Raw genomic sequence first — 57,158 nt, 5'->3', positions numbered from 1 at the left:
CATGTTTCTGGTGACGCAGGCCAGCGCCTCGTCCGGTGCCGAGGGCCGGGGCCTGACCATTGCGGGCAACCGGATCATCGGGGTCTACCGCAACGATTATGCGGTGCGCATGCTCGAAGCCTCCGTGGCCGCGGGCATCGAGGCGCCGATCCGCTTCTATGTCACGGAGACCGGCGACGGCACGGCGACCCTGTCCTGGAAAACGCCGAGTTTCGTGTTCGCGCCCTATATGGACGAGGGCGGCGCAGCGCTGGCGGAACTCGCCGCCGAGCTCGACGCCGTCTTTCAGACGATCGCCGGGCAGGCTGTGGCATCCAGGTAACAAAGGCGCGACGTGCGCAAGTGTTGGGCAGGCAGGTCCTGTTTTTAGGCTTGTGAAATCGGTCCGGCGCCCCCACACTCTGTGTGTCGTTAACAACTGAAAGGAGGTGTGCCCATGTCTAATGAGTATCTGAACGTGGCCCGTGTGTCTGGGTGGAATGGTTCGGTTCTGGAGCAGCCTCCGGTCTTGAACGGTTTCGCCGGGATCTGATCCGGACCTCGTGTCACGTTGATCTCATGGGAGGGCCGCATCGCGGCCCTCTTTTGATTCCGGGGGTTTCCCGAAGATCAGGACAAGCCTCAGACGAGCCCGACCGACTTGCGCACATCCTCGTCGCGCAGCGAGCAGTCCGTGCCGCGATAGGCATCGCCCGCATCCGTGCACAGCCAAGCGATCGCCTCGCCGACCCATTCTGCGGGAATATGGACGGACGGATCCAGCTGGCTGACCGGGTTGATGCCCGAGGCCTTGATATCGACCTGCATCCGGGTCGCGACCGTGCCCGGGCTGAGGCCGACCACGCGCAGGCCGTGATCGCCAAATTCCTTGTCGGCGCAGCGTGTCAGTGCCAGGGCCGCGGCCTTGGAGGCGCAATAGTGGCTCCATCCTTCAAGCGCACCGGACGCGGCGCCCGAACTGATATTGACGATGGTGCCGGTGCCCTTGCCCAGCATGTGGGGCGCGGCGGCGCGAATGCCGTGATAGACACCCTTGACGTTGATGTCGATGGCCTGGCCCCAGGTGTCCGGATCGCTGTCCTCGATGCGCGCGATCGGCTCGATCACGCCGGCATTGTTGACCAGGATATCCATGCCGCCGAACAGATCCACGCAGGAGCGGACCGCTGCGTCCACGTCCGTGAAACTGGCCACGTCGCAGGTTACCGCGGCCGCCTTGCCGCCACCGTCCCTGATCTCGGCGGCAGTCCGCTCGATGTCGCCGCCGGAGCGGGCGGCCAGAACAACGCTGGCGCCGTATTTCGCAAGGCTGCGTGCGGCGGCCTCGCCGATGCCGCGGCTGGCACCGGTGACCAGGGCGACTTGTCCCGACAGATCAAACATGGAACGTCCTCTTCTTCTGTGCGTTTGCGACAAACGGATGATATGTCCTGAAAGTGCTTTAATGCGACTGCGCTAGGGAATAAACCGCCTTGTTCGCCGGAGTGTGCTGCGCGATCCCCATGAATGGGGCTATTGTCTGCAAAATGCCGCAGCCGATTGACTTCCGCATCCGCCTCGCGTGGTCTGGGCGCAGATACATTGAACGCGAACAAGGGGGCGGACCTGATGGCCGCGGAAAAGCCGGCGCTTCAGATCATGTTGCGCCAGATATATTTCGGTCACGGCACCAGGGCCCGGATCTTCCGCTATGCCCTGCTGGCGTTCGATCTGATCACCATCGCCTATTTCATCATTTCCTCGATTCTCGACCCGGCGCGGCATCACCACGTGCTGGACTACGCCATCGCCGGGGTGCTGGTCCTGGACTATTTCGCCCGGCTGATCGCCTCGGTGCGGCCGGTCCGCTATGTGTTCAGCTTCACCTCGGTGGCCGACATCGTGGTCATCGCCTCGCTGATCGCGCCGGCCTTCCTGGAGAACTTCGCTTTCCTGCGCGTCGTGCGCATGCTGCGGCTGATGCGCTCCTATCACCTGCTGAAGGAACTGAGGGACGCGTCCAGATGGTTCCGGGCCAACGAGGAAATCCTGCAGTCCACGGTCAATCTCGCCGTGTTCATCTTCGTGGTCACGGCCATCGTGTTCGTGGTCGAGGACGACCGCAACCCGAACATCAACACCTATCTCGACGCGCTTTATTTCACGGTGACGACCCTGACCACGACCGGGTTCGGCGACATCACCATGACCGACAGCATCGGCCGGCTGATGACCGTGCTCATCATGATTTTCGGCGTCGCCCTGTTCCTGAGACTGGTGCAGACCATCTTCCGCCCGACCAAGGTGAGTTATCCCTGCCCCGATTGCGGTCTGAACCGGCATGATCCGGACGCGGTCCATTGCAAACATTGCGGCCGCACGCTGAACATCTCCACCGAGGGTGTCTGGGACTAACCACCGGAGCGCCCTGTGAGGACACTGTCTCGCCGAAAAGTGAAGGCATCACGCTGGACAATGGTCCGCCATGACCCATTCTTGGCGTCAGACACCGTGCCATTCTCCCGCGACCGATGGAGCCTTCATGTCTCGACCGACCAGGCGTTTTACTCTGCCCGGCTTTTGCCTGCTTGCCTGCGCCGCGATGCTGGCTGCGCCGGCCATCGCCGAATCCGATCCCGGCTGCGGCGGCGAGACGGCCTGCAGCCTGAAGACCGGCGACTATTACATTCACCTGCCGCAAGCCGCGAAGGCGGACGACGCCCCGCTCGGCGCCATCCTTTATCTTCACGGTCATCGCGGCAAGGCGGTCAACGCGATCCGCAACAAGAGCTTTCAGCAGATGGCCGACGACCTCGGCGTGGCCTTCGTGGCCGTGCAGGGCGTCAACGGCACCTGGTCCTTTCCGACCGCGCCGCGCAACCTGCGCGACGAAGCGGCGTTTTTCGACGACGTGCTTAAGGACCTGTCCGCCCGCTTCGGCGTCGACCGCGACCGCACCCTGCTGTCGGGCTTTTCCTCCGGCGGCTTCATGACCTGGTATCTGGCCTGCGCGGATTCCGGCCGTTTCGGCGGATATGCCCCGATTGCCGGCGCGTTCTGGGAGCCGCTGCCGCGCGATTGTCCGACAGAGCCGCCCTATCTGTTTCACGTCCACGGCACCGCCGACACGGTGGTGCCGCTGGAAGGCCGCTGGCTGGGCGGCGGCAAGTGGAAACAGGGCGACGTCTTTCAGAGCTTCGATGTCTGGCGCCGCCAGAGCGGCCTCGCCGCCACGGCGCCGAAGACCGAGGCCGACGGCAAGCTGTCATGCGAACGCTGGCAGCCCGTTACCGGCGTCCTGGAACTCTGCCTGCACGACGGCGGCCACAGCATCCAGGCAAGCTGGATCCGGCGGGCCTGGACGAAACTTTCCGAAATGAAGGGCTGGGCGACCAAAAGCTGAGACCGCTCGGCATCCGCCGGTGCCGGGCCAGGGCCGACTGTCCGTCCGGATCGGGACACCTGCTAGCCCGGACGCGACCCCTTGCGCCCCTCTCCCCCCTTGAGGGGGAGATGTCTCCGTCAGGAGACAGAGGGGGGTATCGACCTCTCGAAACCGTTCGGCCGTTCCGAATTGGTGGCACCGTTTCCCCCCCCTCTGTCCGTTTCACGGACATCTCCCCCGCAAGAGGGGAGAGGGGAGCAAGGAGAGAGCCGATCCACCTTTCCTGAGACGACCGCCGTGGGGAGGGCGGTATGCGGGAGGCAGGCCCAAACGCAACAACGTCGACTGCGTAACCGTACCCGCTACCCGATCAGGCCCGCTGCTCCGCCCCTGCGGAGGCAGGGACCCAGTAATCCATAACGCCCACGACACAGAGACGTCCATGACACGAATCGGAGCCGGGGGGTACCGGATCCCGGATCTTCGCTGCGCTGCGTCCGGGACAGCCGATAGCAAGGGCTTCGATCATGTGCAAAGCCCCCTGGACGCACAGCCACCGCCTGCGCCACTTCGCGGGATCGTCCCCGGGTGGTACTGTTCCGCCAGCCCGCTGCGCCGCCCCGGCCTTGAGCCGGGGCCCTCTTCGGACGAGACGCGCGAAGGTTTCGGCTCAGGACAGGAGCGGCGCGGGTGCTGTGTGGGAGTTCGCGTCTTTGCTGACACGAATGTGAGCCGGTGTGTTCGGGGCCGCCACCCCGCGCAGTTGACGCCGGATGCCCCTTGTGGCCAGTTCCCGGAAACATCGCTTTCACGACCCCCAGGGTGACCCTTGTCCCAGTCTTCCCCCGCCTCACAGTCTTCTCCCGCGCCCGGCGCGCTTTCCGGCCTTGTTGTCCTGGACCTGTCGCGCATTCTCGCCGGTCCGACTTGCACCCAGATCCTCGGCGATCTCGGCGCCGAGGTGATCAAGATCGAGCGGCCCGGACGCGGCGACGACACCCGCGGCTGGGGGCCGCCGTTCCTGAAGGACGCTCAGGGCAACGAGACCTCCGAAAGCGCCTATTACCTGTCCTCGAACCGCAACAAGGCTTCCGTTGCCATCGATCTCGCCAGCGCCGACGGACAGAAGCTGATCGCCGATCTCGCCGAAAAGGCCGATATCCTGGTCGAGAACTTCAAGGTCGGTGACCTGAAGCGCCGCGGGCTGGACTACGATACGCTCAAAGGCCGCAACCCGAAGCTGATCTATTGCTCGATCTCCGGCTTCGGCCAGACCGGGCCTTACGCGCAACGGGCCGGCTATGATTTCCTGATCCAGGGCATGGGCGGCATCATGTCCCTGACCGGTTTCGCCGACGAGGACGGTGGCACGGAAACCAAATGCGGCACCGGCATCGCCGATGTCATGTGCGGCATGTATGCGGCGGTCTCCATTCTGGCGGCGCTCAATCACCGCAATGCCACCGGGGAAGGCCAGCAGATCGACATCTCGCTGCTGGATGCCCAGGTGTCCTGGCTAATCAACCAGGGAGTCGGCTATCTGGTCTCCGGCGAGGTGCCGGGCCGGCGCGGCAACGCGCATCCGACCATCGTGCCCTACGAGACCTTTCCGGGTTCGGACACATCGTTCATCCTGGCCGTCGGCAACGATACCCAGTTCGAGAAGTTCTGCGCGGTGGCCGAGGCGCCGGAGCTGGCCGGTGATCCGCTTTATGCGAAAAACGCCGACCGGGTGCGTAACCGCGCGCAGCTGATCCCGATCCTGCGCCGCCTCACCATCGAGAAGACGGCCGCCGAATGGATCGCCGCGCTGGAGGCTGCCGGCGTGCCCTGCGGACCGGTCAACGATCTGGCGCAGGTGTTCGCCGATCCGCAGGTTCTGGAGCGCAACATGCGCATCACTCTGCCCCATCCCTCGAGCGGCGCGGTCGATCTCATCGGCTCGCCGATCAACCTGGAAAAGACCCCGGTTGCCTATCACAACGCGCCGCCGCTTCTGGGTGCGGACACCGCCTGCGTGCTGACCCGGCATCTGGGTCTCACCACTGAAACACTTGCCGAATTCGCGGCAAACGGCATTCTGGGCCTCGGCCCTCAGAAACGGGAAACCTCATGACCACCGGCGCGGATATCATTGCAGGCAAATTGCACGCGGCAGGCTGCCGCCATGCCTTCGGCATTCCCGGCGGCGAGGTGCTGGCGCTGATGCAGTCCCTCGACCAGGCCGGGCTGAACTTCGTGCTTGTGAAACACGAGAACGCCGGCGGCTTCATGGCCGAAGGCGGCTGGCACGCGGACGGCGCGCCCGGCGTGTTGCTGGCAACTCTCGGACCGGGTGCCGCCAACGCGGTCAATGTGGTCGCCAATGCCTGGCAGGACCGGGTGCCGCTGATCTTCCTGACCGGCTGCGTCGACCAGGGCGAGGCGGAAAGCTACACCCACCAGGTTTTCGACCACCAGCAACTGCTGCGCCCCATCGTCAAGGCCAGCTTTTCCGCCCGCCTGGGCGCGCTCGACGTGATGATGGAAAAGGCGCTGGCGATTGCCCTCGACGGACAGCCGGGCCCGGTCCATATCGACGTGCCCATCAAGGTCGCCGAAAGCGAAACGGCGGAAGTCTGGAGCAATGCCTTCCGGTGCGCCCCGGTGGCCACGGCGCCGGCCGCGGGCGCCGATCTGGACACGGCCCTGAAGTTGTTTGCAAGAGCCGAACGGCCGATCGCGCTTGCCGGTGTCGATGCCGTCAACGAGGGGGCTTCTGCCGCGATCACGGAATTCTGCCGGAAATTCAACGTCCCGCTGGTGACCAGCTACAAGGGCAAGGGCCTGCTGGACGAAAATCACCCTCTGGCGCTGGGCGGCGCCGGCCTGTCGCCGAAAGCCGACAACCACCTGCTGCCGCTGATCAACAGGAGCGACTGCATCCTGCTGCTCGGTTACGACCCGATCGAGATGCGCATCAACTGGCGCGATCCGTGGGTTCAGGATGCGCCCGTGATCGACGTAACCCCGGTGCTCAGGACCCACGGCATGCACGCCGTGAGCGCGACCCTGAGGAGTGCCGTCAAACCGGTTCTGGAACGGCTGTGCGAGGTGCGCGATCCGCAAAAACCGTCCTGGGCCTCGGGCGAGCCAGGCAGCACCCGCGCCGATCTCGACGCCGCCTTCGCGCCCGAACCTTCCGGCTGGGGCCCGGGCACCGTCTTCCACACCCTGCGCGAAACCCTGCCCGCCGACACGGTGGCCACCGCCGACAGCGGCGCCCACCGCATCCTCGTCAGCCAGATCTGGCGCTGCCCCATGCCGCGCGGCATGCTGCAATCCTCGGCGCTCTGCACCATGGGCTGCGCCGTGCCGCTGGCCATGGGCCACCGGCTGGTGGAAGGCCGGTCCCCGGTCATCGCCTTCGTCGGCGACGCGGGCCTGGAAATGTGCCTCGGCGAACTTTCCACCCTGCGCGACCTGAAGATCCCGGTGATCATCTGCGTCCTCGTTGACACCAGCCTGTCGCTGATCGAACTCAAACAGCGTTCCAGCCAGCGCCCCAACGTCGGCGTCGATTTCGGCGAGACGGATTTTCCGGCGGTGGCCCAGGCCTATGGCGGGCACGGCGTGTGGGTCGAGGATACGGCAACGCTGCGGGCCGAGACGCAAGCGGCGCTGGCGCGGGACGGCTTCACGCTGCTCGCCTGCCGGATTGAACGGCGCGCGTATGATGGGGCGTTTTGAGGGGACGTAATTGAAGCGGACCATCACCGAAGACGATTCAGATTGCTGGGTTCCGGGTCGGCGTGCAGCGTCGCTGCACTTGCCCGGAATGACCGCCGATGGGATCGTCAAAAACCGGGGCGGGCCGAAGGGGACTATCCCCGTCTGCAAGTGCTTGCAAATCACGCCTCGGGCGAGCGATCCGGCGAAAACCCGACGCGTCCGACCATCGGAAGCTTCAGTGAAAAATCATTCAGGTCGATGCCGTAAGTAAGGCCCAGGAGGTTGACCTCAAGTCCCTCTTCCCAGGCGACCAGGATGCCCAGGAGGCCTCGAACAGAGAGTTGGTATCCGGTGCCGCTCGGAGCCTTTGCCCAGAGCCCCGTCTGAAGAAAATCCTTGCCCACAGCGGTCGGGGGCAGATCCAGCCTGAGTTCGGGCGCGACCCGGCCGAGATGGGCGATGAACGTATTCGAGTTGGGTCCCGGCCAGACTGTATATTCGTCGTCGTGGTGGTACTGGTCGATGGCGTTCAGCAGTCTCGGTATAGCGGCAGCGGCCTCCCGGCCTCGAAACTCGGTAATCAGTCGCGGCTCCGCACCGAACCAGCGGCTGTCCGGAGCGCGGCGGGAGGCGGAGACGGCTCTCCCGCCCCGGCGCACCCGCCACCCGGTGACCTCGTAAGTGGTGAAGTGCTCTGCCTCCGGCGGCTTGATCGATATCCAGCTGTGCACCCCGAAATACCCCCGCCAGCTGAAGGCCCGGGCGGCATAGACCTGGATGATGGCCTGCCGTTCCGTGCGCGGATCGGGTGCGATCCCGAGCGGCGCCCTGCTGGCAGTGCTCCAATGCGCGGCTGTCGACTGCACGCCCGAGAGATACGCGGCGAGGCCGAGACCAAGATTGAGAAGCACGAATCCCGTAACCAAGATCAAGAACCGACGCATTGAGTGTCCCGTATTCCGTTTCCTGGTGTTGCGGCCCTGAGCCCGTTTCAACGCCTCGCTGATGGCGTCATCTTTCCAACCGGATGTCTCCAAAGCCAATCACATTCCTGCGACAGGGCTTGGCCGGTGGGGTGGTCGGCAACAGTGTGTCACTGATCGAACTGATACAGCGCTCCAGCCAGCGGCCCAACACCGGCGTCGATTCCGGCGAAACGGATTTTCCGGCGGTGGCAAGGGCTCACCGGTCTGCAGCGTAGGCTGCAGGGCCAGAGCCGGAAGCCAGCGGCGCCGTGGGTTGGATCCCCGCGCGGAGGCGGGGAAGGCTGCCTTGGTCGTGGCGAGGCTGTCGCTGGACTACCGAGTTGATGGTGGGCTGCGGGTTGTTCAGCGGTCGGGATCTCTTTCCTTAGGAGAGAGACTTCTGAGAACGCGGCCAGTGATTTCGGCCGGACGCGATCATCCCGCCTATCCAAGCCCACGGCAGAGCCCCCTAGACCTGCCCCGTCCCCCCCATTATGTTGCACCTGCGAAAAGAACGGCCGGGCGGGAAACCGGCCGCGGGAGGATATCAATGAAGATCTGCCGGACCAGGGCGGAGATGCGTGGCGTCGTGCGCGACTGGAAATGCGGCCCGGACAGAGGTGGCGAGACGGTCTGCCTCGTTCCGACGATGGGCTTTCTTCACGAGGGCCATCTGAGCCTCGTGCGCCTGGCGCGCGAAAAGGCCGACCGCACCGTCGTCTCGATCTTCGTCAATCCGACCCAGTTCGGACCGAACGAGGACCTCGGCACCTACCCGCGCGATCAGGTGCGCGATCTGGCGCTTCTGGACGGCGAGGGCGTCGATGCGGTCTTCATTCCCGATGTGGAGGAAATGTACGGCAGCGGCGGCGACACTCATGTCGAGGTGCCGGGCCTGTCCGCGATCCTGCAGGGTGCCCTGCGGCCGGGACATTTTCGCGGTGTTGCGACCGTGGTCACCAAGCTGTTCAACATCGTCACGCCGGATTTTGCCGTCTTCGGCGAAAAGGACTACCAGCAGCTCACCCTGATCCGGCAGATGGTCCGCGACCTCGACATGCCGCTGGACATTCTCGGCCATCCGACCGTGCGCGAAGCCGACGGGCTGGCGATGTCGTCCCGCAATGTCCGTCTGAGCAGCTATCACCGCGGCCAGGCCGCCATCCTGGGCAAGGCGCTGGCGGCGGCGGAGGAGCTGGCGGGGGCCGGACCGGATATCGCCGACCTGGACCGGGCCGTGCGCGCGACGCTTGCCACCGCGCCGGCGGCCGATGTGCAAAGCGTCGACATCCGGGACGCGGACACGCTGGCGGAAGTCTGCGGCCCGCTGGACCGTCCGGCGGTCGTGCTGCTGGCCGTTCGCTTCGGCACCGTCCTGCTGATCGATCAGCGTGTCGTCGCCCCGGCGCCCTGACCTCTCATTTTCTGTTTTTTCGAAAGGATGCCCCATGAGCACCCAGAAACCCGTCCGCCGCATCACGGCGCCCCAGATCACCCGGAAAAAGGGCGGCGAACCGATCGTGTCGCTGACCTCCTATCACGCCCACACGGCGGCCATTGTCGACAGATACGCCGATTTCATTCTGGTCGGTGACAGCCTGGGCATGGTCATGCACGGCATGGAATCGACCGTCGGCGTATCGCTGGACCTGATGATCATGCACGGCACGGCGGTGGTGCGCGGCACGCAGCGTGCGCTGGTGGTCGTCGACATGCCCTTCGGAACGTATGAGGAAAGCCCGTCCGAGGCTTTCAGGAATGCGGCCAGGGTGATGAAGGAAACCCAGTGCGGCGCGGTCAAGCTGGAAGGTGGTGCGCGCATGGCCGAGACCATCCGCTTTTTGACAGAGCGCGGCATTCCGGTGATGGCCCATATCGGCCTGACCCCGCAGTCGGTGAATGTCATGGGTGGCTTCCGCACCCAAGGCCGCGACGCGGACACCTGGGCGCAACATGAAGAAGACGCCCGCGCCGTGACTGAAGCGGGCGCCTTCGCGCTGGTGCTGGAAGGCATGGTTGAACCGCTGGCCGCCAGGATCACGAAACAGATCGCAATCCCCACCATCGGCATCGGCGCCTCGGCAGACTGCGACGGCCAGATCCTGGTGCTCGAAGACATGCTCGGCCTCAACCCGGCACCGCCGAAATTCGTCAAGGTCTACGGCGACCTCGGCGGCCGCATCGAGGCGGCGGTCAAGGACTATGCCGACGAGGTCAAGGCGCGCAGTTTCCCGGGCGAGGACCAGGTGTACCGGTAGGCTGGCAAGAGAACTCTCGCGTCCGTTATCCCGGATCGGAGTGCAGTGAATGCTGTACTCCGATCCGGAACCTAGTGTGTCTGGATGAGCGGAACGAGCACATTAATCTGTCGCCCTGATGCCTGACGAAGGCGACACCTTCCGATGTAGCCTAGTAGCCGAATTGCGTCGTTGAAGTGACGGTGATCTTGCCTTTCCCGGCAACGGCCGGCGACGCCAGAGCAAGACTCGCAAGTGCGGCCTGGAAAGTTGTCAGTTTCGTCCCAAAAACGTTTTATAATGCCATTCGGTATCATAAAACGGGATGCCTTACGGTATCTTGCCGAACCAAGATTCAGGGCGTGAGTGGGGGATGGAGTGACCGTCATCATCGGATCAAAGATCTTGCTGGTGGCTGGACCGGTTTCAAGAAGCTCCGATGCTTGTATCGGGTCTGTTCCGGACTCTGCGACGCGATCGCACAGAGCCCTTGGCGGAGTATCCAATCCGGTCTAATATGTTAATTCATCGGAAAATAAATTTGAGATATGATAAATAAATTTCTTTTCGGATCTTTAGTTATACTATTTTTGGTGGTGTCAGTATTTTGTCTAAAGCTTTTAATGGCTAATTTAGATTATGCCGTTGAGAATATGTATTTAAGATATGACAAGAAGTTGGATGATGAGCTTCTAGCCAACGAATGCCTCAAGGCGGATGCCTTCCGGAAAGCCATGGACCGGTTGGGTTGGAAATATGAATTCAAAGATCGAAATGAAACTTTTTCTTTTCCCTTGACATTCGATCCGGAAGAGGTGTCGCAAGTTATTGTTTATAAATACCCTTCTGATGATAAATACTCTGAAATAACTGTTCTTTTTGGCAGGGATGGCTGTCAAATTTTGGAGTGAATCCATGTCGGACGACACAAAGGATTATGCAATTCCACTCGTATGGCCACGCCAGCGTATCGCTGTGCCGCAAGACTACAGGATATCCGAGCTGATACCATCGCATTTGGACACCCTTGGTCATGCCGGAATCGTGATAGCGAAAGGTGCTTCAGGATATACGAGATATTTTGAGTACGGACGCTTTGATCTGAGTAACGGTAAGATAAAATCGCGAAAAGTTCCGAACCTTATTATTGAAAAGCAGAAGATACAAAAAAAGACTCTTGAAAAATTACTGATGAGTTTTCCACCGGACCGGGGAATTATCATGGGTTCTGTTTTTAGTGCGTCTCTTGGTTCATTCAAAGATGCCATAAGCTTCATTGAGAATGACGACAACGGCTTTAAGCAGAACTACAAATTGGTCAGCCAGAATTGTTACCATTTCACGCAAGCGGTCTCGAACGCGATGGGCACGACACAGGATTTTTGGGACGGTTTGGTATCTGTAATACCTGCAACCGAAATAGCAGAACTGCAAGCCAGAGTAGGAGGATTTAGGTTCAGCCACAGTGCAGGATTGCAAGAATTCGACTCACTCATAGAATAGAGGTTTTCTTGATTTCATAGCAAAAGTGTTGATTTTGGTTCATCAAACCGCGTTTGGAGGTCCTTCAGCCAAGCGCGTGTCGCAGAGCGATGCGGTGTATCGGACAAGACGTGCGGCTGCGCCCGAACATCTTTCGTCTGGGCATTTGCAGCCAACAGGTACAAACGCCAGATCCCCCGTACGTGCGGTCCCGGCTGTAGCGAGGCGCAAGGCCGGGATGCGGTTGCCATTGTTGGCTATAACCGGAGCCCGAAGTAACCGGGCTCTTGCCTGCGCAGGAGCGGAGCGAACGCCCTATTTGCCATCAGGTTGACAAGCTGCGATTGGAAATTCCCGGACAACAAAATATTAACGCCCGATTTTCGGCTGCGCGCGACGCGCGCCTCCCCTAGTCTCCGGCCATGCTGATGATCCGACCTTCCTTCGACACGCTTTATGAAGCGCTGCTGGCGCGCGATGCGTCCTATGACGGGCGCATGTTCGTCTGCGTTGCCTCCACCGGCATCTTCTGCCGGCTGACCTGTCCGGCGCGCAAGCCGAAGCCGGAAAACTGCACGTTTCACGAAACGGTCGCCGAATGCATCGACGGCGGCTTCCGGCCCTGCAAGCGCTGCCGGCCGACAACACCGGAGGCCAGCGCCGATCCGGTCGTGAGGCCCCTGATCGAGGCGCTGGAAAAGCGCCCCGGCTACCGCTGGGGCGAGCCGGATCTCATCCGCATGGGGCTGGATCCGTCCACCGTGCGCCGGGCGTTCAAACGCCATTTCGGCATGACCTTCCTGGAAATGGCCCGCCAGCGCCGCCTGCAGGAAGGCTTCTCGACGCTGGCCGGCGGCGGCAAGGTCATCGAGGCGCAGATCACGGCGGGGTTTTCTTCACCGAGCGCCTTCCGCGAGGCCTTCGCCGGATTGCTGGGGCAGGCGCCGGGCACGTTTTCAAGGGATCCGCTGTTGCACGCCGACTGGGTGGCCTCGCCGCTCGGCCCGCTGGTCGCCGTCACCGACAGCAGTCAGTTGCATCTTCTGGAGTTTCTCGACCGCAAGGCGCTGCCGGGCGAATTCAGAAAGCTGCAGGCCCATGCCGGCGGGCGGGTCGGCTTCGGCCGCACCGAGGTGTGCGACCAGATCCAGGAGGAGCTGGACCGGTTCTTCGCCGGAAGCAGCGGCACCTTCGCGACCCGGCTGGCGCTCCACGGCAGCGCCTTCACCCGCGATGTCTGGCGCGAACTCCTGAAAATTCCCGCCGGCGAGACCCGCAGCTATTCCGAACTGGCCGGGACCCTCGGCCGCCCGGAAGCGGTCCGCGCCGTCGCCCGCGCCAACGGCGCCAACCAGCTTGCGGTGGTCGTGCCGTGCCACCGGGTGGTCGGCGCCGACGGTTCGCTCACCGGCTACGGCGGCGGCCTGTGGCGCAAGCAGCGGCTGATCGAGCTGGAGCAGGGCTACCGCGCCAGGGCCACCGGGTGAGGCCGCGCTCAGGCGCCGGTTTCCCGCAGCCGCCCGAGATGTTCGTCCCAGCCTTTGTCGAGCGCGCTGATCAGGTGCATTGCGTGTTCGCCTGCGGCTTCCGGAATGCCTTCATGGGTCAGGTAGATCATCGTCCCTCCGGCCACCTCCTCCAGGACCCATGTGACAACGGTTGACCGGTCACCGAACGGGCCGATGCAGAACGTCGTCTTCAGCTTCTGTCCGGCCACGAGTTCGAGAACGTCTCCCCAGACCTGTTTCTCCGATTGCCCGTTGCCGTCCTTTCCAAGCAGGACATAGCTTTGACCGGCGGCAAGATCCGCCTCCGCCGGATGGTACCATTCGCCCAGCTTGGTCTTGTCGACAAGATACGGCCAGACCTTGTCCCTGGCGGCCTTTATGAAAACGGATTTCCTGAGAGTTGTGTCAGTCATTGCTGGTGTTTCCTTACGGTTTGGCTGGTTCTGCTGAAGTGTCGTCTTCGGTTTCGTTCTGCTCGACACGCGTTTTCAATGCCTGCAGACGTCCATCCCAGAACCGGCTGAAGTGATCGAACCAGTCATTGGCCTGGGCGAGCGCGGCGGGCTCGAGCCGGTTGACGCGCTCCCGGCCCGACGGGTGCACCGAGATCAGCTTGCCGGTTTCGAGAATGTCGAGGTGTTTCTTGACGGCGGCCCGGGTGATCGGAAACCGGTCCGACACCTCCTGGATCGTCATGTCGCGGTCCCGCAGCAGCAACAGGATGCTCCTGCGGGTGGGATCGCCCAAGGCGCGGAACGCGCCTTGCAGCCTGCCCGTCCCGGCATCCGGCCCGATCATGGCGTGACCGGCAGGAAGTCGAACCTGCCGTCCTGATAGAGAAACGTCACGCAGGCAACGTCCGAAACACAGCGGCTGACATGCGCCAGCCCCTTGGGAATCTCGTAGAACGCGCCCGTTTCCAGCCGCACCCCGCCCGAGGGGTCGGCGCCGGCCGGCAGATGGGTCATCGCGCTTGACACGACGATTCCGTACATGTTGGCGGACTTGACATGGGGCGGACTGACGAGCCCGGCGGGAAGCCGGACCATCGCCATATACGCGCCCTCGAACCTGTCACCGCGCAGCCGCGCGAAGGCGACCCCTTCCGGCGTGACCTGATAGTCAAGCTGCGTGGCTGGAATGACGGTGATCTCACTGTCCCCGGCAACCGCCGGCGACACAAGAACAAGACCCGTTATGGCGGCCAGGAAAGCCGTTGGTTTCATGCCGGATACTCCTTTATAATACCATTTGGTGTCATATTAATGCGATACCATTTGGTATCATGTCAAGCTGAAAATTTAGGACAGGATCACGGAATTCTACGGTTCGCCAAAATGGTGGAGAGTGGAAAGGGGATGGCGGAGGAGCGAGGACAAAGTCCGAACCCGGAGCCACGCGCTCAATCAGCCGAAGGCGGTGGCGCGACAAAAAGAATGGCGGAGAGAGAGGGATTCGAACCCTCGGAACGCTTGCGCGCTCAACGGTTTTCGAGACCGCCCCGTTCGACCACTCCGGCACCTCTCCGCGGTACTTTTGACTAAACGGGTCTCAAGTGGCGCGGAACATAGACATGAAGCGCGCACGCCGCAAGACCGGATTTCGGTGTTTTTCACCGAATGTGCAATCGGCCGGCAAGGCCGGGTTTGAACCTGTCCGGTTTTGCGGAAGCACGCGTCACTCCCAGGCGTCACCCCGGCCCGTCACCCCGGCCCGTCGTCTGGCCCGTCATCTGGCCCGCCGCCTGGCCCGCAACCTGACCCGTCTCCCGGAGCCCAGCCCGGACAAGCGCTGCCGGCGTCCGGCGAAGGTCTCGGCCCCGGGCGGCCGGAAAGGGGCTGGCCGGGGCGTTTTCTCAGCCTCTTCCTCGGGCCTTGTCCTGCGCTCGGTCGGGGCGTGTCAATGCGGCCGCCGGGCTGCCGTGATGCAGCGCCCGGCGTGAGCGCTTGTCGCCGCTCCGGGCCGCCTCGGGCCGCTCCTGGGCGGGCCGGCCAGGCGCGGAAGCCGGCAAACAGCGCTTTTCCGGCGGCGCGGCGCGGATTTCCGTTTGACATCGGGGGATGGCTGACTATATTGCGCGGGCTCGAAAAGGTTCGCTTTTTCGGGCGTTGATTGTCGACCCAGGCCAGCCGGGCTTTCCACGCTTCACGCGCATCCCGACACCAGAAGACCTGTCAACCGGTTCAGACCGGAGGGACAGGCGCCTCGCGTTCGACCCGGAAACAGCCGTCTGACGGGCTTTTAAAGCACGCGGCCGGTGTGTCAAAAACGAAAAGAAGGACGTGCGAGACATGTTCGCAGTGATCAAGACAGGCGGCAAGCAGTACACCGTCGCCGCAGACGACCTCCTGAAGGTCGAAAAACTCGATGCCGAAGCCGGCAGCAGCGTCACCTTCGAGGACGTGCTCATGGTTGGCGACGGCACCGACACCACCGTTGGGGCGCCGCTCGTCGAAGGCGCCACCGTTGTTGCGGAAGTGGTCGAACAGGGCCGTGACCGCAAGATCATCATCTTCAAGAAGCGCCGGCGTCAGAATTCCCGCCGCCGCAACGGCCACCGTCAGTCCTTCACCCTCCTCAAGGTGACCGACATCCTGACCGGTGGTGCCAAGCCGGCCAAGAAGGCAGCGCCGAAGAAGGCCGCGCCGAAAGCCGACGACGCACCGAAGGACGATGCGCCGAAAGCCGAAAAAGCCAAGGCTGCGGATGCCAAGGCCGATGCGAAAGGCGAAGACGCAGCTGTCGAGCCGCTCTTCACCGCTCCGGACGGCAAGGACGATCTGAAGAAGATCTCCGGTGTCGGCCCGGTTCTCGAGAAGAAGCTGAACGCTCTGGGCATCACCACCTACGAGCAGATCATCGGCTTCTCCGCGGAAGACATCGCCCGTGTTGATGACGTTCCTGAATTTCAAGGGCCGCATCGAGCGCGACAACTGGGTTGAACAGGCCAAGGAACTGGCCGGCAAATAAGCCGCCGTTTCATTGCGACTGTTGAAAAGAATTCGAAGAACGAGGAGTTCTAAAGATGGCACATAAAAAGGCAGGCGGTTCATCCCGCAACGGCCGCGACTCAGCCGGCCGCCGTCTCGGCATCAAGAAATATGGCGGGGAAGCTGTGATTCCCGGCAACATCATCGCACGTCAGCGGGGCACTCAGTGGCACCCGGGCAATGGCGTTGGCATGGGCAAGGACCATACCATTTTCGCGACCGTGGAAGGCAAGGTGGAGTTCCAGGCCAAGGCCAACAAGCGAACCTACATCAATGTGCTCCCGGTAGCGGAAGCAGCGGAGTAAAGCCGACGTGAAGTTTCGAAACGCCGGCGTCCCACTTGACCCCGGCATTTCGAGATGAGGCCAGCAACCGGCCAGTCAGAGATCCAGGGGAGAGATGGGGCGCCATCTCTCCCTTGATTTGTTTTGGCTGGAGGAAAAGATGGTTGTTGAAAGTGATGGACGTTTAGACGAGAGCTGTCGTGTCGCGGCCCCGTTGCCGCAGGAAGCGGTCCGTGTACGGCTGGACAAGCCGCGCCCGGATGATCTGGCCGATCTGGTGTATCTGGCCGACAACAAGACTGTGGCGGCCAATCTCGCCACCATGCCGTATCCCTTCACCAAGGACGACGGCCGGGCCCTGCTTGCCAGGGCCGATCTGAACAGACCCGAGTCCGCGACATTCGCGATCCGCCTGAAGACCACCGGGCGGCTGATCGGCGTTGCGCGCTACGCCAATGTGGATGCGGACGGGCCCGTTCATGTCGGCTACTGGCTGGGCGAACCTTTCTGGGGTCAGGGCCTGGCGACCGAAGCGGTGCATGTTCTGGTCGATCATGCCTTTACCCACAACGGCATCCGGGAACTGCAGGGCTCCTGCCGGGTGACCAATCCGGCGTCCCGCCGGGTGCTGGTCAAGTCCGGGTTCCAGTATCGGGACCAGGCCATGATCCGCTCGCTGGGAGCGGGCGGCTCCGTGCCGATCGAGCGCTATACACTGGAACGGGGCATCTGGAAGTCGTTGAAAGGATGGGGGCAGGGACGATGAGCATGTTGCCGGAACTGAAAACCCGCCGCCTCATCCTCAGGCCGGTTGCCTTGAGCGATGCCGAGGCCATGGCCACCCTCGCGGGCCGGGAGTTCGAGGTCGCCAGATGGTTGACCTCCTTCACCTGGCCTTATGAGGACGGGGCGGCGGAAGCGTTCCTGAAATCGGTCGTCGGCACGGATCCGTTCCAGACCGAGGCCCTGTTCGCGATCACGCTCGGGGGCGTCTTCATCGGTGTCGTGGCAGTCGAACCGCCGGGCGATCTGGACGAGCTGCCGGGTCTGCCGACGCTCGGCTACTGGCTCGGCCGCGCCTTCCAGGGCCATGGCTACGCCGGTGAGGCGGTCGAGGCGGCGCTCTCCTGGGCCTTCGAGGTCTTCAAGGCCGATGCGATTGCGGCACGGGCCTTCGAGGAGAACTTCCGGTCCCGCGGTCTGCTGCGCAAGATGGGTTTCAAGCCCTATTGCATGACCGAACGCTTCTCCAGGGCGCTCGACCGGCGGGTGTCCAACGTCGTCGTGCGGCTGGAACACGCCGATTTCGAAGCCAGGAGGAAAGCGGCATGAGCCTTCCAGTGATCAGGACCGACCGCCTTGAAGTGCGCCCGGTCACTCCGGAGGATTTGCCGGCGATCAGCGCGCAGATCGGAGAATTCGACGTTGCGAAGATGCTCGCGGTGGTTCCGCATCCCTATACGCTTGAGGATGCGCAGGGCTGGTTCGAGCAGAGCTGGGTCCGGCAGGCGGATGGCGCAAGGAACTTTGCCATCGACAATGGCACCGGGTTGATCGGCGTTGTCTCGCTTGGCCGGCCGTCGGAGACACCGAATCTCGGCTACTGGCTCGGCAAGGCCCACTGGGGCCGTGGCTACATGAGCGAGGCCGGGCGCGCCGCGTTGGGCTGGCTGTTTGCGACGACAGAAACGCAGACGGTCGTGAGCGGTGCGCTCGACGAGAACACCGCTTCGCTGAACGTTCTGTCGAAACTGGGTTTCGAGACCGCCGGGCCGTACACGCTCGCCATCAGGTCGCGTGGCCAGGACCTGCCGGGAACACGCATGAAACTGACCCGGACAGCCTTTCTGTCGTCTGCAGGAGACGCACCATGAACAGGGAACTTGTCAGGACGGAGCGTCTTTGCCTCACTCGGCCGCGCGTGGACGATCTTGACCGCTACGCCGAACTTCTGGGCGACTATGAGGTTTGCAAGATGCTGTCCCGCGTGCCCTACCCCTATGACAGGGACCAGGGGCGGGCGAGCCTTTTGCGAGCACAGGACAGTTGGCGCGCCTTCGAAAAGGCGGAGGATCTGACCTTTCAGATCGAGCACCAGGGCGAAGTGATCGGCTGTTTTGCTTTCAAGAAGTTGCAGGAGACCCCGGAGATCGGCTATTGGCTGGGGCGCGCCTATTGGGGCAAGGGGTTCATGAGCGAGGCGGCCATGGCAGCGATGGTCTGGCTGTTCGAGAATACGGACCACACGCGCGTTGCCTGCGAAGCCATGATCGATAATCCGGCCTCCATCAGGCTGGCGGAGAAAATCGGGTTTCGGAAGGTTGCCGAGGTGGGATGCGCCAGCGTGTCGCGTGGCGGCACGGTGCCCGCGGTCCGGGCGGAAATAACGCGGGAAGAATTCTTGAACGGCCTTTGACGTGAACCAGGGCCTTACAACAGGACAACAAGAGAAGAACAATGAAATTCCTCGATCAGGCCAAGGTCTATGTGCGTGCCGGCAATGGCGGGGCCGGTGCCGTCTCGTTCCGGCGAGAGAAATACATCGAATACGGCGGTCCGGACGGCGGTGACGGCGGCAAGGGCGGTGACGTCATCATCGAGTGCGTCGACGGGCTCAACACCCTGATCGACTACCGCTACAAGCAGCATTTCAAGGCGGGCACCGGCATTCACGGCATGGGCCGCAACCGAACCGGTGCCCACGGCGATGATGTCGTCCTGAACGTGCCGGTGGGCACGCAGGTCTTCGAGGAAGACAACGACACGTTGATCGCGGATCTGACCGAGCTGGGCCAGAAGGTGAAGCTCTTGAAGGGCGGCAATGGCGGCTTCGGCAACGCCCATTTCAAGTCGTCGGTCAATCAGGCGCCGCGCCGGGCCAATCCGGGCCTCGAGGGCGAGGAAAAGTGGATCTGGCTGCGGCTGAAACTGATCGCCGATGCCGGGCTTGTCGGACTTCCCAATGCCGGGAAATCGACCTTTCTGGCCACGGTGACCGCCGCCAAGCCGAAGATCGCCGACTATCCTTTCACGACGCTGCATCCCAATCTCGGCATTGTCCAGATCGACAGCAACAGCTTTGCGATGGCCGATATTCCCGGCCTGATCGAGGGCGCCCATGAAGGCACCGGCCTCGGCGACCGCTTTCTTGGCCACGTCGAGCGCACGCGGGTGCTGCTGCATCTGGTCGACGGCTCGGTCGAGGACGATCCGGGCGAGGCCTACAGGGTTGTGCGCGGCGAGCTGGAAGCCTATGGAGCCGGTCTGATCGACAAGCCGGAAATCGTGGCCCTTTCCAAATGCGACGCGCTCACCGAGGAGATGATCGCGGAAAAATCCGCCAGCCTCGAGGCCGCCTGTGGCCAGAAACCCCTGATCCTGTCATCGGCCAGCGGCCTCAATGTCGACCGGGCGCTGCGGATGATCGTGCGGGCCATCGACAGGGACAAGCAAGACGCGGCCAATCAGGTGCCTGCGCCCGAGCAGGAGGGCTGGCACCCCTGATGAGCGTGAACGCCGCCCTGTCCGCCCCCCGCACTCTCAAGGCCTACAGCCGCATCGTCGTCAAGATCGGCTCTGCCCTGCTGGTGGAACGGGGCGAATTGAAACGTGCCTGGATGGACGCCCTGGTATCCGATCTGGCGGCTCTTGCGGACGCCGGAGCGGAAGTGCTGATCGTGTCTTCGGGCTCGATCGCGCTCGGCCGCGGCATTCTCGGCCTGCCGAAAGGACCGTTGAAACTGGAGGAAAGCCAGGCGGCGGCCGCCGCCGGACAGATCGCCCTGGCGCAGGCCTACGCCGATGCGCTCGGTGCCCATGGCCGCAAGGCGGGCCAGATCTTGCTGACACTCGGAGACACGGAAGAGCGGCGGCGCTATCTCAACGCCCGCGCCACCATCGGCACATTGCTGAAATTGGGCGCGGTGCCGATCATCAACGAGAACGACAGCGTCGCCACCTCGGAAATCCGCTACGGCGACAATGACCGGCTTGCGGCCCGGGTCGCCACCATGGCAAGCGCCGACTGCCTGGTGCTTCTGTCCGACATCGACGGGCTTTACACCGCGCCGCCCCAGGACAATCCGGATGCGGTGTTCCTGCCGGAAGTTCCGCAGATCACGCCGGAAATCGAGGCGATGGCCGGCAGCGCCGGATCCGAGCTGTCGCGCGGCGGCATGAAGACCAAGATCGATGCCGGCAAGATCGCGACCGCCGCCGGAACGTCGATGGTGATCACCTCCGGCAAGCTGCTCAATCCCTTGCAGCGCCTGAGCGACGGCGCGCGCGGCACCTGGTTTCCCGCTCTTGCCACGCCCGCGAGCGCGCGCAAGGCCTGGATCGGCGGCCATCTGGAACCGCGCGGCGAGATCCGGCTGGATGCGGGCGCCGTCAGGGCGATGCGATCGGGCAAGAGCCTGCTGCCGGCCGGTGTGGCCGCCGTCACCGGGAGTTTCTCGAGAGGCGACGCCGTCGTCCTGGCCGATCCGGACGGGCGCACGATCGGCCGCGGCCTGATCGCCTATGATGCGGACGAGGCAAGGCTGATCGCCGGCCGCAACAGCCGGGAGATCGAGGCCATTGTCGGCTATCCGGGCAGGGCGGAAATGATCCACCGGGACGACCTGGTGCTTGAGTTGCCCGCGTTCGATTGACGGCGCATCCATCAGAAGGATGCCTTTTGGACCGGAACGCGTTAAAACGCTCCAGAAGGTGACCGATCCGAAAGTGTTGGAGCCTCCCGTGCGCTTTCAGGCGCGGGATGCCCCGAGCGGCCCGGCAGGGACGCAATCAAGGAGTTGAGAAAAATGCTGGACGTCGTCGAGGCGAAGACCACCGCGGAACTGATGACGGAAATCGGGCAACGGGCCCGTGCCGCCGGGCGGATCCTTGCAACGGCGCCGGCGGAGCAGAAGAACCTGGCTCTGCGTGAAATGGCGGCCGCCGTCCGCGCTGCCACGCCGGACATCCTGGCCGGCAACCAGGTCGATGTCGCCGCAATGACCGCCAACGGTCAGGCCGCTTCGTTCCTGGACCGGGGGACGCTCAACGCGGAGCGGATCGAGGCGATTGCGCAGGCGCTTGAGGCAATCGTCGCGCTCGACGATCCGGTTGGCAGCGTGATGGCGTCCTGGGAGCGTCCCAATGGCCTGAAGATCGAACGCGTGCGCACACCGCTCGGCGTGATCGGGGTCATCTACGAAAGCCGGCCCAATGTAACGGCCGATGCCGGGGCCCTGTGCCTGAAGGCCGGCAACGCGGTGGTGCTGCGCGGCGGCTCGGACACGATCCGGTCCAACCGGGCGATCCACGCGGCACTCCAGAAGGGCCTCGAGACTGCCGGCCTGCCTGAAGATGCCATCCAGATCGTGCCGGTCACCGACAGGGCGGCCGTTGGCGAAATGCTGCGCGGGCTCGACGGCAATCTCGACGTGATCGTTCCCCGGGGCGGACGCAGCCTGGTGGAGCGGGTGCAGAGCGAAGCGAGGGTGCCGGTATTCGCCCATCTGGAAGGCCTGGTGCATATTTTCGTCGACAAGGCGGCCGATCTGGAAAAATCCGTTGAGATCGTGGTCAATTCCAAACTGCGGCGGACCGGCATTTGCGGCGCGCTGGAAACGCTGCTGGTGCATGAGGCCGTTGCCCACAGCCATCTGCCGGTGATCGTCAGGGCCTTGCAGGACAAGGGCTGCGAGATCCGCGGCGGCGCACGTGTGCGCGATATCTGCGAGAACATCGTGCCCGCCAGCGAGGACGACTGGTCGACGGAATATCTCGACAAGATCCTGTCGGTGAAGGTGGTGCCGGATCTGGATGCGGCGATGGACCATATCGCCCGCTACGGCTCCAGCCACACCGATTGCATCCTGACCGAGGACCAGGCGGCGGCCGACCGGTTCCAGTCGGAAGTGGATTCGGCGATCGTCCTGCACAACGCGTCCACCCAGTTTGCCGACGGCGGTGAATTCGGCATGGGGGCGGAAATAGGCATCGCCACCGGCCGCATGCATGCGCGCGGACCGGTGGGGGTCGAGCAGCTCACCAGCTTCAAGTACAAGGTTCACGGTACGGGGCAGACGCGTCCATGAACCCATTGAGTCCTGGACCGGGTCTCGACCGCGACTGGCTGAAGTTGCCCCATGCGGAGGCCGGCAACCGGATCGGCATCTTCGGCGGCTCGTTCAACCCGCCGCATTCGGGCCATCGGCTGGTGGCCGCGACCGTGCTCAAGCGGCTCGGTCTCGATCAGGTGTGGTGGCTGGTTACGCCCGGCAATCCGCTGAAGAGCCATTCCGACCTGGCGCCTCTGGAAATGCGCATGCATCTGACCAGCGCCATGGCCGACCATCCGCGCATGAAGGTGACGGCTTTCGAGACGGTTCTGGGCACGCCCTACACGGCGAGAACGCTGATGGCCTTGCGCGCCATGCGTCCCGCCGTGCGATTCGTCTGGGTCATGGGCGCCGACAACCTGGCAGGTTTCCAGCGATGGCAGGATTGGCGCGCCATTGTCGGGTCGGTGCCGGTCGCGATCGTCGACCGCCCGGGGGCATCGCTTTCCGTCCTCTCGTCACACATGACGAAAGCCTTTGAAAAATATAGACTTCCCGAAGAAGACGCAGCGCTTTTGCCGGAAATGGAGCCGCCGATCTGGACGTTTTTGCACACGCCGCTCGACCGGACGTTGTCCACGGACATCAGGCGCGGCACGTCGCGGTGATCGTCAGAACTACCGATAACTTCCGGTTGTCTTGAAATTGCCAAACGGGAAGCGATATTATAGGCACGGTCGCGGCGAACGCGGCCGAGGTAAGGTCAACCGGTCCTGAACCCAAAACGGATAACGTGCGCAGACGGACAGTTCAGTTCGTGACCACGTCGGGCGCAGGACGGCACATACGGCGAAAGGCAGACCATCTGACCATGACCTTTGAAAGCGAGCGGGCAGACATGTCCACTCCTCTGACGGCTTCCGTAAGCAAAGATCTTGCGGCAGACCTCCTCGACACGGTTCTCACCAGTCTTGACGACTCGAAAGCTGAGGACCCGGTTACTCTCGACATAGCAGGCAAGAGTTCGCTGGCCGATCACATGGTGATCGTGTCCGGGCGCTCCCATCGTCATGTGGGCGCGATTGCGGATCACTTGCTGAAGGACCTGAAAGCGGCCCGAGCCGGCAAGGCAACGGTCGAGGGTCTGGCAACATGCGACTGGGTACTGATTGATGCGGGCGATGTGATCGTTCACATTTTCCGTCCCGAAGTGCGCGGCTTCTACAACCTTGAAAAGATGTGGGCGCCGGACACCGACGAGACGCCGCAATACATCAGCTGAGCGGGCCGCGGGGTTCCGATACCGGGGCCTCGGTCGTCGCTGGCAGTAAAGCACCGGTTCCGGAACCGGCGGGGATTTCATGCGCTTTTCGCTCTACTGCATCGGCCGGATGAAGGCCGGTGCGGACAAGGATCTTTTCGACCGCTATGTGGACCGTGCCCGCAAGACCGGGCGCGGGCTCGGCATCACGGATGTCGGCCTCCACGAACTTCCCGAAAGCCGCGCACAGCGCCCCGATGACCGCAAGGCGGAAGAGGCCCGTGGCCTCATCGCGGCGCTTGCAGGCGGTGCGCGTCTTGTGGTCCTGGACGAGAACGGCAAAAACCTGACCAGTGCTGGCTTCAGCGGCAGGCTCGAGGCCTGGAAGGATGAGGGGGTGCCCGAAGTCGCCTTTGTCATTGGCGGCGCCGACGGCCACGGCCCGGAGGTGCTGGCACGCGCCGACCTGAAACTCGCGCTCGGCGCCATGACCTGGCCGCACCAGATTGCCCGGATCCTGCTGGCCGAGCAGATCTACCGCGCCATGACGATCCAGTCCGGACACCCCTACCACCGGGTGTGACGGTTCCCGGACGCGGAAAGGGGGCTGAATTTGACGGCACCTACACTTGAAACGGAACGCCTGGTCCTCCGGCCGATGCGCATGGAGGACTGGCCGGACTATCTGGACCTGATGCGCTCGGATCGGTCCAGGTACATGGGTGGACCCATGCCGGAGACCGCTGCCTGGGGACTGTTCTGCCAGGACGTGGCGCAGTGGCCGCTGATGCAACACGGCGCGCTGATGATCGAAGACCGGGCAACCGGCCGGTGTCTCGGCCAGGTGGGCATCAACCACGGGCCGCTTTTTCCCGAGCATGAACTTGGCTGGTTCGTCTACGGGCATGCCGAAGGCAAAGGCTTTGCGCTGGAGGCGGCGCGGGCCATGCGCGACTGGGCAAGGGACGTGCGCGGCCTGCCGGAACTGGTGAGCTACATGGATCGCGACAACCACCGCTCGGCGCGGCTGGCCGTGAGACTGGGTGCGGTGCTCGACCCGAAAGCGCCCCGCCCCGCACCGGAGGATCTTGTCTACAGGCATTTCGGCCAGTGAGTCGGCCAGTGACCAGTGAATAGACCAATGAAACGGCCAGTGGAGATATGGGCGGATGACAGGGCCCGCGCCGGCCGTGCGACACCTTCACAGTTGGACTTCAGGCCCCGCGAATGCCGCTAAAAGCGGCTGGCCGCCCGTATCTCGCCGCATTCGCCCCGTATCGATCAACAGGTATCCTTTTGCAAGGTTGTGCGGCATTTGCGTGGGATGAGGCGTTGCGGGCCCAACTGGTAAACGGTTCGTTAACGCAGTCTGTGTATCGCAATAAATGGATAACCTTTGGGAGTTGAGGCAGGGTGACACCGGATCGCACAGGCATTGCGTGTCCAGGACTTGAGCAGCGGCGGCTCGCACGCCCGTTCTTGAGACGTCGCGTCCCGACTCTGTTGCCTGAGTTTCTGGTTCTGGCCTTTCTGTTGCCGGTCCTTGTTGTTCCCGCTCTGCCGGTGGGCGCCGCCGAGAGCCTTGATGAAACGGCGCCGGATCGCCAGACACTTGAAAGCAAGTCTCCTGCGCCGGAAGTTGATGCCGCGCTCGACCGCAAGAGGGAGCGCGAGCAGGAACTGGCCGCGCTCTCGCGCGACATCGAGGTCTCGACGGACCGTCAGTCGGCAATTGCCCGGGAAATCAGGGCGCTTGACCGCGACCGCGAGACCCTGAATGCAAAGATCATCGGCACCTCCGACACGATCAAGGGACTGGAGACCCGGCTGGGCGATACCGAGCGCCGTTTGCTGTCGCTGGGCGCGAACGAGGACGCGGTCCGGCTGTCGCTGATCGCGCGGCGTGATATTCTGTCCGAGGTCCTGGCCGCGCTCCAGCGAATTGGAAAACGGCCGCCGCCGGCACTCGCCGTGCGCCCGAGCGATGCCCTGTCCGCCGTGCGCAGCGCGATTCTCCTGAACGCGGTCATGCCGGAGCTGAAGGTTGAAACCGAAGCGCTCGCGGCGGACCTGGAGGAATTGAACCGGCTGAAGTCGGTGATTGCGGAGGAAAAAAACGTGCTGCGCGGCGACGCGATGCGATTGGCTGAGGAAAAGTCCCGGCTGGAGCTTCTTTTGAGCGCCAAAAGGCAGGAACATCAGAAGTCCGTTCGCGATCTGGAGGCGGAAAAGGACCGTGCCCAGGCACTCGCCGAAAAGGCGGGTTCTCTTCAGGAGCTGATCGCAAGCCTGGAGGCGGAAATCGAAAGCGCGCGTGAAGCGGCCGAAAAATCCAGGCAGGCGTCTCTGGATGCCAGCCGCAGGGACAAGAAAGCGTTTGATCCGTTCTCCGACCCGGGCCGTCTGGCGCCGGCGATCGCGTTCCAGGACACCACAGGCCAGTTGCCGATGCCTGTTGTCGGAACCGTTTTGAAGGAGTTCGGTCAGGATGACGAATTCGGTGGTGTGACGGAAGGACAATCTATCGCCACAAGGCCGGGGTCTAATGTCACGTCGCCGGCGGATGGCTGGGTGGTATATTCAGGTCCGTTCCGCTCGTTCGGACAGCTCTTGATCCTGAACACGGGCGACGGCTACCATGTGCTGCTGGCCGGGATGGACCGGATCGATGCGGAACTGGGGCAATTTGTTTTGACCGGGGAACCGGTTGGTGTCATGGGCGCGACCCAATGGGCGAGCGCATCAACATTCGGCTTGGGTTCGACCCAGCCTATCCTATATGTTGAATTTCGGAAGGACGGACGTGCGATCGATCCCAAACCCTGGTGGGGACGCACAGAAGAAGAAAAGGCTCGCGGATGATACGGAAAGCTTCCTTGCTGCTGGTGGGTGCCCTGGTGGGAGCTGCAGCAGTCACGACACTGTCCCAGATGCCGATCAATGTCTCGGTGGCGGCCAATGCCGCGGCAACCGATACCTATCGGCAGTTGAACCTCTTTGGCGATGTGTTCGAGCGCGTGCGTTCCGACTACGTGGAAGTGCCGGACGACGCTCAGCTGATCGAAAATGCCATCAACGGCATGCTGACATCGCTGGACCCGCATTCCAGCTACATGTCTCCGAAAAGTTTCCGCGACATGCAGGTTCAGACCCGCGGCGAATTCGGCGGGCTTGGCATTGAGGTCACCATGGAAGACGGCCTCGTCAAGGTCGTCTCCCCGATCGACGACACGCCCGCGGCCAAGGCCGGGGTTCTGTCCGGTGATCTGATCACCTATATCGACGGCGAGCAGGTCCAGGGTCTCACGCTGAACGAAGCCGTCGAGAAGATGCGCGGACCGGTCAAGACCGATATCGTGGTCACTGTCCGCCGCAAGGGCCGGGCCGAGCCGTTCGACATCACCATCACCCGCGACATCATCCGCATCCGGTCCGTGCGCTGGCGTGAAGAGGACGACGTCGGCTACGTCCGCGTGACCCAGTTCAACGAGCAGACATTCGACGGCTTGAAAAAAGGCGTTGAGGAGATGACGGCCAAGATCGGTGAGGACAACCTGAAAGGTTTCGTCGTCGATCTGCGCAACAATCCGGGCGGTCTTCTGGATCAGGCGATTGCCGTGTCCGACGCGTTCCTGGACCGGGGCGAAATCGTCTCGACCCGAGGCCGTGAAGCCGACGAGACCCAGCGGTACAATGCCCGCGCCGGCGATCTGGCCGATGGCAAGCCGGTGATCATCCTGGTCAATGGCGGCTCCGCTTCCGCGTCGGAAATCGTTGCCGGGGCGCTGCAGGATCACCGCCGCGCGACCGTTCTCGGCACCCGCTCCTTCGGCAAGGGATCGGTTCAGACCATCATCCCGCTGGGTGCCAACGGCGCGATCCGCCTGACCACGGCGCGTTACTACACGCCGTCCGGAACGTCCATTCAGGCCAAGGGCATCGTGCCTGACATCGAGGCTCTGCAGGATCTGCCCGACGAACTGGTCGGCCGCGTCGACACCAAGGGCGAAGCCGGCCTGCGCGGCCATCTTGAAGCCGACGGGGAAGAGGAATCCGGCAGCCAGGCCTACGTGCCGGCGGACCCGGAAGACGATACCCAGCTGAAACTGGCGCTGGACCTTCTGCGCGGGAACCAGGTGAACAGCGCGTTCCCGCCGGTTTCCGACAGCGCGGCTATCAAAAACTGATATCAGGCCCGCGCGCCGGTCTTCCGGCGCGCGGGTCCCCGCTTTCGTTCTGCGTATTCCTAAAACAATGAAGTTTCCGGTCCGGTGCATCGGCCGAGAAGCGCGGCGACATCCGAAGCTCCCGATAACCCAGTCAAATGGGTCCTAATTGGCTCCGGTTGGTATAAGGCTCAGGACGACATGTCGAGCGAAGATCTCACAGCTCCTCTTGGAATGGGCAAGCGGCGGCTCGTCAAGCTGCCGTTCGGCCTGATCGGCGCCGGAATCCTGAGCGTGGTGTTCACGACGACGTTCATCTGGATCGCCGTCGTCGACGACCCGCTCGGTGGCGAGCCGGTGGCCGTTCTGCCTCTCGAAGCGGTCGTCGAGGGTGTCACTTCCCAGGACATCGAAGTGGTCGAAATCCGGCCGGCCATTGGCGACGACCTCGGACCGAACCTGCGCCCGGAAAGCGCGGAAGACCTGCTTGGACCCCGCTACGAAATGATCGAGCGCCCGGACGGTCTGGGGCCGGATGCCCCGGTGACCGGACTGTCGGTCAATCCGGACAGCCGGGTCAGCGAGCGGTCTGACTACGGGTTTCTTCCCAAGATCAGCGACGCGGGCGTCCGGCCGCTCGACGCCTATTCAAGGCCGATCGTGCGCGAGTTCACGTCAATTCCGAAGATCGCCGTCGTGCTGACCGGACTGGGCCTGAGCGAGACCGGCACCCAGAATGCCATCCGCCGATTGCCGTCCGACATCACCTTCGCGCTTGCGCCCTACGGTGGAGATCTGGATCTCTGGATGCAGCAGGCGCGCGGCAAGGGCCATGAACTGCTCCTGCAGCTCCCGCTGGAACCCTTCGATTTCCCCGACAACGATCCCGGGCCGCACACGCTGCTCGTCAGCCTCCGGCCGGCCGAGATGCTGGACCGGCTGGCGTATCTTCTGACCCGTGTGACCAATTATGTCGGCGTCATTCCCGAGATGGGGACCCGGTTCACATCGACCAAACCGTCCATGGAATATCTGTTTGAGAAACTGAAATCGCGCGGTCTGATGTTTGTCGACAACGGCAGTTCCTCGCGCAGCCTGTCGCCCGAGGTGGCCGCTGACAAGCGCATTCCGTTCAGCGGCGTGGATGTCGTGCTGGACGAAGTTCCCAAGGAAGACAGTATCGACGCCAAACTGCTTCAGCTGGAAGGCGTTGCCCGGTCCCGCGGTGTTGCGGTGGCGGCGGCCTCCGCGCTTCCCGTTACCGTGCGCCAGTTGGAGAAATGGGTGCGGGACCTTGAGGAACGGGGTATCCAGCTTGTGCCCGTCAGCGCCACCATCGACCGGTGACAGGTGATTTCAGGCAAGGAAAAATCGTGACGAAGCTTGAGTCCGAAGCAGATTTCCCGGTGCCCGGGGAGGGGCTTCCCTACCGCCCGTGTGTCGGTATCGTGCTGATCAACAAGGACGGCCTGGTCTGGATCGGCAGCCGTGACGACGGTGGCAGTTCCGCCAATTACGAATACAGCTGGCAGATGCCCCAGGGCGGCATCGACAAGGGCGAGACCCCGGAGCACGCCGCGCGCCGTGAACTCTACGAGGAAACCTCGATCAGGTCCGTGACCCTTCTGGAAGAGGCACCGGAATGGTTTGCCTATGACTACCCCGAAGAGGTTGTCCGCAGATCGCGAAAAGGCAAGTACCGGGGACAGGCGCAACGCTGGGTCGCCTACCGGTTCGACGGGCCGGACGAGGAAATCAACATCCTGTCGCCGCCGGACGGCCATACCGCGGAATTCTCCTCCTGGCGCTGGGAACAGGCCGCGCATCTGCCGGAGCTGATCGTGCCGTTCAAGCGGCCGGTCTATGAGCGTGTGGTTGCCGCATTCTCGCACCTGACTGCCTGATCCGGCGAAGGCCGCACCGGTTAGTACTTATGTCCTGCTTGTCGTTTTTCGAACAGACAGGTCTGATCGGCCTCGCTAACATACCGACCAAATGCGTCGTATTGCAGCATCCGCCAGAGCGGAATTGCCAAGTGAACACGCAACCTTGGGAGACAAGCGCGGAGTTGATTCCGGGGCCGCGCTTCAGAGGATTTGGGAGGAACGCCAATGTCTTTCGGCAAGGGGCTTTCAAGAAAGCCGTCCCAGCCCAAAGGGCGTCAACTGGACGATGCGGCCCTGAGCGAGATTCAGGCTCTTCTGGGCAATGAAGCCCGCCGCCGGGATCTGCTCATCGAGCATCTCCACAAGATTCAGGATGCCCATGGGTGCCTCGAAGCGCGTCATCTGAAGGCCCTGGCCGAGGAGATGCGCCTGTCGCAGGCTGAGGTCTACGAAGTCGCCAGCTTCTATCATCACTTTGATATCGTCCGCGAAGGCGAGGCCAGACCGGCGCCGCTGACCATCCGCGTCTGCGACAGCATCGCCTGTTCGCTGAAAGGCGCGGACGAACTGGCGACCACGCTGGAAAACAGCCTGGATCCGGGCAGGGTGCGTGTTCAGAAAGTGGCCTGTATCGGCCGCTGCGCCGGCGCGCCTGCCATTCAGATCGGCAAGCGGGCGCTCGACCAGGCCACGGAACTCTCGGCCCGGTCTGCCGTCTTCGAGGGCAACACCGCTCCGGATATTCCGGACTATGTCCGACTTGAAGCCTATCGCGCCGATGGCGGCTACGGGTTGCTGGCGCGCGTCAGGGCCGGTGAACTGAAAGCCGTCGAGATCGCCGAAAATGCGCTTGAGGCCGGGTTGCGCGGTCTCGGCGGGGCCGGCTTTCCGACCGGCACGAAATGGAAGATCGTTCACGATCTGCCCGGTCCGAAATACCTGACCGTCAACGGGGACGAAGGCGAGCCCGGCACCTTCAAGGACCGCGTCCATCTGGAGCGCGATCCGCACAGGTTGCTTGAGGGGGCCCTGATCGCGGCCCATGCGATTTCGGCCGAGCGGATCTACCTCTACATGCGCGATGAGTATCCGGCGGTGCTGGACATTCTGAAGGCCGAGATCGAGGCCTTGCGCTCCGCCGGCATCATCACCACCATCGACATCGAACTGCGCCGCGGCGCCGGGGCCTATATCTGCGGCGAGGAAAGCGCGATGATCGAATCGATCGAGGGCAAGCGCGGCCTGCCGAGGCATCGGCCGCCCTTCATCGCCCAGGTTGGCCTGTTCGGCCGGCCGACGCTCAATCACAATGTCGAGACCCTGTTCTGGATGCGCGACATTGTCGAGAAGGGGCCGGAGTGGTTCGCCTCCAAGGGGCGCCGGGATCACAAGGGCTTCCGGTCGTTTTCGGTGTCCGGCCGGGTGAAGGAGCCGGGTGTCAAGCTGGCCCCGGCGGGCATCACCATGAACGAACTGCTGCAGGAATTCTGCGGCGGCATGGAAGACGGGCACAGCTTCAAGGGCTATCTGCCGGGCGGCGCGTCGGGGGGCATCCTGCCCGCGTCCCTCGCCGACGAGCCGCTGGACTTCGGCACGCTCGACAAGCACGGCTGCTTCATCGGCAGCCATGCCATCGTCGTCTTTTCCGATCACGACGACATGCGCGACGTTGCGCTGAACCTGATGCGCTTCTTCAAGCACGAAAGCTGCGGCCAGTGCACGCCCTGCCGGTCCGGCACCGAAAAGATGGAACATCTGCTGGCCCAGGGCGATTGGGACCAGTCCAAGATCGCCGATCTGGATGCCGTCATGCGCTCGGCCTCGATCTGCGGTCTCGGCCAAGCGGCCGCAAATCCGGTTGCCTCGGTGCTGAAGTTCTTTCCGGGAGAGTTCGAGAAATGAGCCAGGTAACCTTCTCACTCGACGGCACCACGGTCACTGCGGAACAAGGCGAGACCATCTGGCAGGTCGCCAGGCGCGAGGGCGTCGCCATCCCGCATTTGTGCCACAAGGATGCCCCGGGCTACCGGTCCGACGGCAATTGCCGCGCCTGCATGGTCGACATCGAGGGCGAACGCGTTCTGGCGGCCTCGTGCATTCGTGCGCCGTCCGAAGGCATGGTGGTCAACACCGCGAGCGAGCGGGCAAGCAAGGCCCGCGAAATGGTGTTCGAACTGCTCGCCGCCGACCAGCCGCCCCGCGACGCACATCCCGACCCGGACAGCGATTTCTGGAAATGGACCGACAGCGTCGGCGTTTCAACAGGCCGCTTCTGCGCTTCCGAAAAACCGGCCCCCGACGTGTCTCATCCGGCGATCGCGGTCAATCTGGATGCCTGCATCGCCTGCAACCTGTGCGAACGCGCCTGCCGCGAAGTGCAGGTCAACGATGTCATCGGCATGGCCGACCGCGGCGCGCACACGGTGCCGGTGTTCGATCTGGCCGATCCGATGGGCCTGTCGACCTGCGTTGCCTGCGGCGAGTGTGTTTCCGCCTGCCCGACCGGGGCGCTGATGGAAAAGAGCCTCCTGGATGCGACCGCGACCCGGCGCGAAGTCTACGCCGAGGAAACCGTCGACAGTGTCTGCCCGTTCTGCGGTGTCGGCTGCCTGACGTCGGTCTCCGTCAGTGACGGCAGGATCGTCAGCGTCGAGGGCCGCAACGGTCCGGCCAACGAGAACCGCCTGTGCGTCAAGGGACGCTTCGGCTTCGACTATGTGTCCAGCCCGGAACGTCTGACGAAGCCCCTGATCCGGCGGGATGACGCTCCCAAGCGTGGCGACATTGCGATGTCGCTGGAAAACCATCTGGATTTTTTCCGTGAGGCGACCTGGGACGAGGCGCTCGACAGGGCGGCGGCCGGATTGAAGGCGTCCTATCAGGCCAAGGGCGCTGCCGGCATTGCCGGGTTTGGATCGGCCAAGGGCTCCAACGAAGAGGCCTACCTGTTCCAGAAGCTGATCCGCCAGGGCTTCGGCTCCAACAATGTCGACCATTGCACCCGGCTGTGTCACGCCTCGTCCGTGGCCGCGCTCATGGAGGGCATCGGGTCGGGTGCGGTGACCGCGCCGTTCAATGCGGCCGAGGACGCCGATTGCATGATCGTGATCGGCGCCCGTCCGGAACAGAACCATCCGGTCGCGGCGACCTTCATCAAGCAGGCCGCGAAAAACGGCACCAGACTGATCGTCATGGACCCGCGCGGCCAGGGCCTGATGCGTTACGCCGACTACGGTCTGAAGTTCAAGCCGGGCACCGATGTCGCGATGCTCAATGCAATTCTCAACGTGATCGTCACGGAGGACCTCTACGACAGCCAGTATATTGCGGCCCATGTCGACGGCTTCGAGGCCTTGAGGGAAAAGATCCGCGAATTCACCCCCGAAGCCATGGCGCCGGTCTGCGGCATCGACGCACAGACCCTGCGCGAGGTCGCTCGCCTTTATGCCACCAGCGCGAAGTCGATCATCTTCTGGGGCATGGGCGTCTCGCAACATGTGCACGGCACGGACAATGTCCGCTGCCTGATCGCCATGGCGCTGACCACCGGCCAGATCGGCCGGCCAGGCACCGGCCTGCATCCGCTGCGCGGCCAGAACAATGTGCAGGGGGCCTCCGACGCCGGTCTTATTCCGATGGTGTTTCCCGATTACCGCTCCGTTGAAAACCCGGATATCCGCGCCGAATTCGAGGACGCCTGGGGGCGGACACTGGATCCGCTCGGCGGGCTCACCGTGGTCGAGATCATGGGTGACATTCTCGCAGGCGGCATCGAGGCCATGTTTGTCCAGGGCGAAAACCCGGCCATGTCGGACCCGGATCAGAGCCACGCCCGCAAGGCGCTGGCAAGCCTCAAGCACCTGGTCGTCCAGGATATCTTCCTGACCGAGACCGCCTGGCATGCCGACGTGATCCTGCCGGCGTCCGCCCATGCGGAAAAGCTTGGCACCTACACCAACACCAACCGCCAGGTCCAGATCGGCCGGCCCTGCGTCCCGCTGCCGGGCGAGGCCCGTCCCGACTGGGAGATCCTCATCCAGCTTGCCAACCGGCTGGACCTGAACTGGTCCTATGACGGCGTGCCGGCGATCTACGAGGAAATGCGCTCGCATATGGCATCCCTCGACAATATCTCCTGGGAGCGGCTGGAACGCGACGGCACGGTCACCTATCCGGCCGACGCACCCGACAGGCCGGGCAACGAGATCCTGTTCGGCCAGTCCTTCCCCACGAGCGATGGCCGCGGCAGGATCGTGCCGACCGACCTGGTGCCGCCGGACGAGCTGCCGGATGACGACTTCCCGCTGGTGCTCACCACCGGCCGCATGCTGGAGCACTGGCACACCGGCGCCATGACCCGGCGCGCCGCGGTGCTGGATGCCATCGAGCCGGAACCGGTTGTCTCCATGAACCCGCGCGACATCGAGCGCGCGAGCCTGGAGATAGGTCAGCAGGTCACGGTGGAAACACGGCGCGGCTCGATCACGCTGACCCTGCGCGCCGACCGGGACGTGGCCGCAGGCATGCTGTTCATCCCGTTCTGCTTCTTCGAGGCCCCGGCGAACTTCCTCACCAACCCGCAGCTCGATCCGTTCGGCAAGATCCCCGAGTTCAAGTTCTGCGCGGCCCGGATCGGCCCGGACGGACATCGGCAGGCAGCGGAGTAACAAAAAACAACCCCACCCTCGCCTCACACTCTGGGCCTTCCCCGACTTGATCGGGGATCCGTGCCATGTTGTCCCCGGGCGGTCTTGTGGTCCGGCCGGGGCTGCTTGGGTCAGTGGCCCTGCTGCCTGCTCAGTTCGCCGTGACGCTGACGTTCAACAGATCCGGCAGGGTCTGCGGTGCGGCCAGGCTGCCGAGGATCTGGGCGAGCGGAACAGGGCCTTTGGGCGCAAGCTTTATCCGCAGGTCGCCCGGATTGTTCAGGAACCTGGAGGCGGCTTCGCTCACCATGCGGGTGAAGGCCTGGTTGCCGATGGGTGCGGTCGCCTCGGCGACCTGCGCGATCAGGGCTTCGCGGAAGACGTTTTCCGGAATGCCCTCGGCTTCTGCGACATGGGCAATGCCCTTTGATGTCAGCCCGGCATCCTTGAAGATCAGGGACGCCTCGACGAATTGCGCGACGATCAGGGCCATCTGGCCCTGGTTCTCCGGATCCTCGAACAGCGTCCTGGGCACATTGGCGAAACGGGCCGAGAATTCCGCGCGTCCTAGCCCTTCGATATCCAGCATCATGCGCTCCAGGCTCAATTCCAGCGTGGCGTCGTCCCAGTAGAGGCGGGTTTCATCCGACCAGACCACTTTTTCAAGGCCAAGGGCGCGGAAGAGCGCCCGTACTTCGGGATCTTCGAGGGCGCTGACCGGAAACCGGATATCCTCATTGCGGACATGGAAACTGGTGGGCAGGGGAGGAACCGTGGTGGCAACGGTCATCTCCGCCGATCCGACCCGTGTGCGTCCAATGTGCGGCACGGTGACATCCAGTCCCTTGACCTCGTATCCGAAGGACCGCGGCATGAAGGCCCGGGCAACGTCGAGCGGATGCTCCTCGCCGAAATCCGGATCGGCCATCAGCGTGCTGATCATGGCGCGCATCGGCGTGTAGTCGGCGAACTCGATGTCCTTGACGGCCGCCCAGTCGATCTTGAGAGAGCCGCCGTCCGGCAGGTCCGGTGCGTCGAGACCGACCAGGATCATTTCGCCGATGCCGTTTGAACCGACCTCGGACATCGCCATTTCCGCGATGCTGAGGTCGACACCCTTTTCCGGTTCCGGGGACGGGACCTTCACGCTGATGCCGCTGATGCGGGCATCCGTGATGCCGAACGACCGGTAGAGCTGGAACATGCCGGTGATCAGTTCGTCCGGCGCAGGCGCCTTTTTCGCGAGCAGGCCGTCGAACAGCTCAAGGAGCGTGTTGTCCCGCTTGGTGACGGTCAGATCGCTCATGGTAGCGCTGTCGATGGCGATATCGACCGCAATTCCGTCCGGCATGTCCTGGCGCGAGGAATAGTCGATCGTGGATCCGGAGCCGATCAACGTCACGGTGTCACCGCTTGCCGGCACATCCGGATCGAACAGGTCGACCAGGGCGGCGCCATCGATGTTCGAATAGATGGTTTTGCCCTGGCGCGTTTCCTGCGCGAGCATGCTGCCGGAGGCCGGATCGCGTGTCCGGAAATTCTGTGTGACGCTGTCGAAGGAATGTTCGCCACCCCGGCCGTCGGCCGCGTCGGCCATCCGGTAGCCGTCCAGTTGCATGGTGCCGGAAAACACAAGCGTGTCGGTGCCGTCTTCGGTCGCATGGGCTTCCATGGTCATGCCCGTGTTGTCGACCCTGATTTCATCAAAGGACGTCAGCAGCGCAGCCCTGATGGCGGGCAACCATCGGCTGAGGGGGCGCTGCGGATCCTCCGCCGGGGCCTGTAGCAGCGTGAAGCTGTAGTCTGTCGCCGACGCTCCTGCCAGACGGCCGTCGATTTTCAGGCGGCCCTTGCCCTCGGCCGATGCGGTGACGACAAATCTGGTGTCGTCCGAATAGACCCAGTGTGCGGCCTCGAATTGACGACGCTCGTGGCTGAAGCCCGTGATGGTGACGGTGCCGCTCGTCAGCTTGATGTCGTAGGTCAGGTCGGTCAGCCTGGACGGATCGATGTCTGTTGTGCTGCCGCTGCCGGTGATGTCGATGTCGTCCGCCGGCAGGTTCTTGATCGTTCCGCTCATGGAGAACGTGCTGTCTGAAATGGTCAGCGTGTCGCTGGCACTGTCGTAGTCGACGGCACCGGTCTCAAACCCGAGACCAAGCTCTTTGAGACCATCGGCATAGGCCTCGAAAGCCGCTTTGCCGGTGTCCTGGGCAACGGCGGCTCCGGACACCAGCACCAGCGCGGTACAGAACGAAAGAAGCCGGAGGCGGGTTTTGGCGCAATGCGGAGGCGAAACGGACAGGGAATTCGTGAACAAGGTCTTGGCTCCAAACCGGAAGATCGGAAATGACCACTCGGGGAAGGGTCTCGCCCGATATGGAGGCATATCTGCGGCCATTCCATGACTATGACCCAATCTCATGACAAGGTCGATTCACAAGGTGGGCAGAAACGGGCGGGCAGAAACGGGCGGCCTGAAACGGAAATGGGAGGACGGAAATCAGGGCAGGGCGGCCAGCCACTCCGCGCGCACATCCGCGTTCTCTTCCGCAAGGATCGCATGGTCTTTCTCCGACTTGAGCAGATCCGCGGGCGCCAGCTTGCGAAATGCCCACACGGCGGTGCTCCTGACGACAGCATCGGGATCGGCCAGATGGCGCCGGACAGGCTCCAGCAGTCCGGGATCGCCGCTGTTGCCGGCGGCGATCAACACGTTGCGCAGCAACCTGTTGCGGCCGATCCGCTTGACGGGCGAGCCGGAGAACAGCTTGCGGAACGCAGCGTCGTCCAGCGTGAGGAGATCCGACAGGCGGGGGGATTTCAGGTCCTCCCGGGCAACAAGCTTTGCTTCGCGGGCCGCATCGGCGAACTTGTTCCAGGGGCACGCGGCGAGACAATCGTCGCAGCCGTAGATCCGGTTGCCCATCGCCTTGCGGAACTCGCCGGGAATCGGACCGGGATGCTCGATGGTCAGGTAGGAGATGCAGCGCCTTGCGTCGAGCTGGTACGGTGCCGGAAAGGCGTTTGTCGGGCAGTTGTCGAGGCAGGCCCGGCAGGAGCCGCAATGATCGCGTTCCGCTCCGCTCGGCGGCAGCTCCAGCGTGGTGAAGATCGACCCGAGAAAGAACCACGAGCCGAGCTTGCGCGAAACCAGGTTGGTGTGCTTGCCCTGCCAGCCGAGGCCGGCGGCCTCTCCGAGCGGCTTTTCCATCACCGGCGCGGTGTCGACAAAGACCTTGACGTCACCGCCCGCCCGCGACACCAGAAAACTCGCCAGTTCCTTCAGCCGTCCCTTGATGACGTCGTGATAGTCGCGGTGGCGCGCGTAAACGGAAATGCCGCCGCTGCTCTTGTCATCCAGATGCGCCAGCGGATCGTCCTCCGGCGCGGTGCCGGGGCCGTAATTCATCGCCAGCATGAGTACGGAGCGGACTTCCGGCCAGAGCGCGGGCGGCGACCCGCGCCGGTCGGCGGTCTCCGCCATCCAGCCCATGGTGCCGTGATAGCCCTGGTCCAGAAAGCGGCGCAGCCGGCCCTTGGCTTCCGGGATCCCGTCGGCGGGTGCGATCCTGACATCGTCGAAGCCGAGCGCGGATGCCTTCTCGGCAAGGGCGGTCAGGAGTTTTGTGGTTTTTTTATCCAAGACTGACCGCAGCGTCTGTAGGGCCGTGAGATAGGAAACGGAGCCCGAAGCTTAGGCCCGGCACCCTTAAAAATCCAGATCCGCATAGGTTGAGGCGGGCGGCATGCCAAGCACCTTTTCGCCGAGCAGCGGGCGCATGGACGGGCGGGACTTGACCCGGGCGTACCAGCTGCGGATGTCCTCCTCGTCGCTCCAGGGCACCTCGCCGAGGTAATCGGCGCAGGACAGGCTGGCCGCGAGGGCGAAATCGGCGAAGGTCAGCCGGTCGCCCGCGATCCAGCGGCGCGAGGCGACCAGGTAGCCGAAATACTTCAGGTGATGCTGGATATTGGCGCGGGCAACGCGCAGCGCCGCGGAGTCCGGTTCGCCGCCACCGGCCGATTTGGGCATGATCTGCTTGTAGAGGCGCTCGCGCACCAGATGACCGACCACTTCCTGATCGAACTTGCCGAGGCTCCACTCCACCAGCCGCCGGGTTTCGGCGCGCGCTTCCGGGTGATCGGGCATCAACCGCCGGTCGGCGACCGCATAGCCGCGGGTCTCGTCGAGATACTCCATGATCGGACCGGGTCCGCAGATCGCCGGCCCTTCGTTTTCCACCATCACCGGAACCGTCCCGGCGGCGTTCAGCATCAGGAGCTGTTGCGGCCGGTCCCAGGGGTTCACGTGGCACTCCTCGAAGGCAGCGCCGTATTCACTCAGGATCAGGCGAATGAACCGGGAGGAGGGAGAGAACGGATGGTGGTAGAGCGTGAGCATGTCAGGTCAGGACCTGTGATCAACAGTGAATGGACGCGGTCCGGCCGCGCCGCGCCCGCGTGCCGGCCGGACGGTTCCCCGCACGGACGCGCCGTGTCTGCAATCAAATCGGCTCATGCCACATCATTCCTGTTTTCGGACCGGTTCCCGGGGTTAAGAGCCTGAACTGTGGCAAGACTACGTCGCGGGCCGCCACCGGCGTCAGGGAACGCGTTAACGGAGAGTTTGCCATCAATATGGTTATCAAGGGTTTGACGGGACCCTTCGGCTTCGTCAAATAGGTGGCGGCACGACGAAGCATGAGGAGGGCGGACCTTGAACCGCCACTCATAGCCGGTCAGGCCGGATGTCATCAAGCCCCTCGGAGACAAGACACGCAATGGACGGCCAAACGATCGTAAACGCTCTGATCCTGGGGATTGTCGAGGGGCTGACCGAATTCATTCCGGTGTCCTCCACGGGGCACATTCTGTTGCTGGGTCATTTTCTCGGCTTCGAAAGCACCGGCAAGACCTTCGAGGTGCTGATTCAGCTCGGTGCCATCCTGGCGATCCTGACGGTTTATTTCGGCCGCCTGTGGCAACTGACCATGGCCCTGCCGTCCGACCCGGCCAGCCGTCGCTTCGTTTTCGGCATCCTGATCGCCTTCCTGCCGGCCGCCGTGATCGGCGTGATGGCGCACAGCTTCATCAAGGAGGTGCTGTTCGAGAGCCCGGCGCTGATCTGCACCACCTTGCTGGTCGGCGGCGTGATCCTGTTGTGGATCGACCGGCTGCCCCTGAAACCGCGCTACACCAACGTCATGGATTATCCGCTGCATCTGTGCCTGATCATCGGTTTCTTCCAGTGCCTTGCCATGGTGCCGGGGGTGTCGCGCTCCGGTGCCACCATCGCCGGCGCGCTGCTGTTGGGCACTGACAAGCGTTCGGCCGCCGAATTCTCGTTCTTTCTGGCCATGCCGACCATGGCCGGCGCCTTTGCCTATGATCTCTACAAGAACCGCAACGTGCTCTCCATGGACGATGCCGTCATCATCACGGTCGGCTTCATTGCCTCCTTCATTGCCGGAGTGTTCGTGGTCAGGGGCCTGCTGGATTTCGTCTCCCGCCACGGCTTCGCCCCTTTCGCCTGGTGGCGGATTTTCGTCGGCCTTGCCGGTTTCACGGGACTTTATTTTCTGGGCTGAGGTGAGACGGGTCTCTCGCCGGATCACACCACCACCGCCGCCTCGGCCCTCAAGTCCATCGGCTCTGATCGGCCGGTCTTTTGGCGTCACCCCGGCCGACCGCAGGGAAAACCGGGGCCCACGCGTTTCCAGAGGTTTCGCGTCGGGCCGAGCGGCCGAACTGCAATCAGTGCCGCCTCGGCAAGCGGTGTTGGTCAGCGGGGCCTTTGTCGGAATTTCGGCAAGACCGCTTGTTGTCCCTCTCCCCCCTTGCGGGGGAGATGTCTCCGCAAGGAGACAGAGGGGGGGCAACCTCTCGGCGCACTCAGGGTTTCAGAAATTTGCCGCAGCGCTGCACCCCCCCTCTGTCAGCAATGCGGACATCTCCCCCGCAAGGGGGGAGACAGGCGCAAGCGGCAAGTCGCTCATGTCCCAACAGGACACCGGGAGGCCATGCCCATCACAACGCTGGATGAGGCAAACAGCCGGGGGGGAAGTTGTGCCTCACGCAGGCCGGTCAAGGTCCCTGCCATCCCCGTAAAGCGCGCTCAGTTCCCCGAGTTCGCGCGCCAGCTCGGCGCGCAAGCCCTCCGGGCCAATGAGTTCGGCGCCCGGCCCCAGCCAGCGCACCAGCGGCAGGATGCGCGTGCGTGCCGTGGAGGGAATGCTGATCAGGACCCGGCCGTCCTTCGCCGGGGTGAACACCGCGTGGCGGTAATACCAGTCGGCGCCCAGTTTCTGGGCCTGGCGCGGGGTGATCAGGATCTTGGCGATCTGTTCGTCCTGCTCCCAGCGGCGCATCGCCCTGGACAGCCAGACACCGCCGAGCAGGCTCTGGATGGAAAATTCCCTGTCGGGCCGGAAGAACAGACCGCTGATCTCCAGATTGCGCACCCTGTCGGCCCGGTAGACCTTGACCAGGTCGGTGTCCACGCAGCGTCCGGCCAGATACCACAGATCGCGGTCGAACAGGACGCCGCGCGGCTCGACGTCATGGGCCTTCACGGTTTCCCGGGACGGGTTCACATGCTCGAAGCGCACGCGCCGGCTTTCCAGGATGCCCGCCATGAAGCCGTCCAGCGCCTGCTGCCAGTCCCCGGTCGGTTCCGCCTTGGTGCCGGAATGAAAAATGTCCGCCGGGATCGGCTCGATGCCGACGATCCGCTCGGCCTGTTTGAACAACCCGTGGACGTTCTTCGGCAGCGAGGCCAGCAGCTTCTGTTCCGCGGAGGCAAGATCGGCGGCGAGCGGCACCGTCCGGCTGGCACGCACCAGCGCCATCGCCGCCAGCAGCGCCGCGGTCTCGTTGCGGGTCAGGGCGACGGGCGGCTGCAGGTAGCCGCTGGCGAGCCGATAGCCGCCTTCCGCGCCCCGCGCTGCGTCCACCGGAACGCCGAGCGCGATCAGCCGGTCGATGTCGCGGTAGATCGTCCGGAGCGACACCTGGAAGCGCTCCGCGAGCACCGTTGCCGGGATGAGTTTGCCGCCGGTCAGAAGCAGCAGGATGCCGAGCGCGCGTTCAATCGGGTTCATGCGGGAAGGCCTTGCGGGTTGGGATGATCAAAAAAACATAACCCGCGAACAGAACGGGATCAAACCTGACTCCCTGCTGTCAGGATTGCCCTGTCATTGTTCTCCTGTCCCCGAAAAACGGAAGACCCGCTCGGGACCGACAAACGAAAACCGCCCGGCCCCGCACCGCTTTGATCGACCCTTCGTGATGGCGGCGGCGCTGGCCGGACTGCAAAGGTGAGAGTGTCCGCCGGGATACTCCGGGAGAAGTGAGATGAGCGTTGAGATCGATACCGTATTCCGCAGCCGGGCAAACAGCCGCGGCCTCCTGCTGTCTGCCCTTGGTGTATGTGTCGCTGAAGTCCGGCGCTATTTTGCTCGCAGGGCTACCAACAGGGCTCTGGCCCATCTGAGCGAGACGGACCTCAAGGACATCGGCCTGGTGCGCACCCGCTACGGCTACCGCGAACTGCATCACGACCGGCTCGGGGCGACCTGGTGGAACGTGTAACAAGGAACCCGGCGGCTGCAGGGCAGCCGCCGGGTCAGCCGCCTGACTTGCGGGTCAGGGCCTTGATCTCCGGCTTGTTCCACGCCAGGAACATCACGATCAGCGCACAGACGGCCGCGACGATGACGCCGTAGAAGGGCAGATCCAGGTCGAGACCGATCAACTCGCCGCCGACCAGCGAAATCACCCCGGCGACCAGCGTGAACACCGCGATCGTCACGCCCATCACCCAGCCCTGTTCCTCGTCGCCGACCGCCGCCGAATAGAGCCCCAGAAATGTCGGATAGGCGATGCCGAAGACGAAATAGAAGCAGAACACCGGGATGAAGGTCAAAAGCGCGTTCGGCGCGGCGATGAAGGCCGCCGCCGACAGGGCCCAGACCGTGAAGGTGATCCCGAGGATCGCCTCCTTGCTGAAGCGTTTCTGCGCCGGCACCACCAGGAAGGTGCTGGAAAAGGCCAGGGCGAAGCCGATGGTCAGCATCACCATCGATCCGCCGAGGGTGCCGTAGCCGAACCGGCTGGTGAGATAATTGTCGACGAAGATGTAGAACGACATGTTGGCGATGTGGAACAGCAGGAACACCACCGTCAGCCGCATCACCTTCGGATAGGCCCTGATCTTCAACATGAGTTCGAAGATTTCCGCAGGGCGGAACACGAACGGCGCACGCTCCGCCTGATCATCGCGCGCGTCGCGGAACCCGAACAGCACCAGCACGATGGCCATCGCCACCAGCGCGAAACAGGCATAGAACGGCAGCTTCACGCTGGCCATGCTGCCCAGGATCGCCGGGTCCGAGAGGACCCCGCCGATGATCGGACCGCCGACCAGGCCGAAGCTGACGCCGGTGATGATGTAGCCCATGTTGCGGTTGCGGTCTTCGTCGTCCGTGCTGCCGTCGATCATCGCGGCCTGGGCGATCGGCTGGTTGCCGGCGGTCAGTCCGGTGATCGCCCGCCCGAGGATCAGCAGGGCGAAACTGTTCAGGTAGAGCGCGGCGATGGTCAGCGCATAGCCGCCGAGGGCGCCGACAAGACAGATCAGGATGGCATTCCTGCGCCCGATCACGTCGGAGATCTTGGAAATATACGGCGCGCCGAAAAACCAGCACAGAAAAAACACGCCGATGATCAGCCCGTAGTCGAAGTGGCGCGCGGCCTCCGGCGTGTCCGCCGGCAGCATCGAGGTGCCGGGCGTCATGACCAGGCTGTTGAGGATCGGAAACACCAGCCCCTGGCCGAGCATGTCGACGAAGACGATAAAGAGCAGGGTGATTTTCGCAAGCAAGGACATCGGCGCCTCCTGTTGCAAATGACGGTAGGCGATCCGGGCCTGCCCGGCAATGGTGGAGGAGGGGCGCCTATCGGACTCGCTTTTCCCCACCCGGCGTCATACCGGACGCTCTGCAGCGCAGCTGCATGGCCAGAGCCGGAACCCGGCGCGTCATTCGCGCCGCAGGCGCGTCTTTATTGGTAAGTTCAAATTTTAACCGGATCTTGTGCGCGCTTTCGCGCGCGCTGACTTGCCGGGTTCCGGATCTGCGCGCAGGTGCACTGCACCTGTCCGGAAAGACGAACGGAGGGTTTGTCAGCAGTCCGAGGCGGGCCCGCGCCCGCCTCCTCAAAACGAGTTCCCGCGCGTTACGCCGGGCGGTGGGCGTCGTACTGGCCGTGCTCGCGGAACCGGTCCAGATAGGTCGGCAGGATCGCCGCCAGCGTGGCGGGCGAAATGCCGATGCCTTCCAGGGTGCGGCCGTCGGCCTTGGCCGCATCGGAGACCACATTGTCGGTCTTCAGAAGCTCCACCTGATCGGCGGTGAAGGGCGCCATCGGCAGCATCTGGAACACCTTGCCCATGGCGGAGGCGACCGGGAACGGGATCGGCAGCAGCACGCGCTTGCGCAGGGTCACCTCGAGGGTCTCCTCCAGGCAGTCGCGGAAGCTCTTGACCTCCGGCCCGCCGAGTTCATAGACGGCGCCCGCGCTCAGCTCACCGTCGACGGCGCGCCCCACGGCCTCGGCCACGTCGCACACATAGACCGGCTGGAACTTTGTCTCGCCGCCGCCGAGCAGCGGCAGCGCCGGCGAGAACCGCGCCATGCCGGCGAACTTGTTGAAGAAGTCGTCTTCCGGCCCGAACACGATCGAGGGCCTGAGGATCACCGAGCCGGGCAGGGTCTCCAGCACCCCGGCCTCGCCCACCGCCTTGGAGCGGGCATAGGCCGACGAACTCTCCGCATCCGCGCCGATGGCGGACACATGCGTGATGCCGGCGAGACCCGCCGCACGGGCGGCCTCGGCGATGGCGCGCGGGCCGAAGGCCTGCACCGCGTCGAAGGTCTGCTTGCCGGAGGGCGCCAGGATGCCGACCGCATTGACCACCGCGTCCGCGCCCTGGACGGCCCGGTCGACCGACCAGCGGTAGCGCAGGTTCGCCTGCACCGGCATGATCTGGCCGACCGCGCCGAGCGGCTGCAGGTGGGTGGCCAGGTCCGGCCGGCGCACGGCCGCGCGCACCCGGTAGCCGCGCTTGGCCAGCGCCTGGACGATGTGGCGGCCGAGAAAGCCCGAAGCGCCGAAAACCGTGACGAGTTTGCCGTTGAGGGGTGTGGACATCGCTGGAAATGCCTTTTGTCGCGTCCGAAGGGGGGAGGCCGCCGTTTGTTCACGTTTCCCGGCGCTCCGCTGAAGTGTTTCTTAGCCCTTTGACGCGGTGCTGTGAAGGGCTTGGCGGCACCATGGCACCGAGAAGTGAAAAAAGTCACCTTCCCTGATTGACAAGGCCCACCCCCGCCCTTACAAGCCCCCCTCACGGCCCAGGTGGCGGAATTGGTAGACGCGCTAGCTTCAGGTGCTAGTGCTCGAAAGGGCGTGGAGGTTCGAGTCCTCTCCTGGGCACCAAATTCCCGTTTCGGACAGTCTACCAACGTCCGAAACACTCAAAAAAAGCTCCGGTTCTCCGGGGCTTTTTTTTGTTTCTGGTGTCCGACGTTGTCCGACGGGGGTTGTTGGTATCCGATGCATTTGTTGGTACCATTTCCCCGAAAAGACCAACAAGCTTGGGATTCGTATTGGTCTTTTTGGAAATGCGAGACCAACAATGCCGCTGACCGATGCCCAGATTCGCCGGCTGAAAGCGCCGGAAAAAGAGAAAAAGCTGAGCGATAGCGAAGGCTTGTATCTCCTGCTGAAGCCATCGGGAGGTCGATTGTGGCGCATGGCCTACAGGTTCTCCGGAAAGCAGAAGGCCCTGGCGCTGGGCCAGTACCCGCATGTTGGTCTGCTGGAAGCGCGGCGCAAAAGGGATGCGGCAAAGGCTCTGCTCGCCAGGGGCCTCGATCCATCACAGGAAGCGAAGGTGGAAAAGGCCGGGGCCGCTCTCTCGAACGGGAACACGTTCAACCTCATCGCTGACGAGCTTCTAGAGAAAATGGGACGGGAAGGCCTGGCAAAGACCACGCTGACCAAGCGGCGCTGGCTTCTGGACATGGCGAGGGCAGATCTTGGCAAGCGCCCGATCAGGGACATCACGGCTTCCGAAATCCTGGTCCCGCTGCGCAAGGTGGAGGCGCTGGGCAATTATGAAACGGCCCGCCGGCTGCGCGCGACTGTCGGTCAGGTCTTTCGCTATGCGATCGCAACGGCGCGTGCGGAAAACGATCCGACCTTCGGCCTCAAGGGCGCGCTGACGACACCCAAGGTGGTTCACAGGGCGGCTATCACCGACTGGCAGCGCCTTGCAGGGCTCATTCGCTGCATCTGGGACTACGAAGGTTCCTACGAGACCCGTGCGGCACTCAAGCTGATGGCGCTGCTCTATCCGCGGCCCGGAGAACTGAGATTGGCCGATTGGGCCGAATTCGATCTGGCAAAGGCCACTTGGACGGTCCCCGCAGCCCGAACCAAGATGCGTAGGGAACACAAAAAGCCCTTGTCTGGTGCTGCAGTCGAAATCCTTCAGGACCTGCACCAGTTGACCGGAAACCGGCCGCTGGCCTTCCCCTCTGTTTCTTCACCAAAACGTCCTATCAGCGAGAACACCATGAACGCCGCGCTGAGACGGATGGGCTTCACCAAGGAAGAGATGACCTCTCACGGCTTCCGGGCGACTGCCTCGACATTACTCAACGAGAGCGGCAAGTGGAATCCGGACGCGATTGAGGCTGAGCTTGGGCACGTGGGTGCTGATGAAGTGCGAAGGGCCTATCACCGGGCAGCCTATTGGGAGGAGAGGGTGCAGATGGGGGAGTGGTGGGCAGAGAGCCTTCTTGACCGGCTGGATTGAGTTGCGCCAAGTCGAATAGGGAGAAAGTTCATGGAATTGGACGTTTTACATTGGTCTTTAAAAGCTTATTGGACGCTTGAAGAAGCTGCCCAGATTTGTCTTGGTCTGGAGCCATTGCAGGCACCTGAGGGTGAATACGCGGGCAATTTAGTGGGGCTTCCACCGGGTGTGCCGATGGCGGTTGAAGAACTCTACGATTCGATTTGCCGCGCACAGGTTATGGGTGATCTCGATTGCCGTGAAGTGAATTCGACGTTTGTTGTTAGACCATTGGAATTGCTGGATTGGTGTTATGTACATGGCCTCGTTTTTGGCGATGATTTGGCTTACGAAATTGAAGAGCTAGCTCGAATTAAGGCAGGCAGTAGACCGGTCACCGAATCGCAAGAAAATGTCCTTGAATTGAGAGAACGCGAGAGCTTGCTAAAGATAGTCATCGGTGTGGCAGTGTCGCGCTATGCGCATGACCCAAAGGCTAAGCGAACAGAAACTGCAAAAAAAATAGCGTCAGATTTAGCGATTTTGGACCTTTCTTTAAGTGAGGATACGATCCGTAAGTATCTGAAAGAGGGAGGAGATCTTCTGCCACAGGACGTAACAGAATAAATCCCACTAACCGAATACGGTTAAGCGCTAACCGAATTCGGCCTCAAATCCTTTGAGGCTTCCTAGAACGGCTTCGTGTTAAAAAAAACGAGGTTGTTCCATGACTGACCAACTCAAACTTCCCCAGACCGGCTTCCTCAGGCTGAAATCCATAATTGCTCCTAATGGGCCCATCCCGGTCAGCAAGTCCACTTGGTGGGCTGGCGTCAAGGACGGGCGCTTTCCGAAACCCGTGAAACTCGGTGAGCGTATCACCGTCTGGCAGGTCGAAGACATCCGCGGGCTTCTGGATAAGCGCGCATGAGGTTCCGAGAAAAGTTTACTCAACAGGAAGCACGGGGGAGCTTGAGGGCTTCCGAAATTGCGCATCTCGCCAGGCTCTCGGGAGGTGAGGTCTATCGTGAAAGCGCGCTCATCCCCGGCCCAGGTCACTCCCGGGAAGACAGGTCTCTTCAGGTCACACCCAACCAAGACGCACCCTGCGGCTTTATCGTTCATAGCTACGCCGGTGATAATTGGCGCAACTGCCGGGATTACGTTCTGGCTCTCTTGGGGCGCCGTTCAGTTGATGCGACAAAATGGCGAAGGCCTTCACATGCTCATACAGACCGGTTCGAGGCAGACAACATCCGCAAGATCCAGTTTGCCCACCGGATTTGGTCGGAGGGCATCCCAGCGATGGGCTCGCCGGTCGAAACCTATCTGGCATTTCGAGGTTTGACGATCCAGCCTGAAATCACATGTCTGCGCCACCACGCTTCATGTGTATTCAAGCGCGAGAAGGTCGAAGCAATGATTGCTCCGATAGTGAATATTCGGACGAACTGCTTTCAGGGGATCCACAGGACGCGATTGAGCCCCAAGGACAAGGCAATGCTTGGACCTGCAAAGGGCGGCTGTGTGAAATTGAGTGGCGATGATGAAGTCACAGAAGGTCTTCACATTTGTGAGGGTATCGAGACAGGTCTTGCACTTTTGCAGGCCGGATTCCGCCCGCTCTGGGTTTGCCTGTCTTCAAGCGGCATATCCTCTTTTCCGGTTCTTCAGGGCATCGAGTGTCTGATGATCTTTGCGGACAATGACCTGAACGGTGCCGGCCTGAAAGCGGCAAGCGTTTGCGCGAAACGTTGGAACAATGCCGTTAAAGAGGTCCACGTTCTTCTGCCGAAAGATTCTGGCACAGACTTTGCCGACAGGAGGGCACGGTGACTGGCCTGATTAGTCCCGAACGATGGCAAACAGAAAATGCCAGAAACGTTACCGCAAACGCTTTGGCAAGCAACTGTGTCGGTCGCAAAAAACCCAAGCGCTTCTGCGACCTTTTAGACACAAATACACTATTGGCGACTGAATACCCCGAGCCCCGCTGGATCGTACCTGGCTATCTTCCTGAAGGCTTCTCTGTACTGGCCGGCAGGCAAAAGCTCGGAAAAACATGGTTGGCGATAGACTGGTCGATTGCTGTGGCAACAGGCGGCGATGCGATGGGGAATATCGGCTGCGATCAGGGCGACGTCCTCTATATCGACATGGAGAACGGTCTTCGGCGCATCAAGAAGCGGATTGAGACGCTTTTTCCCGACAACCCACCCGACTTGTCGCGGCTTCAATGGGCAACAGAGACAATATCGCTGAATGCGGGCTTCATGGATGCGATTGAAGCGTGGCGCGTCAATGCAACCGATCCAAGACTGATTGTGATTGACGTGCTAACGCGGATTAAGTCCCCTGGGTCTCGTTCGCGCAATGCCTACGAAAATGACTACGCTGCATATGCCGGCCTGCAGAATTGGGCGATTGAAAATGGTGTCGCATTGTTGGCACTACACCACACCCGAAAAGGTGGCGCTGAAGATCCGCTCGAGGCTTTGTCCGGATCAAATGGTCTCTCGGCCGTGGCTGATACAACGCTGGTGTTAGATCGGAATTCGAACGGCTTCACACTATATGGACGAGGCCGTGATCTGCCGGAAAAGGACACGGCATTGAATTTCGAAGGTGGTCACTGGACCCTACAGGGTGAAGCGTCGGAAGTTCACCGTTCGGAACAGCGCTCCAAGATCATGTCTGTTCTCCGTGATGCGACCGAACCTATGGTGCCCGGTGCCATCGCGAAGGTGACCAGCATGAAGCCGGGTAATGTCCGCAGGTTGCTGAGCAAGATGGTGGCTGATGGCGAAGTGCACAAAACCGGGCGCGGCCAATATGTTCATCCCGAAAACAAGCATTCTACTACCGACAGTCCCGATACGATCACCGCCGGTAACATCGGTAACAATTCATCAAGCAATGTCTCTTCGTAAGTTCAGGCGCGGGCAAAGTTACCGCTGTTACCGATGTTACTGCACCTTGGACCCGAGGCCACGAGCTGAAGAACCCAGGAATATACTCAAGATTTTATTCAAAAGGTCAAAAAGAAATGTCGAATAACATCGAAAAGTCCGAAAAAAAGCAAAAGCGTAAGCCGATAACAATACTTGATGACGGAGGCGTCGAGGTAAGAAATCGGGAGCCAGGTGCGCCGTTGTTCGGCTCGGTCGACATGGATTTCATAAAGGGTTTGACCGCCAACATTTTGGGAATCGCAAATCAGGATACCGATGCTCCTGGACCCGCATTGACTGCCTACGTTGCATCCATAGTCAAGGGTATTGATCCGCAGGACCAGGTAGAGGCCATGCTGGCAACGCAAATGGCGGCAACACACTTTGCGGTCATGCAGGCTAGCCGTTGGCTGCTCCATGGCAACAAAGACATTAAGACCCTCGATAGTGCTGAGCGTGCCTTCAACAAGCTGTCGCGAACCTTCGCCGCTCAATTGGAGGCGTTGAAGCGTTACCGATCCAATCCTGTCAGCGTCCGTGACGTCAACGTGGCAGATGGCGGCCAGGCAATCGTCGGCAATGTGAGTAGCGTTAAATCCGAAAATGACAAAAGTTGACGCATACCCCATGCACAGTTCACCGCGTTGCACTGCCAGATCGAAGCGAACCGGTGAGCCCTGCCGGAATCCAGCAGTAAAGGGATGGTCCGTGTGCCGGATGCACGGCGCACGCGGCGGTTCCATGTCTGGAAAGGATTGTCCGGCCTATAAACACGGTGGACGCACCAAAGAAGCTGAGCAATTACGCAAACTGTCAAATGGCCTGGCGCGGCTTATGCGGGATTTTGGCAGTTGAACTTTTAGTCTGAAGTTTGACCGTTGGTAATCACTTTAATCAGGGTGATCCAAGTAACGCTTTGATTTTGATATGGGAGTTTCGAAGAGAAAGAAGAAGCCTTGCGGTGCAGCAGGGCTGTAACAATGTTCGCTCCCACTGCGCTGTCGCAATTATCCCCGATGACACCAGCAAACGCTATAGGCGAAACTAGCTTCGCACTCTGGAAATAGACAGTCACGCAAAGGTTGTGGCTTAGAAGAAAATTTTCTAGCCTCTAGACAATAGCCTCCAAGCTGCATGAGCAACAAATTGCCAGAGAACAAAAACCCACACGTGTACCGGATGGCGCGATTTCTGCCGTTCGACCCTTCCCATGACCAAATCTACGAAGAATATCAGGTCGCAAAAGACGCGCTCAATCTTGACACCGTCGCATATCACTACGTGCTTGATGCTGCCAAATCCGGTGCTCATGTCATTGTTTTGACCGGCGACGCGGGCCACGGAAAAACGCATCTGTGCCGAAGAGTGATTGAGAGCCTCCTCGAATATGACGAGGAGGAGGCAAGAAAACTAATCATCGGAGCTAGTGATGGAAGGCAGATAATCAAGACTAAGGAGGGCACATCTGGAGCTGGTGCATTGCGCATCTTCAAGGACTTTTCCGAGTTTGCGCCCGAGCTCGCGGCCAGTCTCGTCGAAGAGTCAAACAGCGCCGACGCAGTGACCATCATCTGCGCTAATGAGGGTCGTCTTCGCGCCGTTCTTTCATCGAGCAGCGCTGGGCCGTACTGCAAGGAGCTGCTCAAGAGCTTTGAGGCATCCTTCGAAAACGGAAAGGCAAGCCGCGACGGGCGAATCCATGTTGTGAACCTCAATCATCAGTCCACCGCGGCGGGAAGTGAAGGGCAGTCACTTGGAGACCGTGCAATTCGCAACTGGACCTCAGGCGTGAGATGGAGGAGCTGTAACGATTGCAGCTCTCGTGAAGCTTGTCCGATCAACCGCAATCGGGAGATGTTGTCCGAGCGCACCGGCGAGCAGGTTGCAACATCTAGAAAAGAAAAGCTGCGCTTATTGTTCGCGACGCTGGAGCGTATAGGCTACGTGATAACAATACGCGATATGTTGATGGCCTTCGCATATTTGCTGACGGGCGGGCTGAAGTGCGAGGACGTCCACCGGATGCAACGCCTCCGGAAAAAGGGTTGGCAACAAGCCTACGCATTCTACAATCTTGCGTTCGAGGCGCCGGAAACGCTCTCCCGGGAACAGCTGAAACGTCTACCTTTGATGCAGCAGCTTTCCAAACTTGATCCTGGCAGGCGGGCAATCAGGGAAATTGACGAGCGCATTGTCAATCAGCAGGAGATTTTTGCTCACGGACAGCTGGACCTGCAGTTTCCAGCACCTTCAACCTCTTCAGAAAATTTGATCGATGCGGCGGATGGAATTGACGAAATAATTGGAGATCCACGCAACAAGAAGCAGAGAGCAGACGAGGCCGAAAATGTGACACGCGTTGTGAGGGCACTCAGGCGCCGAGCCTACATCGACGGTATCGGCGGCGACACGCTTGACATGGTACACCTCGGCTTACCTTACGGCATGGATTTTCTTGCTATCGTCAACGATCAGATGGACGTCCCCAAACGCACACTTCTGAAGAAAAGAGTCATCGCCGGACTGCACCACATTCAAGGGCTTCAGTTTTCGGAGCAAACACCCACACTACATCTTGTCGATCCTGCCTTTGGAAGATCGATGTCGGGAACAGCTATCCTTGCAACTAGGATCAACCCGGCGAATGTCGATCTGATCAGACTGTCAGAAAAGTGGGGAGCAAGTGATGCGGTGACGCATCATGTCAAGGCAAGTGTCGACTGGATCGACCGACATATGGTCTTGCGGATCATGGATCAGCAAAGCGCCGCGCATGATCTGCTTCTCGACCTAATGACGTTTGACTGCATTCTCAGGGCCGCGGCGGGCCACGTGCCGACCAAGTTCTACGAACACGACATACGACGCGTTGCGAGTTTCCTCGGAAGAATTGCTCAGTCGGTACACGCAAGCTCGGACCAGATCAATCTCATCAGGGACGGGCGATCACAGACCATATCAATCGACGGTAGCACCATTCAGGTCGGTACTGCATAATGATGGAACGGGCCTGACAATGCTTGACGCATCTGAAGACAATATCCGGAAAGGTCCTGAAGTTTCCCGTGAGCTGTTCGGGGGTGTCCTCGATTTTGATGCCGCTGGACACTATCCAGGGCTTGAATTGTTGAATTTCGTGTACTGCGGTGAGAGCGAGGACCCACTCCCCACCGGTGATACGGTGAAGATCAAACGCCGGTCGCACGATTTCGGAAGACGGCTGGTCTGGGACGGCAGTTTCAAGGACGATCCGCGACGGCATAGTGTGCTGCTTGATGACGCCGCCGCGGAAGAGACATTGCGGGAGCTGCTTCGCTGCCTTCAGCTGGAAATTCCCAACGGAACCAAGGAACCCAAGTGGTCGAGGGCGCATTTCTTTCCTTACACGCCATCGCTTATTCACTGGGATGCAAGGGAGAGATACGGAGATATCCGCCTCGAACGCCTCTACCTACGCGGTGGAGGAGCTCTAGCTTACAAAATCCTGAGGTTTGACCCTAACGAAGCTCGACTTCAGCGTATCAGGGAAGGCTTCAAGCAGCTTTTTGGAGCCATAGCACGAAGCCCCTTGGAGATTCTCGCGGACTTCATCAACAAACAGAGCAAGACAGACACGCAACCAGGTCTCGACGAGATTGAAAGGGACACGCGCGCGAATGTTGATGATTTCGAGGACATCTACCGTAACGGTATCCTCAACATTCTAGAGCAAAAGGAAGCGACTTCTGTCGCTAAGATAAGAGCGGTAATGGGGTGGACTGCAGTCTGGCTGGTACTAATGCAGAACCAGCGTGCGAGAAAGACGCTCGGCCTCACTGAAAGCCCGATTATATGCGACTGCGGAGCCGGTAGTGCGCAGTTAAGGCGAGTATCACAACGCTGCTTGAAGGAGGTTCTTGCAAACATTGTCAAGGCGGTTGCGGGCGCGGAGCCACAAATCGCGAATGCCCAACGAAACAAGATCCGTAGTTTTTTTTGGGCAACCGCTGCGGCAAATGGTTTCCTGAATGCCTGGCGGGGACGAAAGCACTTCACGCTTTCTGTCGATGCCCTTGAGATGATCGTACTGGCGACAATCCCGTCAGGAGAGGAGATGCCATTCGAGAGGTTTGCGACAGAAGTTCTTTATGATCGGCTTGGTGTAGCGGTTGGCCGTGGTGCCGCGGAGGTTTCGGGCCTGGTGAATTCCATCGATGCCAGCATTTTTGAAGAGAACGAGACACAGTTGGCACTTCAGATGATCGCTGCCGGCTTGGTGACTCAGTACTCGGATGCAACGCGAATGGTCAGCCCGAGATTTGCTTCTTAACTGGATTTCTAAATGAATGAAATTGAAAAGATAATTTCTGGTACGGCTTTCGAAATTGTTGCTCGAAGCTTCTCTTCAGATGATGAATATGACCGAAACTCTTTCAGGTTGAAGAACCTTACGAAAGGTGAGGCTCTTGAGTTCCTTCGCGCGTGGCAGGTTCATAGCAACGGTCGCGGCCTTGAACGAGTCCGGCTTCTTGTTGCAAGCGATTCCCATGAAGAATTCCCGAGTGAGTTCAGGGCGGACCCCGATCATTCCATTACCTACTATCGAAACAACAATGAACACGGACTTGTTTATATCGAGACGAAAGTTGAGAGCGATGAACAGGGGCTGAAGAACCTCTTCACCCTTCGCGATGTGAACTTTCTCGACGGCACATTCGACGAGGAAGGGGAATTCCTGGTTCCCGAGGAGATGGTTCGACAGGCGCTTCGCGTTGCGGGCTCCGCCAATCCTCAGGGCAATGAGCTACTGCGTGACCGCTTGATTGAAGTTCTACGAGAACTCGACGCTGCGGACATGACGGTACCCGTGAGAAAGTTTGCGGGCTTCATATATGCTGCGGCGCATGAGATGATTTCCGGCTCGGGTATCTACTCATCCGAAGAAACAACTGCTCTGGTCGGAAGATGTCTTGTGCAACTCGATATGTTTCCCGACGAGCACTGGCGTCAAAGTACCGGTCAAGTTTCGCAACGTCTTTCTTTGAACCTCCTGAGATCGGAACTTGCAGCATCGCCGTCGTCCGATCTCGACGCCGAGAAGACCGCACAGGACTGCACAAGAACCAAGTTTGTTGACGAACAGGGCGATCCCCTCGCGCCTGATACGCTTGTCTATTGGCGTGAGGAATGTTCGGCATATTGCCTTGCTCCAGACCGTCAGAGACGAGAGAGGATTCCGTATCGGATCTTTGAACAGGTCTTCAGCAAGGACGTGAAAGGTCTACCGTTGGGGCAGCGTGTGGCCGAAGAGATAATGGACCACACTTCGTCAAGAAAGCTGGAGTTTGACGAACTCGCGGTCGAGATTGGCTTGAACAACCGATCTGGCGACGATGCACGCAGGTTTCTTGAAAGCGAGCCTCGGGACACCAGCCTGCTGCCATTGAAAGATCTACTTTCGAAGCAGACGCGTCGCATGATCGAAAAACTTGCTGCACCCGCAGTGGAGAGAATCCAGAACCCCCTGATCAAGCTTTCAAAAGTTGCCGGAGAGTTTCGCGACCGCCATGACATCGGCGATGGTGAGTACAGGATCGAGCTTCGGGTCGGCGGAGGTGCGGGCGATCAACATGCGCCGACAATTGGACTGTTTGCATTCCTCTTTGGACGATCTCTAATCGAAATTCGTAATTTGCTGGCTGACGGGATGGGCACTGTTGCCCTGAAAATCGATGAGCGCCTGACGAGGCCAAGGCCCGTCCCGCCACTCAAGAAGGAGATCGATCCTGACGAACAAACCTCTGATGCCTCCTCGACAGAGGAGGACGAGGGGACGGTTTGGCTACCTGTTCCGCTCGAGTTTGTTCTTGTCGACGGGGAAGATGGCACGGAGCTCGATAGCGAGATGGCAGTCGAGTGGTTGCCTGACGACCTGCCTTATCTTGCGCTTTTCTGGATATCCGTCTGCGGGGAGGACAGGGTTGACGTTGCCGCTGAACTCCATGCTCCAGCGAATCGGGGTGGTGAGGCATGGATCGAGGAAGTGGCATATCGCGTACTTCCATTTGAGAACGGGACAGGGCGACCTATTCGGGAAGAGCTTCTTAAGCACTCGATCATCAACCAACTGGTCGAGATGCGATCAGAGTTTAGGGATGAGGTGGAAAAGGACGGCCTCTCCTCCGAGCTTCTGAACAACGTTTTTGATCAGTGGTCCGCTCTACTTGCAGAGGCGCGCAGAGTCTTTGTTCCGGACGGTGACGTCCCGACCGGCATGATTGAGTTTTTAAATGCTGATTGCGTGCAGGGTTTCGATGGTGACCGCGTGCTCATGCTTCAGTCACACCCTCTGAAGCTAAGATGGATTGCAGCCTATCTTGCGAAGTCATCCCAGCTTGCAGCAGATGCAATCGAAGGCTCTCTGCGCCTAAATGAGGAGAATGAAGGTCTGTATCTGAATTGGATCCAAGGGCTTTCGCCGCATCAGCAGCCCTCGATCCACACGGCTGCCGACGGGGCCATTCTCTTTGCGGACGGCGAAAGGGGGTGGACTGAGAACTTTCAGAGAGCAGCCTCATCAGGAGGTACTGCGTCTGGTGACAGGCTTCATTCCAGCCTCGTGGCGGAAATTGCCCGCCAGATAACAGCATACCTGCATGCTCATCCCTACAAGGCTGACGGCCTGAGAGTTCTTGTTGTGACTGGTGGTGCAAGCGCTCTTCCGGCTGATATTGTCCAGAGTGTTCGGAAAGGTGAATTCAAGAACCTGGCGATGACAGTCGAGTTCGTCGCGCCCAAGACTTGCTGGGATGAGGCGGCTCGCCAGTTTGAACTAGTGGACACTGACAACCGACTCTCGGGAGATGGAGCTCTTTTTCCACCCGTGCAACTCAACCTTCATGATCTCGATAAGGTCAAGGAAGACGCTGACCAAACGCTCGGAGGACTTGTCTGCGACCTTGCAATTGTCCCTCAGTTTCTCGACGACAACATCAGCACAGATGCAAAGACCGAAGACGAGTCATCGTCCATTGGGAAGTTTGATCCTCTTCTCGACGATCCCACGTATATTGCATCGGGTACTGGAGCCGCAGCCCTTTGGGTTTCATTGAGACCCAAGATGTCAGACACCGCCCTATCGGACTGGTCGACCCTTGCGGTTAGGCATGAACGCAGGAACCCTGTCGCTGCGGATCGCCCCGAGGCAACCGACTTCATTGATATCAGGATCAATTTTCACAATACGGCACGCTTCTTTGGGGCTCTGCACAAGCGTTCGCATTGGGTGATCACGGTCGAGCGTCATATTACGAGAGAACAGATTGAACGGCTCGAAACCCGTCCTGAAGTGCTGTCACTTCGTGATGGAGTCGGACCTGGTGGCCTGTTCACACTGATAGTGTCTTCCAACGCCGGAAAGCAGTTCGTAATTGATCGTCTGACGAGGAAACTGAAGCGGATTGCTTCTCTGGTAGGGAGGCAGGAGCTTGTGCAGCAGCAAGCGCAGCAGCTGGCACAAAAGATTTATGACGAAGCGAGGCAAATATCGCCAAGGCTGACGCTCGACGCGCTCGGGATCTCCCGCGTCACAGAGGAAATTCTTGGACTGAGCATAGCCAGACAGATTGCTGATCGTCTGTTCCCACCTTCTGTGAAGGATGGCTTCATCGCATGGATTTCCCTTGATGAACATCCGGAATGGTTCACATCGGCAAATGCGATGCGAGCGGACATGATCAGACTGGCTGTTAATCTTGGAGATGATGGACTTTCGGTGAACCTGCTTGTACTCGAAAGCAAGTTGAGACGCACCGGGTA

51 protein-coding genes, 2 tRNA genes and 1 pseudogene (2 of these 54 running past the window's edge) are annotated in these 57,158 nt (G+C 61.5%); 42 read left to right on the top strand and 12 right to left on the bottom strand.

Annotation, left to right across the window (positions count from 1 at the left end; all coding sequences use genetic code 11):
* A protein-coding gene (locus AC0VX3_RS25185) for a DUF302 domain-containing protein (protein ID WP_475522810.1) crosses the window boundary here: on the top strand, positions 1–322 show its 3' portion. It extends 155 nt beyond the left edge of the window; only the last 322 of its 477 coding nucleotides appear in the window; its start codon lies off the left edge, out of view; it ends in the stop codon at positions 320–322.
* 299 nt (positions 323–621) lie between these two features.
* On the opposite strand, the gene AC0VX3_RS25180 is transcribed toward AC0VX3_RS25185, so the two are convergent.
* Positions 622–1,383 (bottom strand): SDR family NAD(P)-dependent oxidoreductase, encoded by a 762-nt coding sequence (locus AC0VX3_RS25180; protein ID WP_475522809.1) that lies wholly within the window; start codon positions 1,381–1,383, stop codon positions 622–624.
* A 225-nt stretch (positions 1,384–1,608) separates the two neighbouring features.
* Between AC0VX3_RS25180 and AC0VX3_RS25175 the strand changes: the two genes are divergently transcribed.
* The 4 genes from AC0VX3_RS25175 to AC0VX3_RS25160 all read left to right on the top strand — a co-directional run bounded on the left by AC0VX3_RS25175 (position 1,609) and on the right by AC0VX3_RS25160 (position 7,093).
* The gene (locus AC0VX3_RS25175; RefSeq protein ID WP_342891846.1) at positions 1,609–2,394 is read left to right on the top strand and encodes an ion channel; all 786 of its coding nucleotides are present in this window, start codon (positions 1,609–1,611) and stop codon (positions 2,392–2,394) included.
* Between the two features lie 127 nt (positions 2,395–2,521).
* Entirely contained in the window at positions 2,522–3,382 is an 861-nt protein-coding gene (locus AC0VX3_RS25170; RefSeq protein ID WP_475522808.1) for a CE1 family esterase, read from the top strand.
* An 811-nt stretch (positions 3,383–4,193) separates the two neighbouring features.
* Entirely contained in the window at positions 4,194–5,480 is a 1,287-nt protein-coding gene (locus AC0VX3_RS25165; RefSeq protein WP_475522807.1) for a CaiB/BaiF CoA transferase family protein, read from the top strand.
* Positions 5,477–7,093, top strand: coding sequence for a thiamine pyrophosphate-binding protein (locus AC0VX3_RS25160; protein WP_475522806.1), 1,617 nt, complete (start codon positions 5,477–5,479; stop codon positions 7,091–7,093). Before AC0VX3_RS25165 ends, AC0VX3_RS25160 begins: the two co-directional genes overlap by 4 nt.
* A 161-nt stretch (positions 7,094–7,254) precedes the next feature.
* Here AC0VX3_RS25160 and AC0VX3_RS25155 read toward each other — a convergent pair whose 3' ends face one another.
* A complete protein-coding gene (locus AC0VX3_RS25155; RefSeq protein WP_475522805.1) occupies positions 7,255–8,019 on the bottom strand; it encodes a DUF3750 domain-containing protein in 765 nt (254 codons plus the stop codon).
* A 571-nt stretch (positions 8,020–8,590) separates the two neighbouring features.
* Between AC0VX3_RS25155 and panC the strand changes: the two genes are divergently transcribed.
* The 5 genes from panC to AC0VX3_RS25130 all read left to right on the top strand — a co-directional run bounded on the left by panC (position 8,591) and on the right by AC0VX3_RS25130 (position 13,246).
* The gene (gene panC / locus AC0VX3_RS25150) at positions 8,591–9,454 is read left to right on the top strand and encodes a pantoate--beta-alanine ligase (RefSeq protein ID WP_475522804.1); all 864 of its coding nucleotides are present in this window, start codon (positions 8,591–8,593) and stop codon (positions 9,452–9,454) included.
* Positions 9,455–9,488: 34 nt separating this feature from the next.
* Positions 9,489–10,298: a 3-methyl-2-oxobutanoate hydroxymethyltransferase gene (gene panB, locus AC0VX3_RS25145; RefSeq protein ID WP_475522803.1), complete on the top strand. Its 810-nt coding sequence runs from the start codon at positions 9,489–9,491 to the stop codon at positions 10,296–10,298.
* A 602-nt stretch (positions 10,299–10,900) separates the two neighbouring features.
* The gene (locus tag AC0VX3_RS25140; RefSeq protein ID WP_475522802.1) at positions 10,901–11,188 is read left to right on the top strand and encodes a hypothetical protein; all 288 of its coding nucleotides are present in this window, start codon (positions 10,901–10,903) and stop codon (positions 11,186–11,188) included.
* Between the two features lie 4 nt (positions 11,189–11,192).
* Positions 11,193–11,780: a hypothetical protein gene (locus tag AC0VX3_RS25135; protein WP_475522801.1), complete on the top strand. Its 588-nt coding sequence runs from the start codon at positions 11,193–11,195 to the stop codon at positions 11,778–11,780.
* A gap of 401 nt (positions 11,781–12,181) precedes the next feature.
* Positions 12,182–13,246: a bifunctional transcriptional activator/DNA repair enzyme AdaA gene (locus AC0VX3_RS25130; protein WP_475522800.1), complete on the top strand. Its 1,065-nt coding sequence runs from the start codon at positions 12,182–12,184 to the stop codon at positions 13,244–13,246.
* Between the two features lie 8 nt (positions 13,247–13,254).
* Here the strand turns inward: AC0VX3_RS25130 and AC0VX3_RS25125 are convergent, their stop codons facing one another.
* From AC0VX3_RS25125 to AC0VX3_RS25110, 4 genes are all read right to left on the bottom strand, one after another.
* Positions 13,255–13,680, bottom strand: a complete 426-nt coding sequence (locus AC0VX3_RS25125) for an SRPBCC family protein (protein ID WP_475522799.1) — start codon at positions 13,678–13,680, stop codon at positions 13,255–13,257.
* A 13-nt stretch (positions 13,681–13,693) separates the two neighbouring features.
* Entirely contained in the window at positions 13,694–14,065 is a 372-nt protein-coding gene (locus AC0VX3_RS25120) for an ArsR/SmtB family transcription factor (protein ID WP_475522798.1), read from the bottom strand.
* A complete protein-coding gene (locus AC0VX3_RS25115) occupies positions 14,062–14,493 on the bottom strand; it encodes a cupin domain-containing protein (protein ID WP_475522797.1) in 432 nt (143 codons plus the stop codon). The genes AC0VX3_RS25120 and AC0VX3_RS25115 overlap by 4 nt, the downstream gene beginning before the upstream one ends.
* Positions 14,494–14,704: 211 nt before the next feature.
* Positions 14,705–14,794: transfer RNA gene (locus tag AC0VX3_RS25110), tRNA-Ser, on the bottom strand.
* Between the two features lie 764 nt (positions 14,795–15,558).
* On the opposite strand from AC0VX3_RS25110, the pseudogene AC0VX3_RS25105 reads away from it, so the two are divergent.
* From AC0VX3_RS25105 to fdhF, 19 genes and pseudogenes are all read left to right on the top strand, one after another.
* Positions 15,559–16,237 (top strand): annotated as a pseudogene (locus tag AC0VX3_RS25105) (50S ribosomal protein L21).
* 55 nt (positions 16,238–16,292) lie between these two features.
* Entirely contained in the window at positions 16,293–16,562 is a 270-nt protein-coding gene (gene rpmA / locus AC0VX3_RS25100) for a 50S ribosomal protein L27 (RefSeq protein WP_342891435.1), read from the top strand.
* Between the two features lie 139 nt (positions 16,563–16,701).
* Positions 16,702–17,307, top strand: coding sequence for a GNAT family N-acetyltransferase (locus AC0VX3_RS25095; RefSeq protein WP_475522796.1), 606 nt, complete (start codon positions 16,702–16,704; stop codon positions 17,305–17,307).
* Entirely contained in the window at positions 17,304–17,873 is a 570-nt protein-coding gene (locus tag AC0VX3_RS25090; RefSeq protein WP_475522795.1) for a GNAT family N-acetyltransferase, read from the top strand. The genes AC0VX3_RS25095 and AC0VX3_RS25090 overlap by 4 nt, the downstream gene beginning before the upstream one ends.
* Positions 17,870–18,415 (top strand): GNAT family N-acetyltransferase, encoded by a 546-nt coding sequence (locus AC0VX3_RS25085; protein ID WP_475522794.1) that lies wholly within the window; start codon positions 17,870–17,872, stop codon positions 18,413–18,415. Before AC0VX3_RS25090 ends, AC0VX3_RS25085 begins: the two co-directional genes overlap by 4 nt.
* Complete coding sequence (locus AC0VX3_RS25080) at positions 18,412–18,957, top strand: GNAT family N-acetyltransferase (RefSeq protein WP_475522793.1); 546 nt, start codon at positions 18,412–18,414, stop codon at positions 18,955–18,957. Before AC0VX3_RS25085 ends, AC0VX3_RS25080 begins: the two co-directional genes overlap by 4 nt.
* A 41-nt stretch (positions 18,958–18,998) precedes the next feature.
* On the top strand, positions 18,999–20,045 hold the full coding sequence (gene obgE / locus AC0VX3_RS25075; protein ID WP_342891430.1) for a GTPase ObgE: 1,047 nt from the start codon (positions 18,999–19,001) through the stop codon (positions 20,043–20,045).
* Positions 20,045–21,193: a glutamate 5-kinase gene (gene proB, locus AC0VX3_RS25070; protein ID WP_475522792.1), complete on the top strand. Its 1,149-nt coding sequence runs from the start codon at positions 20,045–20,047 to the stop codon at positions 21,191–21,193. The genes obgE and proB overlap by 1 nt, the downstream gene beginning before the upstream one ends.
* A 153-nt stretch (positions 21,194–21,346) precedes the next feature.
* Positions 21,347–22,627, top strand: a complete 1,281-nt coding sequence (locus tag AC0VX3_RS25065) for a glutamate-5-semialdehyde dehydrogenase (protein ID WP_475522791.1) — start codon at positions 21,347–21,349, stop codon at positions 22,625–22,627.
* On the top strand, positions 22,624–23,259 hold the full coding sequence (locus AC0VX3_RS25060) for a nicotinate-nucleotide adenylyltransferase (RefSeq protein WP_475522790.1): 636 nt from the start codon (positions 22,624–22,626) through the stop codon (positions 23,257–23,259). The genes AC0VX3_RS25065 and AC0VX3_RS25060 overlap by 4 nt, the downstream gene beginning before the upstream one ends.
* Positions 23,260–23,489: 230 nt before the next feature.
* A complete protein-coding gene (gene rsfS, locus AC0VX3_RS25055; protein ID WP_348146078.1) occupies positions 23,490–23,873 on the top strand; it encodes a ribosome silencing factor in 384 nt (127 codons plus the stop codon).
* A 79-nt stretch (positions 23,874–23,952) separates the two neighbouring features.
* Entirely contained in the window at positions 23,953–24,435 is a 483-nt protein-coding gene (gene rlmH / locus AC0VX3_RS25050) for a 23S rRNA (pseudouridine(1915)-N(3))-methyltransferase RlmH (RefSeq protein ID WP_475522789.1), read from the top strand.
* A 75-nt stretch (positions 24,436–24,510) separates the two neighbouring features.
* Positions 24,511–24,966 (top strand): GNAT family N-acetyltransferase, encoded by a 456-nt coding sequence (locus AC0VX3_RS25045; RefSeq protein ID WP_475525246.1) that lies wholly within the window; start codon positions 24,511–24,513, stop codon positions 24,964–24,966.
* A gap of 365 nt (positions 24,967–25,331) precedes the next feature.
* On the top strand, positions 25,332–26,714 hold the full coding sequence (locus AC0VX3_RS25040; protein WP_475522788.1) for a murein hydrolase activator EnvC family protein: 1,383 nt from the start codon (positions 25,332–25,334) through the stop codon (positions 26,712–26,714).
* On the top strand, positions 26,711–28,039 hold the full coding sequence (locus AC0VX3_RS25035; protein ID WP_475522787.1) for a S41 family peptidase: 1,329 nt from the start codon (positions 26,711–26,713) through the stop codon (positions 28,037–28,039). The genes AC0VX3_RS25040 and AC0VX3_RS25035 overlap by 4 nt, the downstream gene beginning before the upstream one ends.
* A 180-nt stretch (positions 28,040–28,219) precedes the next feature.
* Positions 28,220–29,365: a divergent polysaccharide deacetylase family protein gene (locus AC0VX3_RS25030; protein ID WP_475522786.1), complete on the top strand. Its 1,146-nt coding sequence runs from the start codon at positions 28,220–28,222 to the stop codon at positions 29,363–29,365.
* A 26-nt stretch (positions 29,366–29,391) separates the two neighbouring features.
* The gene (locus tag AC0VX3_RS25025) at positions 29,392–29,922 is read left to right on the top strand and encodes an RNA pyrophosphohydrolase (protein WP_475522785.1); all 531 of its coding nucleotides are present in this window, start codon (positions 29,392–29,394) and stop codon (positions 29,920–29,922) included.
* 207 nt (positions 29,923–30,129) lie between these two features.
* Positions 30,130–31,806 carry an NAD(P)H-dependent oxidoreductase subunit E gene (locus AC0VX3_RS25020; RefSeq protein ID WP_475522784.1) on the top strand — a complete coding sequence of 559 codons (1,677 nt, stop codon included), beginning with the start codon at positions 30,130–30,132 and terminating at the stop codon, positions 31,804–31,806.
* A complete protein-coding gene (fdhF, locus tag AC0VX3_RS25015; RefSeq protein ID WP_475522783.1) occupies positions 31,803–34,571 on the top strand; it encodes a formate dehydrogenase subunit alpha in 2,769 nt (922 codons plus the stop codon). The genes AC0VX3_RS25020 and fdhF overlap by 4 nt, the downstream gene beginning before the upstream one ends.
* Before the next feature lie 130 nt (positions 34,572–34,701).
* Here fdhF and AC0VX3_RS25010 read toward each other — a convergent pair whose 3' ends face one another.
* The 3 genes from AC0VX3_RS25010 to AC0VX3_RS25000 form a co-directional block, all read right to left on the bottom strand.
* On the bottom strand, positions 34,702–36,870 hold the full coding sequence (locus AC0VX3_RS25010; protein WP_475522782.1) for a hypothetical protein: 2,169 nt from the start codon (positions 36,868–36,870) through the stop codon (positions 34,702–34,704).
* Between the two features lie 183 nt (positions 36,871–37,053).
* Entirely contained in the window at positions 37,054–38,196 is a 1,143-nt protein-coding gene (queG, locus tag AC0VX3_RS25005) for a tRNA epoxyqueuosine(34) reductase QueG (protein WP_475522781.1), read from the bottom strand.
* 66 nt (positions 38,197–38,262) lie between these two features.
* Complete coding sequence (locus AC0VX3_RS25000; RefSeq protein WP_342891416.1) at positions 38,263–38,955, bottom strand: glutathione S-transferase family protein; 693 nt, start codon at positions 38,953–38,955, stop codon at positions 38,263–38,265.
* 379 nt (positions 38,956–39,334) lie between these two features.
* Here AC0VX3_RS25000 and AC0VX3_RS24995 point away from each other — a divergent pair, with 379 nt between their 5' ends.
* Entirely contained in the window at positions 39,335–40,141 is an 807-nt protein-coding gene (locus tag AC0VX3_RS24995) for an undecaprenyl-diphosphate phosphatase (protein WP_475522780.1), read from the top strand.
* A gap of 483 nt (positions 40,142–40,624) precedes the next feature.
* On the opposite strand, the gene AC0VX3_RS24990 is transcribed toward AC0VX3_RS24995, so the two are convergent.
* Positions 40,625–41,653 (bottom strand): helix-turn-helix transcriptional regulator, encoded by a 1,029-nt coding sequence (locus tag AC0VX3_RS24990; RefSeq protein WP_475522779.1) that lies wholly within the window; start codon positions 41,651–41,653, stop codon positions 40,625–40,627.
* Positions 41,654–41,906: 253 nt separating this feature from the next.
* Between AC0VX3_RS24990 and AC0VX3_RS24985 the strand changes: the two genes are divergently transcribed.
* Positions 41,907–42,143, top strand: a complete 237-nt coding sequence (locus AC0VX3_RS24985) for a YjiS-like domain-containing protein (protein WP_342891413.1) — start codon at positions 41,907–41,909, stop codon at positions 42,141–42,143.
* A gap of 34 nt (positions 42,144–42,177) precedes the next feature.
* Here AC0VX3_RS24985 and AC0VX3_RS24980 read toward each other — a convergent pair whose 3' ends face one another.
* Positions 42,178–43,440, bottom strand: coding sequence for an MFS transporter (locus AC0VX3_RS24980; RefSeq protein WP_475522778.1), 1,263 nt, complete (start codon positions 43,438–43,440; stop codon positions 42,178–42,180).
* A 347-nt stretch (positions 43,441–43,787) separates the two neighbouring features.
* A complete protein-coding gene (locus AC0VX3_RS24975; RefSeq protein WP_475522777.1) occupies positions 43,788–44,762 on the bottom strand; it encodes a complex I NDUFA9 subunit family protein in 975 nt (324 codons plus the stop codon).
* 198 nt (positions 44,763–44,960) lie between these two features.
* Between AC0VX3_RS24975 and AC0VX3_RS24970 the strand changes: the two genes are divergently transcribed.
* The 11 genes from AC0VX3_RS24970 to AC0VX3_RS24920 all read left to right on the top strand — a co-directional run.
* A tRNA-Leu gene (locus tag AC0VX3_RS24970) sits at positions 44,961–45,047 on the top strand.
* A 199-nt stretch (positions 45,048–45,246) separates the two neighbouring features.
* Positions 45,247–46,431, top strand: coding sequence for a tyrosine-type recombinase/integrase (locus AC0VX3_RS24965; protein ID WP_475522776.1), 1,185 nt, complete (start codon positions 45,247–45,249; stop codon positions 46,429–46,431).
* Positions 46,432–46,461: 30 nt separating this feature from the next.
* On the top strand, positions 46,462–47,037 hold the full coding sequence (locus AC0VX3_RS24960; protein ID WP_475522775.1) for a hypothetical protein: 576 nt from the start codon (positions 46,462–46,464) through the stop codon (positions 47,035–47,037).
* A gap of 100 nt (positions 47,038–47,137) precedes the next feature.
* Complete coding sequence (locus tag AC0VX3_RS24955; RefSeq protein WP_475522774.1) at positions 47,138–47,341, top strand: helix-turn-helix transcriptional regulator; 204 nt, start codon at positions 47,138–47,140, stop codon at positions 47,339–47,341.
* Positions 47,338–48,246, top strand: coding sequence for a DUF7146 domain-containing protein (locus AC0VX3_RS24950; RefSeq protein ID WP_475522773.1), 909 nt, complete (start codon positions 47,338–47,340; stop codon positions 48,244–48,246). The genes AC0VX3_RS24955 and AC0VX3_RS24950 overlap by 4 nt, the downstream gene beginning before the upstream one ends.
* Positions 48,243–49,340 carry an AAA family ATPase gene (locus AC0VX3_RS24945; protein WP_475522772.1) on the top strand — a complete coding sequence of 366 codons (1,098 nt, stop codon included), beginning with the start codon at positions 48,243–48,245 and terminating at the stop codon, positions 49,338–49,340. The genes AC0VX3_RS24950 and AC0VX3_RS24945 overlap by 4 nt, the downstream gene beginning before the upstream one ends.
* 116 nt (positions 49,341–49,456) lie before the next feature.
* Complete coding sequence (locus AC0VX3_RS24940; RefSeq protein WP_475522771.1) at positions 49,457–49,978, top strand: hypothetical protein; 522 nt, start codon at positions 49,457–49,459, stop codon at positions 49,976–49,978.
* Positions 49,965–50,216 (top strand): HGGxSTG domain-containing protein, encoded by a 252-nt coding sequence (locus tag AC0VX3_RS24935; protein ID WP_475522770.1) that lies wholly within the window; start codon positions 49,965–49,967, stop codon positions 50,214–50,216. The genes AC0VX3_RS24940 and AC0VX3_RS24935 overlap by 14 nt, the downstream gene beginning before the upstream one ends.
* Before the next feature lie 279 nt (positions 50,217–50,495).
* Positions 50,496–52,358 (top strand): hypothetical protein, encoded by a 1,863-nt coding sequence (locus AC0VX3_RS24930; RefSeq protein WP_475522769.1) that lies wholly within the window; start codon positions 50,496–50,498, stop codon positions 52,356–52,358.
* 19 nt (positions 52,359–52,377) lie between these two features.
* Positions 52,378–53,670, top strand: coding sequence for a hypothetical protein (locus AC0VX3_RS24925; RefSeq protein ID WP_475522768.1), 1,293 nt, complete (start codon positions 52,378–52,380; stop codon positions 53,668–53,670).
* 12 nt (positions 53,671–53,682) lie between these two features.
* Positions 53,683–57,158 carry the 5' portion of an FtsK/SpoIIIE domain-containing protein gene (locus tag AC0VX3_RS24920; RefSeq protein ID WP_475522767.1) on the top strand. 1,657 nt of this gene lie beyond the right edge of the window, so the window shows 3,476 of its 5,133 coding nt (coding positions 1–3,476); it begins with the start codon at positions 53,683–53,685; its stop codon lies beyond the right edge, outside the window.

The organism is Roseibium sp. QJM3NY_11 (genome assembly GCF_056173175.1).
This window is presented reverse-complemented; position numbering and strand designations above follow the sequence as displayed.

Excerpts from the sequence above, each read along its gene's own strand:
- AC0VX3_RS25180 (WP_475522809.1), bottom strand. The coding sequence starts at position 1,383 with ATGTTTGATCTGTCGGGACAAGTCGCCCTGGTCACCGGTGCCAGCCGC.
- AC0VX3_RS25175 (WP_342891846.1), top strand. The coding sequence starts at position 1,609 with ATGGCCGCGGAAAAGCCGGCGCTTCAGATCATGTTGCGCCAGATATAT.
- AC0VX3_RS25170 (WP_475522808.1), top strand. The coding sequence starts at position 2,522 with ATGTCTCGACCGACCAGGCGTTTTACTCTGCCCGGCTTTTGCCTGCTT.
- AC0VX3_RS25160 (WP_475522806.1), top strand. The coding sequence starts at position 5,477 with ATGACCACCGGCGCGGATATCATTGCAGGCAAATTGCACGCGGCAGGC.
- AC0VX3_RS25155 (WP_475522805.1), bottom strand. The coding sequence starts at position 8,019 with ATGCGTCGGTTCTTGATCTTGGTTACGGGATTCGTGCTTCTCAATCTT.
- panC (WP_475522804.1), top strand. The coding sequence starts at position 8,591 with ATGAAGATCTGCCGGACCAGGGCGGAGATGCGTGGCGTCGTGCGCGAC.
- panB (WP_475522803.1), top strand. The coding sequence starts at position 9,489 with ATGAGCACCCAGAAACCCGTCCGCCGCATCACGGCGCCCCAGATCACC.
- AC0VX3_RS25140 (WP_475522802.1), top strand. The coding sequence starts at position 10,901 with ATGGCTAATTTAGATTATGCCGTTGAGAATATGTATTTAAGATATGAC.
- AC0VX3_RS25135 (WP_475522801.1), top strand. The coding sequence starts at position 11,193 with ATGTCGGACGACACAAAGGATTATGCAATTCCACTCGTATGGCCACGC.
- AC0VX3_RS25130 (WP_475522800.1), top strand. The coding sequence starts at position 12,182 with ATGCTGATGATCCGACCTTCCTTCGACACGCTTTATGAAGCGCTGCTG.
- AC0VX3_RS25125 (WP_475522799.1), bottom strand. The coding sequence starts at position 13,680 with ATGACTGACACAACTCTCAGGAAATCCGTTTTCATAAAGGCCGCCAGG.
- AC0VX3_RS25120 (WP_475522798.1), bottom strand. The coding sequence starts at position 14,065 with ATGATCGGGCCGGATGCCGGGACGGGCAGGCTGCAAGGCGCGTTCCGC.
- AC0VX3_RS25115 (WP_475522797.1), bottom strand. The coding sequence starts at position 14,493 with ATGAAACCAACGGCTTTCCTGGCCGCCATAACGGGTCTTGTTCTTGTG.
- rpmA (WP_342891435.1), top strand. The coding sequence starts at position 16,293 with ATGGCACATAAAAAGGCAGGCGGTTCATCCCGCAACGGCCGCGACTCA.
- AC0VX3_RS25095 (WP_475522796.1), top strand. The coding sequence starts at position 16,702 with ATGGTTGTTGAAAGTGATGGACGTTTAGACGAGAGCTGTCGTGTCGCG.
- AC0VX3_RS25090 (WP_475522795.1), top strand. The coding sequence starts at position 17,304 with ATGAGCATGTTGCCGGAACTGAAAACCCGCCGCCTCATCCTCAGGCCG.
- AC0VX3_RS25085 (WP_475522794.1), top strand. The coding sequence starts at position 17,870 with ATGAGCCTTCCAGTGATCAGGACCGACCGCCTTGAAGTGCGCCCGGTC.
- AC0VX3_RS25080 (WP_475522793.1), top strand. The coding sequence starts at position 18,412 with ATGAACAGGGAACTTGTCAGGACGGAGCGTCTTTGCCTCACTCGGCCG.
- obgE (WP_342891430.1), top strand. The coding sequence starts at position 18,999 with ATGAAATTCCTCGATCAGGCCAAGGTCTATGTGCGTGCCGGCAATGGC.
- proB (WP_475522792.1), top strand. The coding sequence starts at position 20,045 with ATGAGCGTGAACGCCGCCCTGTCCGCCCCCCGCACTCTCAAGGCCTAC.
- AC0VX3_RS25065 (WP_475522791.1), top strand. The coding sequence starts at position 21,347 with ATGCTGGACGTCGTCGAGGCGAAGACCACCGCGGAACTGATGACGGAA.
- AC0VX3_RS25060 (WP_475522790.1), top strand. The coding sequence starts at position 22,624 with ATGAACCCATTGAGTCCTGGACCGGGTCTCGACCGCGACTGGCTGAAG.
- rsfS (WP_348146078.1), top strand. The coding sequence starts at position 23,490 with ATGTCCACTCCTCTGACGGCTTCCGTAAGCAAAGATCTTGCGGCAGAC.
- rlmH (WP_475522789.1), top strand. The coding sequence starts at position 23,953 with ATGCGCTTTTCGCTCTACTGCATCGGCCGGATGAAGGCCGGTGCGGAC.
- AC0VX3_RS25045 (WP_475525246.1), top strand. The coding sequence starts at position 24,511 with ATGCGCATGGAGGACTGGCCGGACTATCTGGACCTGATGCGCTCGGAT.
- AC0VX3_RS25035 (WP_475522787.1), top strand. The coding sequence starts at position 26,711 with ATGATACGGAAAGCTTCCTTGCTGCTGGTGGGTGCCCTGGTGGGAGCT.
- AC0VX3_RS25030 (WP_475522786.1), top strand. The coding sequence starts at position 28,220 with ATGTCGAGCGAAGATCTCACAGCTCCTCTTGGAATGGGCAAGCGGCGG.
- AC0VX3_RS25020 (WP_475522784.1), top strand. The coding sequence starts at position 30,130 with ATGTCTTTCGGCAAGGGGCTTTCAAGAAAGCCGTCCCAGCCCAAAGGG.
- fdhF (WP_475522783.1), top strand. The coding sequence starts at position 31,803 with ATGAGCCAGGTAACCTTCTCACTCGACGGCACCACGGTCACTGCGGAA.
- AC0VX3_RS25000 (WP_342891416.1), bottom strand. The coding sequence starts at position 38,955 with ATGCTCACGCTCTACCACCATCCGTTCTCTCCCTCCTCCCGGTTCATT.
- AC0VX3_RS24995 (WP_475522780.1), top strand. The coding sequence starts at position 39,335 with ATGGACGGCCAAACGATCGTAAACGCTCTGATCCTGGGGATTGTCGAG.
- AC0VX3_RS24990 (WP_475522779.1), bottom strand. The coding sequence starts at position 41,653 with ATGAACCCGATTGAACGCGCGCTCGGCATCCTGCTGCTTCTGACCGGC.
- AC0VX3_RS24985 (WP_342891413.1), top strand. The coding sequence starts at position 41,907 with ATGAGCGTTGAGATCGATACCGTATTCCGCAGCCGGGCAAACAGCCGC.
- AC0VX3_RS24980 (WP_475522778.1), bottom strand. The coding sequence starts at position 43,440 with ATGTCCTTGCTTGCGAAAATCACCCTGCTCTTTATCGTCTTCGTCGAC.
- AC0VX3_RS24975 (WP_475522777.1), bottom strand. The coding sequence starts at position 44,762 with ATGTCCACACCCCTCAACGGCAAACTCGTCACGGTTTTCGGCGCTTCG.
- AC0VX3_RS24965 (WP_475522776.1), top strand. The coding sequence starts at position 45,247 with ATGCCGCTGACCGATGCCCAGATTCGCCGGCTGAAAGCGCCGGAAAAA.
- AC0VX3_RS24960 (WP_475522775.1), top strand. The coding sequence starts at position 46,462 with ATGGAATTGGACGTTTTACATTGGTCTTTAAAAGCTTATTGGACGCTT.
- AC0VX3_RS24955 (WP_475522774.1), top strand. The coding sequence starts at position 47,138 with ATGACTGACCAACTCAAACTTCCCCAGACCGGCTTCCTCAGGCTGAAA.
- AC0VX3_RS24950 (WP_475522773.1), top strand. The coding sequence starts at position 47,338 with ATGAGGTTCCGAGAAAAGTTTACTCAACAGGAAGCACGGGGGAGCTTG.
- AC0VX3_RS24940 (WP_475522771.1), top strand. The coding sequence starts at position 49,457 with ATGTCGAATAACATCGAAAAGTCCGAAAAAAAGCAAAAGCGTAAGCCG.
- AC0VX3_RS24935 (WP_475522770.1), top strand. The coding sequence starts at position 49,965 with ATGACAAAAGTTGACGCATACCCCATGCACAGTTCACCGCGTTGCACT.
- AC0VX3_RS24930 (WP_475522769.1), top strand. The coding sequence starts at position 50,496 with ATGAGCAACAAATTGCCAGAGAACAAAAACCCACACGTGTACCGGATG.
- AC0VX3_RS24925 (WP_475522768.1), top strand. The coding sequence starts at position 52,378 with ATGCTTGACGCATCTGAAGACAATATCCGGAAAGGTCCTGAAGTTTCC.